47 protein-coding genes (2 of these 47 cut by a window edge) are annotated in these 57,550 nt (G+C 70.7%); 20 read left to right on the top strand and 27 right to left on the bottom strand.

Annotation, left to right across the window (positions count from 1 at the left end; all coding sequences use genetic code 11):
* From ACFU8W_RS29870 to ACFU8W_RS29855, 4 genes are all read left to right on the top strand, one after another.
* Positions 1–2,352, top strand: partial view of a cation-translocating P-type ATPase gene (locus ACFU8W_RS29870; RefSeq protein ID WP_384043548.1) — the 3' portion only. Its footprint begins 381 nt before the window's first position; only the last 2,352 of its 2,733 coding nucleotides appear in the window; its start codon lies off the left edge, out of view; it ends in the stop codon at positions 2,350–2,352.
* A gap of 61 nt (positions 2,353–2,413) precedes the next feature.
* Entirely contained in the window at positions 2,414–2,911 is a 498-nt protein-coding gene (locus ACFU8W_RS29865) for a hypothetical protein (protein WP_384043546.1), read from the top strand.
* 405 nt (positions 2,912–3,316) lie between these two features.
* Positions 3,317–4,372 (top strand): biotin/lipoate A/B protein ligase family protein, encoded by a 1,056-nt coding sequence (locus ACFU8W_RS29860; protein WP_384043600.1) that lies wholly within the window; start codon positions 3,317–3,319, stop codon positions 4,370–4,372.
* Positions 4,373–4,514: 142 nt separating this feature from the next.
* Positions 4,515–5,966 (top strand): aldehyde dehydrogenase family protein, encoded by a 1,452-nt coding sequence (locus ACFU8W_RS29855; RefSeq protein ID WP_384043543.1) that lies wholly within the window; start codon positions 4,515–4,517, stop codon positions 5,964–5,966.
* A gap of 69 nt (positions 5,967–6,035) precedes the next feature.
* Here the strand turns inward: ACFU8W_RS29855 and ACFU8W_RS29850 are convergent, their stop codons facing one another.
* The 3 genes from ACFU8W_RS29850 to phnA all read right to left on the bottom strand — a co-directional run bounded on the left by ACFU8W_RS29850 (position 6,036) and on the right by phnA (position 10,027).
* A complete protein-coding gene (locus ACFU8W_RS29850; RefSeq protein ID WP_384043540.1) occupies positions 6,036–7,169 on the bottom strand; it encodes a TIGR03364 family FAD-dependent oxidoreductase in 1,134 nt (377 codons plus the stop codon).
* A 97-nt stretch (positions 7,170–7,266) separates the two neighbouring features.
* The gene (locus ACFU8W_RS29845; protein WP_384043537.1) at positions 7,267–8,622 is read right to left on the bottom strand and encodes an MFS transporter; all 1,356 of its coding nucleotides are present in this window, start codon (positions 8,620–8,622) and stop codon (positions 7,267–7,269) included.
* Between the two features lie 148 nt (positions 8,623–8,770).
* Positions 8,771–10,027 carry a phosphonoacetate hydrolase gene (gene phnA / locus ACFU8W_RS29840; RefSeq protein WP_384043534.1) on the bottom strand — a complete coding sequence of 419 codons (1,257 nt, stop codon included), beginning with the start codon at positions 10,025–10,027 and terminating at the stop codon, positions 8,771–8,773.
* Between the two features lie 197 nt (positions 10,028–10,224).
* Between phnA and ACFU8W_RS29835 the strand changes: the two genes are divergently transcribed.
* Positions 10,225–11,139, top strand: a complete 915-nt coding sequence (locus ACFU8W_RS29835) for a LysR family transcriptional regulator (RefSeq protein ID WP_384043531.1) — start codon at positions 10,225–10,227, stop codon at positions 11,137–11,139.
* Between the two features lie 24 nt (positions 11,140–11,163).
* Here the strand turns inward: ACFU8W_RS29835 and ACFU8W_RS29830 are convergent, their stop codons facing one another.
* Both ACFU8W_RS29830 and ACFU8W_RS29825 read right to left on the bottom strand, forming a co-directional pair.
* Positions 11,164–11,847: a response regulator transcription factor gene (locus ACFU8W_RS29830; RefSeq protein WP_345511355.1), complete on the bottom strand. Its 684-nt coding sequence runs from the start codon at positions 11,845–11,847 to the stop codon at positions 11,164–11,166.
* The gene (locus tag ACFU8W_RS29825; protein ID WP_384043528.1) at positions 11,844–12,983 is read right to left on the bottom strand and encodes a sensor histidine kinase; all 1,140 of its coding nucleotides are present in this window, start codon (positions 12,981–12,983) and stop codon (positions 11,844–11,846) included. The genes ACFU8W_RS29830 and ACFU8W_RS29825 overlap by 4 nt, the downstream gene beginning before the upstream one ends.
* Before the next feature lie 168 nt (positions 12,984–13,151).
* Between ACFU8W_RS29825 and ACFU8W_RS29820 the strand changes: the two genes are divergently transcribed.
* Together ACFU8W_RS29820 and ACFU8W_RS29815 are read left to right on the top strand one after the other, a co-directional pair.
* Positions 13,152–14,135, top strand: a complete 984-nt coding sequence (locus tag ACFU8W_RS29820) for a carboxymuconolactone decarboxylase family protein (protein WP_384043525.1) — start codon at positions 13,152–13,154, stop codon at positions 14,133–14,135.
* A complete protein-coding gene (locus tag ACFU8W_RS29815; protein ID WP_384043522.1) occupies positions 14,132–14,941 on the top strand; it encodes a class I SAM-dependent methyltransferase in 810 nt (269 codons plus the stop codon). The genes ACFU8W_RS29820 and ACFU8W_RS29815 overlap by 4 nt, the downstream gene beginning before the upstream one ends.
* Before the next feature lie 11 nt (positions 14,942–14,952).
* Here the strand turns inward: ACFU8W_RS29815 and ACFU8W_RS29810 are convergent, their stop codons facing one another.
* On the bottom strand, positions 14,953–16,389 hold the full coding sequence (locus ACFU8W_RS29810; protein ID WP_384043519.1) for an amidase: 1,437 nt from the start codon (positions 16,387–16,389) through the stop codon (positions 14,953–14,955).
* A gap of 223 nt (positions 16,390–16,612) precedes the next feature.
* Between ACFU8W_RS29810 and ACFU8W_RS29805 the strand changes: the two genes are divergently transcribed.
* Complete coding sequence (locus tag ACFU8W_RS29805) at positions 16,613–17,233, top strand: hypothetical protein (protein ID WP_384043517.1); 621 nt, start codon at positions 16,613–16,615, stop codon at positions 17,231–17,233.
* Positions 17,230–18,258 (top strand): nucleotidyl transferase AbiEii/AbiGii toxin family protein, encoded by a 1,029-nt coding sequence (locus ACFU8W_RS29800; protein WP_384043514.1) that lies wholly within the window; start codon positions 17,230–17,232, stop codon positions 18,256–18,258. Before ACFU8W_RS29805 ends, ACFU8W_RS29800 begins: the two co-directional genes overlap by 4 nt.
* Positions 18,259–18,328: 70 nt before the next feature.
* Here the strand turns inward: ACFU8W_RS29800 and ACFU8W_RS29795 are convergent, their stop codons facing one another.
* The 4 genes from ACFU8W_RS29795 to hydA form a co-directional block, all read right to left on the bottom strand.
* On the bottom strand, positions 18,329–18,682 hold the full coding sequence (locus ACFU8W_RS29795) for a hypothetical protein (protein WP_384043597.1): 354 nt from the start codon (positions 18,680–18,682) through the stop codon (positions 18,329–18,331).
* Positions 18,683–18,972: 290 nt separating this feature from the next.
* Positions 18,973–20,532, bottom strand: a complete 1,560-nt coding sequence (locus ACFU8W_RS29790; RefSeq protein ID WP_384043511.1) for an NCS1 family nucleobase:cation symporter-1 — start codon at positions 20,530–20,532, stop codon at positions 18,973–18,975.
* Positions 20,533–20,612: 80 nt separating this feature from the next.
* Positions 20,613–21,614 (bottom strand): TIGR03842 family LLM class F420-dependent oxidoreductase, encoded by a 1,002-nt coding sequence (locus tag ACFU8W_RS29785; RefSeq protein ID WP_345511364.1) that lies wholly within the window; start codon positions 21,612–21,614, stop codon positions 20,613–20,615.
* Between the two features lie 11 nt (positions 21,615–21,625).
* The gene (hydA, locus tag ACFU8W_RS29780; RefSeq protein ID WP_384043507.1) at positions 21,626–23,026 is read right to left on the bottom strand and encodes a dihydropyrimidinase; all 1,401 of its coding nucleotides are present in this window, start codon (positions 23,024–23,026) and stop codon (positions 21,626–21,628) included.
* Between the two features lie 676 nt (positions 23,027–23,702).
* Between hydA and ACFU8W_RS29775 the strand changes: the two genes are divergently transcribed.
* From ACFU8W_RS29775 to ACFU8W_RS29750, 6 genes are all read left to right on the top strand, one after another.
* Positions 23,703–24,782 carry a mechanosensitive ion channel family protein gene (locus tag ACFU8W_RS29775; RefSeq protein WP_384043504.1) on the top strand — a complete coding sequence of 360 codons (1,080 nt, stop codon included), beginning with the start codon at positions 23,703–23,705 and terminating at the stop codon, positions 24,780–24,782.
* A gap of 511 nt (positions 24,783–25,293) precedes the next feature.
* Positions 25,294–27,180 (top strand): alkaline phosphatase family protein, encoded by a 1,887-nt coding sequence (locus ACFU8W_RS29770; protein WP_384043501.1) that lies wholly within the window; start codon positions 25,294–25,296, stop codon positions 27,178–27,180.
* Between the two features lie 271 nt (positions 27,181–27,451).
* Positions 27,452–28,822 (top strand): MFS transporter, encoded by a 1,371-nt coding sequence (locus ACFU8W_RS29765; protein WP_345511369.1) that lies wholly within the window; start codon positions 27,452–27,454, stop codon positions 28,820–28,822.
* Positions 28,823–28,920: 98 nt separating this feature from the next.
* Entirely contained in the window at positions 28,921–30,228 is a 1,308-nt protein-coding gene (locus ACFU8W_RS29760; RefSeq protein WP_384043497.1) for a hypothetical protein, read from the top strand.
* Positions 30,225–31,343, top strand: coding sequence for a DUF917 domain-containing protein (locus tag ACFU8W_RS29755; protein WP_384043494.1), 1,119 nt, complete (start codon positions 30,225–30,227; stop codon positions 31,341–31,343). The genes ACFU8W_RS29760 and ACFU8W_RS29755 overlap by 4 nt, the downstream gene beginning before the upstream one ends.
* A complete protein-coding gene (locus ACFU8W_RS29750; RefSeq protein ID WP_384043491.1) occupies positions 31,340–32,893 on the top strand; it encodes a helix-turn-helix domain-containing protein in 1,554 nt (517 codons plus the stop codon). Before ACFU8W_RS29755 ends, ACFU8W_RS29750 begins: the two co-directional genes overlap by 4 nt.
* 223 nt (positions 32,894–33,116) lie before the next feature.
* On the opposite strand, the gene ACFU8W_RS29745 is transcribed toward ACFU8W_RS29750, so the two are convergent.
* From ACFU8W_RS29745 to ACFU8W_RS29725, 5 genes are all read right to left on the bottom strand, one after another.
* The gene (locus ACFU8W_RS29745; protein ID WP_384043488.1) at positions 33,117–34,817 is read right to left on the bottom strand and encodes a hydantoinase B/oxoprolinase family protein; all 1,701 of its coding nucleotides are present in this window, start codon (positions 34,815–34,817) and stop codon (positions 33,117–33,119) included.
* Entirely contained in the window at positions 34,814–36,856 is a 2,043-nt protein-coding gene (locus ACFU8W_RS29740; RefSeq protein WP_384043485.1) for a hydantoinase/oxoprolinase family protein, read from the bottom strand. The genes ACFU8W_RS29745 and ACFU8W_RS29740 overlap by 4 nt, the downstream gene beginning before the upstream one ends.
* Positions 36,857–36,975: 119 nt before the next feature.
* Positions 36,976–37,440, bottom strand: a complete 465-nt coding sequence (locus ACFU8W_RS29735) for a nuclear transport factor 2 family protein (RefSeq protein ID WP_384043482.1) — start codon at positions 37,438–37,440, stop codon at positions 36,976–36,978.
* 167 nt (positions 37,441–37,607) lie between these two features.
* A complete protein-coding gene (locus ACFU8W_RS29730) occupies positions 37,608–38,891 on the bottom strand; it encodes an aspartate aminotransferase family protein (protein ID WP_384043479.1) in 1,284 nt (427 codons plus the stop codon).
* The gene (locus ACFU8W_RS29725) at positions 38,888–39,730 is read right to left on the bottom strand and encodes a nitrilase-related carbon-nitrogen hydrolase (protein WP_266979781.1); all 843 of its coding nucleotides are present in this window, start codon (positions 39,728–39,730) and stop codon (positions 38,888–38,890) included. Before ACFU8W_RS29725 ends, ACFU8W_RS29730 begins: the two co-directional genes overlap by 4 nt.
* A gap of 229 nt (positions 39,731–39,959) precedes the next feature.
* Here ACFU8W_RS29725 and ACFU8W_RS29720 point away from each other — a divergent pair, with 229 nt between their 5' ends.
* Positions 39,960–40,100: a hypothetical protein gene (locus ACFU8W_RS29720; protein ID WP_384043475.1), complete on the top strand. Its 141-nt coding sequence runs from the start codon at positions 39,960–39,962 to the stop codon at positions 40,098–40,100.
* A gap of 20 nt (positions 40,101–40,120) precedes the next feature.
* On the opposite strand, the gene ACFU8W_RS29715 is transcribed toward ACFU8W_RS29720, so the two are convergent.
* From ACFU8W_RS29715 to ACFU8W_RS29705, 3 genes are all read right to left on the bottom strand, one after another.
* Complete coding sequence (locus ACFU8W_RS29715; RefSeq protein WP_384043472.1) at positions 40,121–41,503, bottom strand: hypothetical protein; 1,383 nt, start codon at positions 41,501–41,503, stop codon at positions 40,121–40,123.
* 143 nt (positions 41,504–41,646) lie between these two features.
* Positions 41,647–42,036 (bottom strand): PPOX class F420-dependent oxidoreductase, encoded by a 390-nt coding sequence (locus ACFU8W_RS29710; protein ID WP_345511381.1) that lies wholly within the window; start codon positions 42,034–42,036, stop codon positions 41,647–41,649.
* A 252-nt stretch (positions 42,037–42,288) separates the two neighbouring features.
* Positions 42,289–42,561 carry a helix-turn-helix domain-containing protein gene (locus ACFU8W_RS29705; RefSeq protein ID WP_384043469.1) on the bottom strand — a complete coding sequence of 91 codons (273 nt, stop codon included), beginning with the start codon at positions 42,559–42,561 and terminating at the stop codon, positions 42,289–42,291.
* A 76-nt stretch (positions 42,562–42,637) separates the two neighbouring features.
* On the opposite strand from ACFU8W_RS29705, the gene map reads away from it, so the two are divergent.
* The gene (gene map / locus ACFU8W_RS29700) at positions 42,638–43,405 is read left to right on the top strand and encodes a type I methionyl aminopeptidase (protein ID WP_384043466.1); all 768 of its coding nucleotides are present in this window, start codon (positions 42,638–42,640) and stop codon (positions 43,403–43,405) included.
* Between the two features lie 103 nt (positions 43,406–43,508).
* Here the strand turns inward: map and ggt are convergent, their stop codons facing one another.
* The gene (gene ggt / locus ACFU8W_RS29695) at positions 43,509–45,311 is read right to left on the bottom strand and encodes a gamma-glutamyltransferase (protein WP_384043463.1); all 1,803 of its coding nucleotides are present in this window, start codon (positions 45,309–45,311) and stop codon (positions 43,509–43,511) included.
* A gap of 104 nt (positions 45,312–45,415) precedes the next feature.
* Here ggt and ACFU8W_RS29690 point away from each other — a divergent pair, with 104 nt between their 5' ends.
* Positions 45,416–46,159: a hypothetical protein gene (locus ACFU8W_RS29690; protein ID WP_384043459.1), complete on the top strand. Its 744-nt coding sequence runs from the start codon at positions 45,416–45,418 to the stop codon at positions 46,157–46,159.
* Between the two features lie 227 nt (positions 46,160–46,386).
* On the opposite strand, the gene ACFU8W_RS29685 is transcribed toward ACFU8W_RS29690, so the two are convergent.
* From ACFU8W_RS29685 to ACFU8W_RS29665, 5 genes are all read right to left on the bottom strand, one after another.
* On the bottom strand, positions 46,387–46,929 hold the full coding sequence (locus ACFU8W_RS29685) for a hypothetical protein (RefSeq protein WP_384043456.1): 543 nt from the start codon (positions 46,927–46,929) through the stop codon (positions 46,387–46,389).
* Complete coding sequence (locus tag ACFU8W_RS29680) at positions 46,926–48,362, bottom strand: ATP-binding protein (protein WP_384043453.1); 1,437 nt, start codon at positions 48,360–48,362, stop codon at positions 46,926–46,928. Before ACFU8W_RS29680 ends, ACFU8W_RS29685 begins: the two co-directional genes overlap by 4 nt.
* Positions 48,359–49,042, bottom strand: coding sequence for a response regulator (locus ACFU8W_RS29675; protein ID WP_384043450.1), 684 nt, complete (start codon positions 49,040–49,042; stop codon positions 48,359–48,361). The genes ACFU8W_RS29680 and ACFU8W_RS29675 overlap by 4 nt, the downstream gene beginning before the upstream one ends.
* A 99-nt stretch (positions 49,043–49,141) precedes the next feature.
* Positions 49,142–50,827, bottom strand: coding sequence for a murein biosynthesis integral membrane protein MurJ (gene murJ, locus ACFU8W_RS29670; protein WP_384043447.1), 1,686 nt, complete (start codon positions 50,825–50,827; stop codon positions 49,142–49,144).
* Positions 50,824–51,996: a lipid II:glycine glycyltransferase FemX gene (locus ACFU8W_RS29665; RefSeq protein WP_384043444.1), complete on the bottom strand. Its 1,173-nt coding sequence runs from the start codon at positions 51,994–51,996 to the stop codon at positions 50,824–50,826. The genes murJ and ACFU8W_RS29665 overlap by 4 nt, the downstream gene beginning before the upstream one ends.
* Before the next feature lie 227 nt (positions 51,997–52,223).
* On the opposite strand from ACFU8W_RS29665, the gene ACFU8W_RS29660 reads away from it, so the two are divergent.
* Positions 52,224–53,450 (top strand): Ig-like domain-containing protein, encoded by a 1,227-nt coding sequence (locus ACFU8W_RS29660; RefSeq protein ID WP_384043441.1) that lies wholly within the window; start codon positions 52,224–52,226, stop codon positions 53,448–53,450.
* Between the two features lie 147 nt (positions 53,451–53,597).
* Positions 53,598–55,193 (top strand): CocE/NonD family hydrolase, encoded by a 1,596-nt coding sequence (locus tag ACFU8W_RS29655; RefSeq protein ID WP_384043438.1) that lies wholly within the window; start codon positions 53,598–53,600, stop codon positions 55,191–55,193.
* A 58-nt stretch (positions 55,194–55,251) separates the two neighbouring features.
* Here ACFU8W_RS29655 and ACFU8W_RS29650 read toward each other — a convergent pair whose 3' ends face one another.
* The 3 genes in view from ACFU8W_RS29650 to ACFU8W_RS29640 are tightly spaced (at most 17 nt apart) and all read right to left on the bottom strand, a layout consistent with a single transcriptional unit that may run on beyond the window.
* Positions 55,252–56,118 carry an amino acid ABC transporter permease gene (locus ACFU8W_RS29650; protein ID WP_384043435.1) on the bottom strand — a complete coding sequence of 289 codons (867 nt, stop codon included), beginning with the start codon at positions 56,116–56,118 and terminating at the stop codon, positions 55,252–55,254.
* Complete coding sequence (locus ACFU8W_RS29645; protein WP_327243520.1) at positions 56,115–56,759, bottom strand: amino acid ABC transporter permease; 645 nt, start codon at positions 56,757–56,759, stop codon at positions 56,115–56,117. The genes ACFU8W_RS29650 and ACFU8W_RS29645 overlap by 4 nt, the downstream gene beginning before the upstream one ends.
* Before the next feature lie 17 nt (positions 56,760–56,776).
* Positions 56,777–57,550 carry the 3' portion of a glutamate ABC transporter substrate-binding protein gene (locus ACFU8W_RS29640; protein ID WP_384043432.1) on the bottom strand. It continues 138 nt past the right edge of the window, so the window shows 774 of its 912 coding nt (coding positions 139–912); its start codon lies off the right edge, out of view; it ends in the stop codon at positions 56,777–56,779.

Raw genomic sequence — 57,550 nt, 5'->3', positions numbered from 1 at the left:
ATGATGAAGGCGACGGCCAGAGTGCGCCGCGACGGCACCGAGTCCGAGATCCCGGCCGAACAGCTCGTCGCGGGCGACATCGTGCTCATCGCCGCCGGTGACCAGGTGCCCGCCGACGGACGCATCATCGAGGCCAACGCCCTGCAGATCGACGAGTCGGCGCTCACCGGCGAGAGCATCCCCGCCGCCAAGGACGCCGGCACCCTGCCGCACAGGGAGCGCCGGCCGGGGCCCGGCGACCAGACCAACATGGCCTTCATGAACACCCCGGTCACGCACGGCAGCGGTGTTCTGGTCATCACCGGAACGGGCGAGGACACCGAGCTCGGCAAGATCTCCGGAATGCTGTCGGCCACCGCCAAGGAGGAGTCGCCGCTCACCAAGGAACTCAACGCCCTGACGCTGTGGATCGCGACGGCGGCCGGACTGACCATGGTCGTGATGTTCGCCCTGGGCCGCGCTCGCGGCCAGGCATGGGACACGCTGTTCGTCAGCGCCGTCTCCCTGGCCATCGCGGCCATCCCCGAGGCGCTGCCCACGGTGACCCAGGTGATCCTCTCCGTCGGCAGCCTCAACCTGGCGAAGCGCAACGCCATCGTGAAGGAACTGCCCTCGGTCGAGACCCTCGGCTTCACCTCGGCGATCAACTCCGACAAGACCGGCACCCTGACGATGAACCAGATGACCGCCGTCGAGGTGGTGAGCCCCACCGACCGGTACACCGTCTCGGGCATCGGCTACGGGCTCGAGGGGAAGATCCACCACGCCGCGGGCTCCTCGGCGGGCATCGAGGACGCGATCCTCCCGTACGTCGTCGCCAGCGACGCGAACCTGGTGGACGGCACCGTCGTGGGCGACCCCACCGAGGGAGCACTGCTCGTCCTCGGCCACAAGGCCGGGCTGGACATCGAAGCGACCCGGGAACGGCTGCCCCGGCTCGCCACTCTCCCGTTCGACCCCGACTACAAGCTGATGGCCACCTTTCACAAGGCCGTCGATGCCTCGGGGCGGCCCGTCGTGCGGTGCTTCGTCAAAGGCGCGGCGCCGGCCGTCATGTCCCGGGCCGGCACCGCGCTGGCGGCGGGCACCGCCGTCCCGTGGGACGCGGAGCTGAGCCGGCGCGCCCGCGAGCAGACCGAGCGGATGGGCAGCGAGGGACGACGTGTCATGGCTGCGGCCACCCGTGACCTGGACCCGGCGGACTTCGATCCGGACGGCGATCTCCTCGCCTTCGTCACCGATCTCCGGATGACCAGCCTCGTCGGCATGATCGATCCGCCCCGCGACGAGTCCCGTGCCGCCGTGGCCAGCGCCCAGGCCGCCCACATCCGGGTCCGCATGGTCACCGGGGACGACGTCACCACCGGCGCCGCCATCGCCGGACAGCTCGGGATCCCCGGCGAGGCCATCCTGGGCGCGGACTTCGCCGCCCTGCCGGAACACGAGCAACTCGCCCGCATCGACGACATCGGCGTCGTCGGCCGTGTCGCGCCGGAGCACAAGGTCCTGCTCGCCGACACCCTCAAGAAGAAGGGCGACGTCGTGGCGATGACCGGTGACGGTGTCAACGACGCGCCCGCCATCAAGGCCGCCGACATCGGCATCGCCATGGGCACGGGCACGGACGTGGCCAAGAACGCCGGCCGGATGATCCTCTCCGACGACAACTTCGCCACGATCGTCTACGCCGTGGAGGAGGGCAGAAAGCTCTACGACAACCTCACCAAGTACATCCGCTTCGTCCTCCTGCTGCTGGTCACCTTCGTACTGACCTTCCTCGGCGCCGCCCTCTTCAACATCGCCGCCGGTGAACCGTTCACCCCGCCCCAGGTCCTCTGGGTCCACTTCATCGTCAACGCCCCCTTCGGCTTCGCCCTCGGCTTCGACCAGGTGAGCCCCGGGCTCATGCGGCGCACGCCGCGCCCACGCGGGGAATCGGTGCTGACCAAGGCCGTGCTGGTCACCATCGGCCTCGGCGGGCTGACCATCACCGTCCTCCTGCTCGCCCTCATCAAAGTGGGCGAGAGCCACTTCGACAGCGCCCGGATCGGCAACTCGATGGCGTTCACCGCCTTCGCCCTCTGCCTGATCGTCGCCGCGTTCGAATGCCGCAGCGAGACCGGCTCCGTGTTCACGACCGCGACCTTCGACAGCAAACAGATGAACTGGGCCGCATTCTCCGAGTTCGTCCTCGCGGTGCTGGTCACCCAGATGGACGGCTTCCGCCGCATCCTCGGCACCACCGAGATCGACCTCCGGCAGTTCGGCTGGGCACTGCTGGCCGCCCTCGTGCTCCTGCTCCTGTGGGAACTGGGCAAGCTCCTGGCGCGCAGAGCCCGGGCCGCCGCCTGAGCGGGAGCCTGTCCGGTGCAGCCGGGCGGGCTCCCGCCCTTCGACACGTTAATGACCGACCGTGGTGAACGTTATTATCTGCCACGACTTCCCCTTCTCGACAGGTGGTTACTTGCAGGCCCTCCGGCTGGACTCCGTCGTTTCTGCTTATGTGCAGCAGGTTCCGCGATCCTGTGCTGTGCTCGACGAAATAAGAACGAGCGATCCCGAACTCGTTGCAGAATGGGAAGGGGGACGAATTCCTGACTTGCTGGAGTTTCTGCTGACGGCCTTCAGCAGGCCGATCCTCCTGCCTCTGCTGCGGAGCGGAGAGCCCTCTTCTGGTGATATCGATGCCTGCTTCGGCTACATCGAGGGGCTGTCATCGAATGAAAGCAATCATTTTCGGGAGTCGATGCTCTTCGGTGTCTTCGAACAATTCCTGGAGGGGCGGGATATTGTATTGCGCGCCTATCGGTACAGCCTTCCGGTGACTCGATCCAGGATTGCAGGAATGCTGAGCGCCTACCCTGAAACGTACAATGAAATTCGCCCCGACCTGGAGGCGCTCGACGGATGAGGTATGTCGGCTTCACGGTCGGGCGGGTGCGTACGGTCGACCGGGCGGCCGTGGAGGCGCGGCTGGGCACCCCACCGCACTGGTTCCGGAGCACGTGAGCTTTGCCACGCTGCGTCCCCGTGATGTCTCGGGGCGTCCTTCCCCTTGATCAGAGGAGGTCGTGCTCGACGGCCTCCTCTGCAGGGAGGTACCGGTGATGAAGGCCGGGCGCAGAACAGGTGGGGCATGCGGGGCTGGGCCGGGTCGCATGACGCGTCATGGACCACACGTCCGTACCGCGAGCACCGTGCTCCTGGACAGCAGGTTCATCACGGCGAATGCGCGGATTAATCCGTACGGCGGCGGAGTTGTAGCTGATCAGAGCCGACTCGCGGACGGGAGTCGGGCGGAACGGAAGGCATGGCTGTGCACGGTGAGTACAAGGTCCCCGGCGGCAAGCTCGTCGTGGTCGATCTGGACGTCGAGGGCGGCGCACTGCGCAAGGTACGGGTCGCCGGGGACTTCTTCCTCGAACCCGACGACGCCATCCTCGCCATCGACGCGGCTCTGGAGGGCGCCCCGGCCCACACCGACACCGCAGGGCTCGCCGCCCGCATCGACGCGGCGCTGCCCGCGTCGACCGTGATGCTGGGTCTCACCTCGGAGGGCGTGGCCGTCGCCGTACGCCGCGCCCTCGCACACGCCACCGAGTGGAGCGACTACGACTGGCAGCTCATCCACGAGGCCCCGCAGTCCCCCGCCCTCCACATGGCGCTCGACGAGGTCATCACCGCCGAGGTGGCGGCGGGCCGCCGCCCGCCGACGCTGCGGGTCTGGGAGTGGGCCTCCCCCGCGGTGATCATCGGCAGCTTCCAGTCGCTGCGCAACGAGGTGGACCCGGCGGGCGCCGCGCGCCACGGCATCACGGTGGTGCGTCGCATCTCCGGTGGCGGGGCCATGTTCGTGGAACCGGGCAACACCATCACGTACTCGCTCTCCGTCCCCGATTCTCTGGTCTCCGGCCTCTCCTTCGCCGACAGTTACGCCTATCTGGACGACTGGGTGCTCGGGGCGCTCGGCGACATGGGCATCAAGGCCTGGTACCAGCCGCTCAACGACATCGCCACGGACGCCGGGAAGATCGCGGGCGCGGCGCAGAAACGAGTGGTCGGCGGAGAGGGCGCCGTGCTGCATCACGTGACCATGGCGTACGACATCGACGCCGACAAGATGCTCGACGTGCTCCGGATCGGCAAGGAGAAACTCTCCGACAAGGGCACCGGGAGCGCCAAGAAGCGCGTCGATCCGCTGCGGCGGCAGACCGGTCTGACGCGTGAAGCCGTCATCGAGCGGATGATCGACTCCTTCCGGACCCGGCACGGCCTCACCCGGGGGAACGTGACGGACGAGGAGATGGCGAGGGCCGAGGAACTCGTGGCCACGAAGTTCGGGACCGAGGAGTGGACCGCACGCGTGCCGTAGGGCTCCGCCCCGCCGCTCCGGGCCCCCGATAGGTCGCGGCTATCGGGGGCATTCGCCAATCGCGCATTGTGACAGCCCTTCTCCTGCGCCAGCCTGACCTGGTCCGGCACTGCTGCCGGTGGGTCCAAATGAAGGGGAGGGCATGTCACAGCACCTTCGGCTCAACTTCATCGACGGACAGTGGGTCCCCGCGGAGTCGGGGCAGGTCCGGGAGAACGTCAATCCCGCCGATTTCGCCGATGTGATCGGTGAGTTCACCGAATCCGGCGGTGTCGACGTCGACCAGGCGGTCGACGCGGCCGCCGCCGCACTTCCGTCCTGGCGCGGCCGTGGCCCGATCGAACGGGCCGCGTATCTGACCGCGGCCGGCCGCATCCTCGGCGAACGGGCCGCGGAGGTCGCCGCCGTGATCACCCGCGAACAGGGCAAGCTGCTGAGCGAGGCGCGCGGCGAGGTGAACCGGGCGCGGGCCGTGCTGGAATTCACCGCCGGTCAGGCGCGGCTGCTCGGTGGGGTGACTGCCCCCGCGGAGGAGGAGCGCACCTTTGCGTACACCTTCAGGAAGCCCATCGGGGTCGTGGGGCTGGTGTCGCCGTGGAACTTCCCCCTCGCGATCCCGATGTGGAAGGTGGCACCCGCGCTGCTGTCCGGATGCACGGCGGTGCTCAAGCCGTCCCCGCTCACCCCGCTGACCTCGGCGCTCCTGGTGGAGATATTCCAGCAGGCGGGTCTCCCCGGCGGGGTGCTGAATCTGGTCCAGGGCGATGTGGCGGCGGGCGAGGCACTGGTCGCCAACCCGGCTGTCGCGGGCATCAGTTTCACCGGATCGCTGCCGGTCGGCACCGCCATCCACGCCGGGGGTGCGCATCGGCTGCTCCGCACCCAGCTCGAACTCGGCGGAAAGAACGCACTGATCGTGTGCGACGACGCCGATCTCGCCAAGGCCGTGGACGCCGTGGTGCACGGAGCCTTCGGTCAGGCGGGGCAGCGCTGCTCGGCGACGAGCCGGGTGGTGGTCGACGTACGGGTACGGGAGGAGTTCCTCGACCGGCTCGTCGGGCAGGTCGCGGGGCTGCGGGTGGGCCCCGGGGACGATCCCGCGTCCCGGATCTGCCCGGTGGTCAACACCGCCCGCACGGAAGCGGCGTTGGCGGCCGTCGCCGGCGCGCAGCGCGACGGTGGCAAGGTGCTGTGCGGGGGTGGGCGGGAGCGGCGTGACGATCTGCCCGAGGGTTGCTACGTACAGCCGACCGTCATCCGTGATGTGCCGTGGGACAGCGAGCTGGCCCAGGAGGAGGTGTTCGGACCGGTGCTGGCCGTCGTCGACGCGGACGGGTTCGACGAGGCCATGACGATAGCCAACTCGGTGAAGTACGGGATGTCGGGGACCGTCTTCACCGCGTCCCAGTCGCGGGCGTTCGAGGCGATCGACCGGTTCGAGGCGGGGATGCTCCATGTGAACCGTCCCGGTGTCGGGGCCTACGCCCATCTGCCGCATGTCGGTTCGAAGGCCTCCCAGTACGGGCCGCCGGAGTGCTCCCCCGAGGTGTGGGACTTCTACACCGAGTGGCACTCGGCCTGCATCGCCTACTGAGCCTCCGCACGGCCCGGAACATGCCGATGCCCCTCATCCGCCCGGCAGATGAGGGGCATCGGCGTGACGTCAGGTGTTGATGATGTCCTCCGCCAGTCCGAACGAGAGCGTCATCCCCGCTCCGCCGACCCCGTTGACCACGGTGACGCCCGGTTCCGGCTCGACGACCAGTTCGGTCCGGCCGTCCCGCAGCGACGGGTAGTAGCCCACCCAGCGCTCGGTGATCCGCGGGTCGGGCAGCACGGCGAACGTATCGAGGTAGTCGAGGACCGCCTGGTTGATCGTCTCGTCCTCGAAGGGGTCGAGCGTCTTGGCGTACGCGTGGCTGTCACCGATCGTCAGACGTCCGTCGGCCGTCTGGGAGAGCAGCACATGAATGCCGTTCTCCCGGTGGAAGGGCAATTCGAGTCCCATCCGCTCGGCGAGCCGGGCCTTGGACGTGCAGTCGTCGAACGCCGCGTAGTGCAGCAGGGTCAGCCCGCCGCAGAGCATCGGGCCGAGCTCCCAGCCGTCCGGCTGGGGGCCCGTCCGCATCATCTGGAGCTTGCAGCGCACCAGGCCGCTCTCCGCGAAGACGTCGGGGTACAGGGTCTCGAAGTCGTTGCCGCTGCAGACGTAGGCCCGGTCGACCGACCAGTCGCCGTCGGTCGTCTCCACGGTCGGCAGATTGATGCCCCGGACGGTCGCCCCGAACCTGATGTCGACGCCGTACTCGGCGACCAGATGCGAGGCGAGTGCCGGGATGGCCCGGCGCGGGTCGACGTTGAGCTCGGTCGGGCTCCACATCGCGGCGAGGAGCCCGTCGGCGCGGGTCGTGCCGGAGCGCTCCAGTGTCTCCCGCGGCGTGATCATCCTGACGCCCCGTTCCCGGGCGGGCGGCGTGGTCGCGAGAAACTCTTCGAGCACGTCCACCTCGTCGGGGTGGTGGGCCAGGTGCAGTGATCCGGTCTCGGCGGCCCACAGGCCGGTCTTGGCGGCGGTCTCCAGCCAGATCTCACGGCTGCGCAGCGCCCGCTCGTACGTCGCGCCGCGCTGCTGGCCGATGGACCAGATCATGCCGAAGTTCCGGATGGAGGCGCCCACGGCGTAGTCGTCGCGCTCGAACAGGACGACCCGGTCGCCGCGGCGGGCGGCGGCCAGCGCGTGGGCGAGGCCGACGATTCCGCCGCCGACGACAGCGGTGTCGGCTCGGTTCACAGTCATGGTGATCCCCTTCTCAAGGCGTACGGAATGAGGGTGCGCGGTCCGGTGGCGTACGGGGTTCGGCGTACCGGCCGACGGCGTACGGCCCGTGGCGTGCTCACGCGGTGCGCGGAAGCCGGTTCCAGTGGGGCAGCATCAGCAGCCCGGCGAGCAGCGCGGCCCCGGCGAAGCCGGTGAACAGGACGCCGCCGGAGAGGAATCCCGGCAGCAGCCCGCCGAGGATCGCACCGATCGAACCGCAGCCGTTGACCAGTCCGGCGGCCGTCCCCGCGCCCTTGGCGCTGCCGAAGTCGACCGCTGCGACGCACGAGATCATGGCGTCGGCCGCGTACACGGAGAGACCGATCACCGCAAGCACCGCGATCATCACCTCGGCGCTGCCGGCGGCGGTGAGCGGCATGAACAGAGCGAGCGCGGCGGTCAGTACACCGAGCGCGATGACGCAGGCGGGTGCCCGCCGGGACTGGAAGAACCGGTCGGAGACCCAGCCGACGAGAATCGGGGCGAGGATGCCCGCGACGCCGAAGGCGACGGGGATGAGGGTGGCGCCGACCTTGTCGATCTCGGGCAGCCGACGGCTGACGATCACCGGTCCCCAGAGCAGGATGGCGTACCGCGCGGGCTTGAGCAGGAAGTACGAGAGTCCCAGTGTGAGCACCATGCGGTCGCGCAGCGTCTCCCGGTAGAGGGCGAGACCGGTGAGGGAGGGCTCGGTCGGGACGGCTTCGGGCGTGGTGCCGGATTCGGGATCCGTCTCCTCGGTGGGCTCGACCAGACCGACATCCTGCGGCGTGTTGCGCTGGAAGAGCACGAAGAGCAGCAGCACGGCGGCGAGTGTGGCCGCGCCGGCCAGGAACGCCGCGTGCCAGCTGTCGAAGACCGAGTACGCGACCCAGCCGAGGAACGGTGGTGCGGCCAGGCCCCCGAACGCGTAGTTGGTGGACCACAGCCCCAGGATCCGCCCGCGTTCGGCCACGGTGAAGAAGTTGCCCATGTTCTTGCAGAGCGGCGCCCACCCGGCCGACTGCGACAGTCCCTGCAGGACCATCGCACCGCCGAACACCAGAAGTGCGCTGCTCACGCCCATGATGCAGGCGGCGGCAACGGCCCCGATCATGCCGCCGATGACCACGACGCGGGGGCCGAACCGGTCGGCCCACATGCCCCACAGGAACTGCCCGGCCGCATAGGCCGCGAGGTAGACGGCGTCGATGACGCCCAGCGCACGCTCGGTGAGCACGGTGTTGACGGCGGGATCGTCGAGGATGCCGAGTTTCGCGACGGAGAATGCCTGCCGTACGAAGTAGAAGCCTGCGTAGGCGATCCAGGTGATCGCGAAGATCTGCCGGCGCCAGCGGGCGGCGCGGGCGCTCCGCAGGATCGGTGAGATCCGGTCCAGTGCGTCGCGGGTGGTGACGGGTGATCCTTGTTTCTGTGGTACGAGGTCGGCCATGGCGGGGTCCTGTCCTCGATGTGCGCGGTTGGGGAGATGAGCGGTTCGGTGGGGGCGGTCCGCAGGCATGACAAGGGCATGGCACGGCCCCGGCGCGTGCCTCGGCAGCGCGCCGGGGCCGGGTCCTTGGGGTGGTACGGCGGCTCGGTCAGGAGGTGAGCGGCCGTCCGGCGGCCAGGGCGTTGCCGACCCAGTAGGCGTCGAAGTTGCGCAGCCGGTGTCCGTCGGGGAGCGGGCCGGTCGGCGCGTTCACGAGGAACGGCACGCGTTGTTCGGTGAGACCGCCGTGGGAGCGCAGCGGCTCCTTGAAGCCGGAGATGTCGTGCCGGGCGGGCGTGGTGCCGAGCGCCGTGTTGCGGGTGGCGATGACGACGAGGTCGCCGATGCGGTCGCCGGGGAGTTCGAAGCGCTCGCAGGCCTCCTCGCGGGTGAGGACGGTGTCCACGCCCTCCAGGGCGGCGAGTTCGGCGAGCAGACCGGCCCGGTCGGTGCCGTCCGGCAGGTGCACGGTGGCGTACGAACCGAGCGCCCCGTGGTGGACGGTGTACGGGTCGGTGATGGGCAGGATGACGCGGGCGGCTCCGGCGCCGAGCCGGGTGTCGAGCAGGTCCTGGAGGAAGACGACCTGGGCCGTGCCGTCGGCGTCGCTCTTGGCGTTCATGCCGTGATCGGCGGTGATGACGAGGACCGCTCCGAGTGCGTCGATCTGCTCGAAGTAGCTGTCGAGCATGGCGTAGAAGTCGTTGGCGACGGGCGATCCCGGCGCATGCTTGTGCTGGATGTAGTCCGTCAGGGAGAGGTACATCAGGTCGGGGCGGTCCTTGGCCAGGATGTCGGTGCCCGCGGCCATGACGAGCTCGCTGAGCTCGGCGCTGTAGACCGAGGGCAGTTCCATGCCGACGCGTTCGAGGACCTTGCTGATCCCGTGGGACTCGTCGGTCAGCTGGTCGGCCTTCTCGGCGGAGAAGCAGATGCCGTCGGAGAGGTCGCGGCCGAGCAGCCGGCGCAGCTTGTCCTTGGCGGTGATGACCGCGACCTTGGCACCTGCCTGCGAGAACGCGGCGAACAGGGTCGGCACCCGGAGCAGCTCCGGGGCATTCATCATGATCTCGGTGCCGGACGTGGTGTCGTAGAAGTAGTTGCCGCAGATGCCGTGCACGGCGGGCGGCGCACCCGTGGCGATGGAGATGTTGTTGGGATTGGTGAAGGACGGCATGGTGCAGTCGGCCCGCAGGTCGCTGCCCCGCTCCAGCATCCGTTCGAGGAAGGGCATCCTGCCGTCCGCGATCGCCCGCTCGTGGTAGGCGTCCTCACTGCCGTCGATGCAGACCACGACGACGGGCCGCCGGGGCCAGGCGTAGCCGCGCCCGTTGACCTCGAACTGCTCGGCAACAGATTCCTTCATGTACGGATCCACCCCTGAGGTCGAAGTACCGAGGCGGTGGTTGCCGCCTCACAGCTCATGGGTAGCACCCGGCTCGGGGCGGGCAGAACCACCGGGATTGCTATAGCCGTCATAGCCGCATCCACCCTGCCGCACCCCCTCCCCACCAGGCCGGATCGGGGCTAGGCTCCGCGCCGACGATCAACTTAGGGAGGCGTGTGGAACTCAACCTCCACCGGTTGTGGATCTTTATGCAGGTGGTCGAGCACCAGGGATTCTCGGCGGCCGCGCACAAGCTGTACATGAGCCAGCCGTCGGTCTCCAATCAGGTGCGCCGGTTCGAACAGTCCTTGCGCGTCACGCTGATCGACCGGTCGGGGGCCAGGATCAGGCCGACGGCCGAGGGCGAGGTGCTCGCCGAGTACGGCCGGCGGGTCTTCCTCCTCGCCGACGAGGCGGTCGCCGCAGTACAGCAGGTGAGCGGGCTGACGTCCGGACGGCTGCTGGTGGGCGGCACGACGACGGTCGGCACGTACCTGCTGCCGCCGCTGCTCGCCCGGTACCAGGAGCGGCATCCGGGCATCGAGTGCGACATCTTCGTCGGCAACAACGAGGCTGTGCTGGAGCGGTTGTTGTCGGGTGCCATCGGGATCGCGGTGGTGGCGGGCGCGCCGACGGCCGCGCAGCTGGTGCCGGAGACCGTTCTCGACGAGCGGCTGGTGCTGATCGCCGCGCCCGGCCATCCGCTGGCGGACGCGGGCGAGGTCCGGCCGCAGGACCTGTCGGACTCGCGGTTCCTGCTGCGGGAGCCCGGATCCCAGACCCGGGAGCTGCAGGAACAGGTCCTGGCGGAGTGGGAAATGACGGAGGTTCCGCACGGAGACATCTGGGGCCCCGAGGCCGTCAAGCAGTGCGTGGCGGCGGGGCTCGGGGTGTCGCTGATCTCGGAACACGCCGTGGTGGACGATGTGCGCGCCGGATCGCTCGCCGTCCTCCCGGTGACTCCGCAGCCCCGGTCCCGCCCCATCAGTCTGGTGCGGCGGCGCGACCGGGTGCTGTCCCCGGCGGAGCGCGCGTTCATGGGACTGCTCCGTGAGATCGGCCGCTGGCCGCAGGAGCTTCCGGACCGATGAATCCGCCGTGGGCCCCGGAACGCCTCAGGGAAGCGGGTCGCGCGGCGTGACCAGACCCGACTCGTATGCGAAGACGACGAGTTGGGCCCGGTCCCGGGCGCCCAGCTTCGTCATCGCCCGGCTGACATGGGTCTTTGCGGTGAACGGGCTGATCACCATGTGCGCGGCGATCTCCTCGTTGGTCAGCCCACGTGCGGCCAGCGCACTCACCTCGCGCTCGCGGCGGGTCAGTGTCTCGAAGCCGGGGGCCGTGGTCCGGTCGGGCGGCCGGGAGACGAACTCGCCGATCAGGCGGCGGGTGATGGCAGGCGACAGCAGCGCGTCGCCACGGGCCGCGACGCGGATGGCCTGGAGGAGTTCGGCGGGCTCGGTGTCCTTGAGAAGGAACCCGGCGGCCCCTGCGCGCAGCGCGTCGAAGACGTACTCGTCGAGCCCGTAGTTCGTGAGGATGACGACGTGGACACCGGCCAGCAGCGGGTCGGCGGCGATCTCGCGGGTGGCCTCGATGCCGCCCATCACGGGCATCTGTACATCGACGAGGGCGACGTCCGGGGTGTGGTGGCGGGCGAGTTCCACCCCCTGACGGCCGTCGGCTGCCTCGCCGATCACTTCGATGCCGTCCTCGGCGTCCAGCAGGGCGCGGAATCCGGCACGCATCAGGGCCTGGTCGTCGACGATCAGCACCCGGATCGCTTCCTGGTGGTTCATACAGCGGTTCCCATTGTCCGCAGGGGCAGTTCGGCGCGTACGGAGAAGCCGCCGCCCGGGCGTGGTGCGGCGGCGAGAGTGCCACCGAGGGCCCTGACGCGCTCGCCCATGCCGGTGAGGCCGGTGCCCGCGGTGACGGCATCGCCGGGGGCGCAGGGACCCTGATCGTCGACGCTCACGGTCAACGCATGCTTCCCGTAGACGATTTCGACGGTAGTCCGGGCACGGTCGGCGTGCCGGGCCACATTGGTGAGTGCTTCCTGCACGATGCGGTAGGCGGCCCGGTCGACGTCCGACGGCAGGGTGCGTTCGACGCCGGTGACGGTGACGGACAGTGCGATGCCCGCGGTACGGGCTCGCTCGGCCAGCTCGTCGATGCGGTCCAGCCCCGTGCCCGGCTCCACCACATCGGTGCGCAGTACCTCCAGGGTCGCGCGCAGCTCCCGCATCGCTTCGCCGCTCGCCTCCTGGATCGCGAGCAGCGCGGGCTCCACCTCACTGCCGCGCTTGCGGGCCAGGTGAACGGCAACTCCCGCCTGAAGCTTGACGATCGAGATGGAGTGGGTCAGTGAGTCGTGCAACTCCCGGGCGATCCGCAGCCGCTCCTCCCCGGCCCGGCGCAGCGCCGTTTCGTCGCGGCTGCGTTCGGCGTCGAGCGCCCGCTGCTCGGTCTGGCGGAGATACGCCTGCCAGTTCTTGTCGATGAGTCCGGTGACGCCGGCGCAGAGGAACCAGCCGAGCAGCAGCACGGTCCGCTCGACGGTGTCCTGCGCGCTGGGTGCGGCGACGATCAGGACCATGAAGTATCCGGCGAGAAAGAGGGCGCCCGCGACGATGCCCCACACGCGGTGTCCGCTGCGCGCCGCCGCATGCACGGCGGCCAGCACGGGGAACGCCGCCCAGGTTCCGGGGTGCGCGTGCACGACGTACCCCAGCATGGAGACGGTGGTGACGGCGAGCACGGCGCGCGGCGCCTGCCGGTGCCCGGCGAGAGCCAGACTGCCGACTGCGACAAGCAGCAGGTCGAGGGTGCCCGGACCCGAGGCGGCGTAGGCCGCGGCGAGAACCGCCGCGCCGATCGCGACGGCGAGTGCGGTGTCCAGCAGGTGAGTCCGCCGGTCGATGTCACCCTGCATGAGCCGCACCCTAACTCCCGTACAACGGCGTGGTCATCATCCTGCGGGACGGACCCCGCACTACTCCCGGGGCAGTAGTCACGGCCACCGCCGGTCGGCCTGGACCGTCCTCAACTGCCTTCGGCCGTACGACGACCGGGCACCGTCCGACGGGTGAGCATCGTCGCCATGACCGGACCCTTTCGATACACCTCACCCGAACCGCCGAAATCGGCGACCGGAGTGGTCGCCGACGTCTACGCACAGCTGGCCACCGACTTCGGCATCGACCGCGCCGTGACCTTTGTCGTCCTGTCCGCCGCGCCGCCGCTGCTGGCCGGCACCTGGGCCGTCATGCGGGAGTCCCTGCTGGCCGGGCAGGCGTCGCGCACCGGAAAGGAGGTGGTGGCGGCCGGGGTGTCGCTCGCCAACCGGTGCCCGTTCTGCGTCACCGCGCACACCGTGCTCCTGCATGCCACCGGCGACCACGCCCTGGCCGAGAGAATCGCCCGCGGCGAACAGCCCGAGGACTCCCGACACCGTCAACTCCTGGCGTGGGGAATGGACATGAGCACGCCGCAGCCGTTCCCGTCCGGGGAGGCACCGGAGTACATCGGGACAGCGCTCGCCTTCCACTTCATCAACCGGATCGTGTCGTCCCTGCTGACCGAGGAGATGCTGCCCGGGGGCGCCGAGAAGTACCGCCTGGTACGGAGCGTGGCGGGCCGCTCGCTGGCCCGCACGGTCCGCCGCGAACTGGTTCCCGGCGAGAGCCTGGCCCTGCTGGAGACCGAGGGGGCGGCACCCGCGTGGGCGGCGGACACGCCGATCGGCACCGCGTTCGGCGCGCTGCGCGCGGCGGCGCACCTGGGTGCGGAGCTGCTCGGCGACGAGGACGCGGCGCTGGTACGGGCGTCGGTGGCGGCCTGGGACGGCGTCGCACCGCTTCCCCTGCACGGCGAGGAACTGCCGGCCCGGGCGGAGCGGCCGGGCGCACGGCTTGCGCTGCTCGCGGCGCGTGCCCCGTACCGGATCACGGACGAGGACGTGGCGGCCTGGCTGGCGCCGCCGTTCACCGATCACTGCCTGGTTCATCTGATCGCATTCGGCGCGATCTGCGCCGTCGAGCGCATCGAGGCCACCCTGACCACAAGGACCGAGGAGCACGCATGACTGTCACCGACGCGTGGAACGGACCGATCGGCCTGCACTGGGCGGACCATCCCGACCGCTACAACGCCATGCTGGCCCGCTTCGACGAGCCGCTGTTCGACGCCGCGGCGATCGGCGCGGAGGACCGGGTCGTCGACATCGGCTGCGGCAGCGGGCCCTCGACCCGGATCGCCGCCCGGCGCGCCCCGCGGGGCCGGGTCACGGGCGTCGACGTCTCCGTGCCGCTCATCGAACGCGCCAGGGCTCTCACCGACCCCCAGGAATTCCCCTCCGTCTCCTACGAGTTGGGGGACGCACAGGTCCATCCGTTCAAGCCGGGCGGCTATGACGTGGCGATCAGCCGGGGCGGCGTGATGTTCTTCGCCGACCACATCGCGGCGTTCACCAATATCGCGCGCGCCCTGCGCCCCGGCGGCCGGCTGGCGTTCATCTGCCCGCAGCCCCCGCTGCCGGACAGCGAGGAGCGCGAGGCGCTCGGTCTGATGGCTTCCCTGCTGGGACAGGAGCACCCGGTGGAGAACGCGGTGGCGGTGGCCATGGCCTCGCTCTCGGACCCGGAGCGCGTCCGGAAGGTACTGGGCGCGGCGGGCTTCGAGGAGATCGGCATCGCCCCCGTGACGGCCACGACCTGCTGGGGACGGGACGCTGCGGACGCGGTGGACTTCTTCGTCTCCCGTACGCCGGGTCTCACCGTCTCCGACGCCGCCCGGGCCTCGATGGCGGACAGCCTGCTGCCGTACGAGACGGCGGAGGGCGTACTGCTGCGGGCAGGGGTGTGGGTGGTCGACGCCCGCCGCCCGCTCTGACCGGTGGTGCGTCAGGAGCCCGTGGGGACAGGCGGCCGGTGCTCGTACCAGCGCTGATCGGCCTCCAGCTGTGCGGCGAGGGAGATCAGCAGCTCCTCGCTGCGGGAGGGGCCGAGCAGCTGGGCGCCGACGGGGAGCCCGTCGGGGGTGAACCCGGCCGGGACATTGATGCCGGGCCAGCCCAGCACGTTCCACGGCCAGGCGTACGGGCACGCCTCGGTGATCGCCACATCGGTGCGCCAGGCGCTCAGGCCGTCGAATGTGCCGATCCGGGGTGGGGGCGCGGCGGTCGTCGGGGTGAGCAGTACGTCGAACCGGGCTCCCACCCGGGGCGTGTGGAAGAGCGCCCCGATCCTGCGCTGCTGGCGCACCTCCCGGGCCCGGGCCGCCCGCACCACCCTGCCCCCGAGCCGGGTGCCGGTGCGCAGGGCGCTGCGGGTGCGCGGGTCGAGGAGGGCGGGTTCGGGGTGGAGCGCGGCGAGTTCGGCGATCCCGGCTGTTGCGCGGGGGACGAAGCCCAGACCGATCAGCCCGTAACGGGGCCTGGCCTCCTCGACCTGATGGCCGAGCCGGGCGAGCACCTCGGCGAGTGCGGTGACAGCCCGTCGTACGTCGGGGTGGGGGGCGGTACCGGTGAGGGTGAGCGGGGGCCGCCAGGCGAGGGCGATACGCAGCCGGCCGGGGTCGCGGCCCGCGGCGGCGGAGGCCGCGACGGGCGGGGGCCGGTGCGGGTCGCCGGGGTGCGGCCCGGCGACCGCGTCGAGCAGCAGGGCGGCATCGGCGACGGTGCGGGCCAGCGGTCCGTTGACGGTGAGGCCCTGGAAGGCGTCGTGGTGCGGGTGGACGGAGATCCGGCCACGCTGCGGTTTGATGCCGACGAGATGGGTCCAGGCAGCGGGGATGCGGATGGACCCGGCGCCGTCCGACCCGAGCGCGGCGGGTACCAGCCCGGCGGCCACGGCCGCGGCCGAACCGCCGGACGAGCCGCCGGGGGTGTGGCCGGTGTTCCAGGGGTTGCGGGTGGCACCGAAGGCGAGTCCTTCGGTGAAGGGCCACTGCCCTAGCTCGCAGGAATTGGTCTTCCCGACGATCACGGCCCCTGCGGCGCGCAGCCGGCGGACGGCCTCGCCGTCGGCGGTGGCCGCGGGCAGGTCGCCGCGGCAGCCGAAGTAGGTGGGCATTCCGGCGACGTCGGTGTCGTCCTTGACGGCGACCGGTACCCCGAGCAGGGGCAGCCGCTCCCCCGCGGCGAGGCGCCGGTCGGCTTCGGCGGCCTCGGCGAGCGCTTCGGTGGCACGAAGGTGCCGGAAGGCGTTGAGAGTGCTCTGGCTCGCTTCGATGCGTTCGAGGGCGGCGGACACCTGCTGGGTCGAGGTGGTCCGGCCGTCGGCCAGCTCGCGTGCGCTGTCCGCCAGTCCGGTCGACTCCGTGAACTCTGCTGAGGACATGGGCTGTACGCCTCCCGGATTTCGACGCGTGCCCGCGCCTTCCGCATCTGTCCGCCCACGCGAACTTACTGGAGGGTAACGAGTAGCGGCCGGTCCACTCAACCGTTCGGCATGGAGTGTCAGTACCGCTTGCTGATTTCTCCGGCAGGAGTGGACAGAACCGAACAGCTGGGGTGTGGCCTGTGGAAACAGAGTTCGCGGGAGAGTTCGAGACCACCTGACGGTGCGCCTCGGCACCGCGGCAGGCGCCATGGACGCGAGTGCACGCCTGGAACACCGGGCAGCACGGATCGGGCTGAAGCTCACCCGCATCGTCCTGGACCGCGGCGCCATGCCCGACCAGCCCATGCTGACCGAGACCGGGCGCGGCACCCTCACCGAGCGGCGGGCCGCCGCCCTGCTCCGTTCGGCCGAACTGCGGGCGGCGGGCTTCCCCGTCATACGGGTGAAAATCGAGGCCTCCCCCTGGAACGCGGACATACCGCAGACGGCGGACGAGGCTGCCGCCCTGTCCCCCGCCTGTTACTTCGAACACCACGTCAAGCTGCTGCTGCCGGGGGAGCCGGAAGTGGCCACGGCGCGGGCCGTGGCCGAGCGGCACAGCGCGCACCTCTCGCGCAACGCCCGCCGTGCGGCGCGGCGTGGGCGCCACGAGCGGTTCGTCACCCAGCGCTGCCGCGGGGTCGGCCGGCCGGAGGCCCGCGCCCGGCTGGACGCGCTCCTCGGCGCGCTGACCGCCGCCGGGCTGGATGTGGCCGAGGTCGAGGAGGAGTTCGTGGTGCACGACGACCATCCGGCGGCGGACGCGGGCTGGATCGAGGAGCGGACCGGAGTGTCCGTGTGAGCGGGCCCGGCCGCCCGGTGCCCGGCGAGCCGGCGTTCTCCGATCCGTCGCTCGCCCCGCGCTGGCGGGCCGCCCGGCGCAGCGTCCAGGACCATCTGCTCCGTGTGGTCACCGGGTCGGCGTGGGGCGACGGGCTGATCCTGCGCGGCAGCCTTCCGCTCCAGGCGTGGGTGGGCGCGGCCGCCCGGGAGCCCGGGGATCTGGACTGGATCGTGCTGGAGGCGTCGACGGACCACTGCGTCGACCGTCTCGATCCCTATCCGTACGTCGACGGGATCGACGTCGTCCAGCAGTGGCCCGAGGCAGCGGACGGCGCGGCGGCACCCGACCTGTGGACGGACGACGAATGCTTCGCCACCGGTGGCGCCCGGCCCGCGCTCGCACCCGAGGGTCTGCGCTGGATCGACTCCGATGCCCTGGAACCCAGCCCCGCCCCGCAGGACGAGGTCACCGCCGCGCTGAAGACCGGTCCGCCTCCCCCGCAGGGCATCCGGATCGACCCGAGCGCGGTGACGGCGGACGGCGTGTGGATGTATCGGGCGTACGAAACGCCCGGCGTACGCGTGGTCGTGCCCTGGCAGGCGGACGGGCTGCCGCCCGGCGAGCTCCGGATGGACTTCGCCCGGGACGAGGCGATGCCGGACGGCCCCGTGTGGACGGCGTGCCCACGCGGTGACGGCGGACCGCCGGTACCGGTCCGGACCGCGAGTCCTGGGCTATCGCTCGCCTGGAAGCTGCTGTGGCTCGCCGAGGACCGGCAGGCCGAGGGCCGCTCGACGGCGAAGGATCTGTACGACGCGGTGCTGCTGGCGGAGCATCCGCCGACCCGGCTGTCGCCCCGGCTGCTGCGCACGGTGCTCGGGCCGCACGCGTCCGGCTTCGGCCCGGACACGGTCCGGGCCTGGCGGGTGGACTGGTCGGCGTTCCACGCCGCCCACCGGTGGGTGGACGGCGACGCGGACGGGCTGCGGGAGCGGCTGGCGACGGCGCTCGCAGTCCTGTGGGAACGGACGGCCGCGCGGTGACGGACCCGGTCGGTCGAGGACGGTCGACACCACCACCGTGCGCACTCACGCCGGCTCCGGCGGACAGCCCTCAGGGCTGGACGCTGATCTCGCCGATCCCGGTGCCGATGCCCGCGCAGTGTGCGGTGGACTGGCCGGACTGGCCCGGGTTGAGGGTGACGTGTTCACCGTCCACGTCCGGCGACCAACCGCAGACCAGGTGCACCCAGAAGGTCTGCGCCGTGGTGCCGTTGTTCCGGCACAGCGCGTATCCCGTGTAGTCGTCGATCTCGTGCTTTCCCGTGTCGCAGGAGAGGCCGGGTGGCGTCGCCATGGGTGTCACGGCGGTGGCGGCCGTCGCGGGTGCGGCGAGTGCCGCAGTCATTCCTGCGACGACGGCGCCCCGCAGCACGGCCCCGGACAGACTCCCCATGCACAGCTTCATCGTTCGCATTTCCTCTTCCTGGTGACGGACTCGGTGCCCCGACACCGTCCCCCACCGTCCGTGCCAGAAAACTGGGCTGGACCTCACCCTGTGTACGGGGGTGGGCGGTCGTTCCGGCCCGGGCGGACGCCCACATGGTCGGGCGCCGACACCGGACCGGGCCCGGCATCTCCTTCCGTGGGAGGCGACGTGACCGGTCATCGCTCCGGCACGCGGACGTCGGCCCGGGCGACGGTGATCGTGCTCGGTCTCACGAGCGGCCACGCCACCGCCGGCCGAGACGCTCGACATCAGCGCACTGCTGAGCCGTTCCCAGCAGTCGCTGTGACCCCGGACCGGCCACTGAGCAGCACGTACAGCACCAGCGAGGAGGCCAGGCCGACCGCCCAGCCGTAGTCCGCGAGCGGTTTCAGGAACGGGATCAGGCCGTCGGCCGGGAACGGGCCCTTGCCGGGGGCGGAATGGGAACCGCCGATGGCCAGGACGCCGCCGACCGCGAAGGCACCGACGGCGCGCCAGTTCCAGCCGTCCGTGTACCAGTAGCGGCCGCCGGGGCGATAGAGGTCGGCGAGGTCGAGCACGGTGCGTCGGACGATCCAGTAGTCGGCGATCAGGATGCCGGCCACCGTACCGAGCAGACCGCCGACCAGACCGAGCCAGGTGAAGATGTACAGCTCCGGGGTCTCGGTGAGCTTCCACGGCATGATCAGCACACCGACGACGCCCGTGATCAGCGCGCCCGTACGGAAGTTGATGAGCTTGGGTGCGAGATTGGCCAAGTCGTACGCGGGTGACACCACATTCGCCGCGATGTTCACGGAGATCGTCGCGATCAGCACGGTCACCAGGGCGTAGAGCAGTCCGAAGACGTTGTCGGTCCTGGCGACGAGCTCGACCGGATCCCAGATCGCCTCTCCGTAGACGGCCTGCGAGCCGGAGGTCACCAGGACCGAGAGGAGCGCGAAGAGCGTCATCGTGGTCGGCAGGCCCAGCGTCTGGCCCCAGATCTGGGCGCGCTGGCCGGCGCCGAAGCGGGTGAAGTCGGGGATGTTCAGGGAGAGCGTGGCCCAGAAAGCGATCATGCCCATCAGGGACGGGAAGAAGACCGGCCAGAAGTCCGCGCCCCAGCCGAGCTTCGAGGGCTGGTCGAGCAGCGGTCCGAAGCCGCCGGCCTTGACGGCGACCCAGACCAGCAGCACCAGGGCGCCGACGATGACGAACGGCGCCGCCCAGTTCTCGAACCGCCGCAGGGTGTCCATCCCCCGGTAGATGATGGCGAGTTCGACCGCCCAGAAGAGGGCGAAGCAGAGCCAGAGCGTCCAGGGTTGCCCGCCGATCTCGGAGGCGTTCGCCCAGCCACCGAAGATCTTCCCGAGCAGGGTGAAGATGCCGACGCCGCCGATCCAGGTCTGGATGCCGAACCAGGCGCAGGCCACCGCGGCCCGGATCAGCGCGGGCAGGTTGGCGCCGCGCAGACCGAAGGAAGCGCGAGCCAGCACGGGAAACGGGATGCCGTACTTCGGTCCGGCGTGGCCGGTCAGCAGCATCGGGCCGAGCACGATCAGGTTGGCCAGCGCGATGGTGAAGACGGCCTGCTTCCAGTCCATGCCGAGGGCGACGAGACCGGAGGCGAGCAGCCACGACGGGATGTTGTGGGCCATCCCGACCCAGAGGGCCGCGAAGTTGTACGTGGTCCAGGTGCGCCGCTCCAGGGGGACGGGCAGCAGGTCCTCATTGATGAAGCGGTTGTCGGCGGGGACAGCTCCGGGGGCGAGTTCCACCCGGTCCGGCGGCGCGGATATGCGGTCCTGCGGTGGGATCGGTGGAGTGGGTGGGACGGTCGATGTCATGGCGGCTGGACCCTTCGCTCGGGAGCGGTGCCGTGCGGGCTGGGGAGAGGGGCGCGTACAGCCGTGGGGGGAGGCGCGGGTCAGGCGGACAGGGCGGGGATGATCTCGGAGCCGTACGCGTCGATCGTCGCTTCGCGCGCATCGTGCATGTTGTAGACGGCGAACTGGTCGACGCCCAGGTCGCGCAGCGCCCGGAGTTTCTCGATGTGTGCCTCGGCGGGGCCGAGGAGGCAGAACCGGTCGACGATCTCGTCGGGGACGAAGGCGGTATCCGGATTTCCGGCGCGCCCGTGGTGGCTGTAGTCGTATCCGGCACGCCCCGCGATGTACTCGGTCAGTGCCTCGGGTACGAGGCCGGAGTGTTCGCCGTACCGGGACACCAGGTCCGCGACGTGGTTGCCGACCATGCCGCCGAACCAGCGGCACTGCTCGCGGGCGTGGTCGAGGTCGTCGCCCACGTAGGCGGGGGCGGCGACGCAGATGGTCACGGAGTCCGGGTCGCGGCCCGCCTCCGCCGCCGCGTCCCGTACGGCCTTGATCATCCACTCGGTGAGGAACGGGTCGGCGAGCTGCAGGATGAATCCGTCGGCCTTCTGTCCGGCGAGGGCGAGCGCCTTCGGACCGTACGCGGCCATCCAGACAGGCAGTCTGCCGTCCTTGACCCACGGGATCTGGACCGGCTGCCCGTCGACGGTCGCCTCCCGGCCCTCGGCGAGATCGCGGATGACGTCGATGGCCTCGCCGAGTCGGGCCAGGGTGTTGGGCTTGCGTCCGGCGACGCGCATCGCGGAGTCGCCGCGGCCGATGCCGCAGACGGTGCGGTTGCCGTACATGTCGTTGAGGGTGGCGAAGGTGGAGGCGGTGACCTCCCAGGTGCGGGTGCCCGGGTTGGTGACCATGGGGCCGACGATGAGGCGTTCGGTGTGCTCGAGGATCCGGCTGTAGATGACGAACGGTTCCTGCCAGAGCACCGCCGAGTCGAAGGTCCAGCCGTAGCGGAAACCGTTGCGTTCGGCGCGCCGCATCAGGCCCACGACGGCCGAGGCGGGCGGGTCGGTCTGGAGGACGAGTCCGAAGTCCATGGCAGGTGCTCCTAGTCCAGGTACTGACTGGTGGCGCGCGGGGTGTACATGCCGTGGCCGGCGCGCCCGGTGAACTTCCTCCGGTCGATGACGACTTCGCCACGCGAGAGGACGGTCTCGACCTGTCCGGTGATCCGCTTTCCCTCGTACGCCGAGTAGTCGACGTTCATGTGGTGCGTCTCGGCGGAGAGGGTCTGCTCGGCGTGCGGGTCGTAGATGACGACATCGGCGTCGGCGCCCGGGGCGATGGTGCCCTTCTTCGGGTAGAGGCCGAACATCCGGGCCGGGGAGGCGCAGGCGATCTCGATCCAGCGGCGGCGGGAGATGTGGCCGTCCACGACCGCCTGATGGAGAAGGTCCATCCGGTTCTCCACGCCGGGCATGCCGTTCGGGATCCTCGAGAAGTCTCCGCGGCCCATCTCCTTCTGGCCGGAGAAACAGAACGGGCAGTGGTCGGTGGAGACGACCTGGAGCTCGTTGTTCCGGAGGCCGCGCCAGAGCGCCTCCTGGTGCTCCTTGGGCCGCAGCGGGGTGGAGCAGACGTACTTCGCGCCCTCGAAGTCCGGCTCGGCGAGGTTGTCGGTGGAGAGGAAGAGGTACTGCGGGCAGGTCTCGCCGAAGACCGGAAGTCCCTTGTGGCGGGCGGCTGCCAGCTCGGCGACGGCCTCGTCGGCGGAGACGTGCACGACGTACAGCGGGGATCCGGCGACACGCGCGAGCTGGATGGCACGGTGGGTGGCCTCGGCCTCCAGCGCCACCTTGCGGACGTCGCCGTGGTAACGCGGGTCGGTGCGGCCCGCGGCCAGCGCCTGTTCGACGAGGACGTCGATCGCGATGCCGTTCTCGGCGTGCATCATGATCAGCCCGCCGTTCCCCGCGGCCCGTTGCATGGCGCGCAGGATCTGGCCGTCGTCGCTGTAGAAGACACCGGGGTACGCCATGAACAGCTTGAAGGAGGTGACTCCCTCCGAGACGAGGAGGTCCATCTCCTTGAGCGAGGACTCGTTCACATCGGAGAGGATCATGTGGAAGGCGTAGTCGATGGCGCAGTTGCCGTCGGCCTTCGCGTACCAGGCGTCGAGTCCTTCCCGGACCGCGCGCCCCACGGTCTGGATGGCGAAGTCGACGATCGTGGTGGTGCCGCCCCAGGCGGCCGCCCGGGTGCCGGTCTCGAAGGTGTCGGCGGCGTAGGTGCCGCCGAACGGCATCTCCATGTGCGTGTGCGCGTCGACACCGCCCGGGATGACGTACTTGCCGGAGGCGTCGATGGTCCGGTCGGCGGTCCAGCTCGTGGCCGCGTCGGTGCCGTGCGCGGCGAGCGCGGCGATGCGGCCACCCTCGATGAGTACGTCGGCGTGGATTTCGTCGGACGCGGTGACGACGAGGCCGCCGTGGATGACGGTGCGGCTCATGTACCCCTCCTCACTGTGGCGGAATGGGTCTACGCACGTAGATAGGGTGCGTGGTGAAGAACGTAGAAGTGGGTTACCCACTGTGGCAATACCGCTGCGGCTAACCGCTGAAGACGTTTCCGTTTCCGGGCATGGCGTACACCGTCGGCCCAAAGCCGACGCCGGGTCTCGTCGTATACCGCCGGGCGGACTTGCCCCGGCTCTCCCGGTGGCCGTTCGGCCGCTCTGTGGACGGTCGGGCGACGCCGGAAGACCGGTCTCGACAGCTCCGGCCGAACCGACCGGCACCTGAACACGGGCGGCCCTCGGGAACCGCACCCTCCGCAGCCCTTGAACTGTCCATCGCCGAAGCGACGCCAGGAACGATGCCCAAGGAAGACCACGAACCCATGGACGTCACCGACCGTGGGTGGGCCCCCGCACTCTCGCATTCCGAGCTGCCATCAGCACTTCCGCCCTGCTTGAGCCGACGCAGGGTCAGCCGCGGCGCCTTGGAACGCGTACGGCAGGATGGGCGATCGCGCCGGACCCCACTCCGCACATCCGTGTCTCCCGGCGCGAACCGCACACCCGAGAATCGAACAGGTAAAACGGTGACGAAGCATCCCGTCCGGCGCCCGGAAGCGGCGGCGGTTCCCCCCATCAGGCGTGTTCCCCGGACAGCGGGGGCGCAGCGGTGAACCGGGCCCTCACTCTGCACGACTTGGTCGTCGCCGGTACAGCGGTGGCTGCCGGCATCGCGGCAGGCCTCCTGCTGCGCGTAACTCTGCGATGGCTGGGAGAACGAGCCAGCAGGACGCGTTGGAGCGGTGACGACGTCATCGTCGACGCCTTGCGGACACTGGTCCCCTGGGCGGCGATAGCCGCCGGCGCGGCTGCGGCGGCCACGGCGCTTCCGCTGACCTCCAGGGTCGGGCACGACGTCACCATGACGCTGACCGCTTTGCTCATCCTGGCCGCGACGCTCACGGCGGCCCGGGTGATCACCGGCCTGGTGCGGTCCGTGGCGCAGTCCAGGTCGGGGGTGGCCGGATCGGCCACGATCTTCGTCAACATCACGCGCGTCGTGGTGCTGGCGATGGGCTTCCTCGTCATGCTCGAGACGCTGGGCGTCTCCATCGCGCCTCTGCTCACCGCGCTGGGCGTGGGCGGCCTGGCGGTCGCTCTGGCGTTGCAGGACACGCTGGCCAATCTGTTCGCCGGCGTGCACATCCTCGCTTCGAAGACGGTGCAGCCGGGCGACTACATCCGGCTCAGCAGCGGCGAGGAGGGCTATGTCGTCGACATCAACTGGCGGAACACCGTGGTGCGTCAGCTGTCGAACAACCTCGTGATCATCCCGAACGCACAGCTCGCCGGCACCAACATGATCAACTTCAGTCGGCCGGAACAGCAACTTTCGATCATGGTCCAAGTGGGTGTCGGCTATGACAGCGACCTCGAACACGTCGAGCGCGTCACGACCGAAGTCGTCGAGAATGTGATGACCGACATCACCGGCGCCGTCCCCGACCACGAACCGGCCGTCCGGTTCCACACGTTCGGGGACTCCAGGATCAACTTCACGGTCATTCTGGGGGTCGGCGAGTTCAGCGACCAGTACCGGATCAAGCACGAGTTCATCAAGCGCCTGCACGAGCGATTCCGGGCCGAGGGCATCACGGTCCCCGCTCCGACGCGCACCGTGACCGTGCAGCCGGGAGCGGCGCCGGTCGCGATCCCCCACCAGCGCGAGGCGACGGAGTCGTTGTCGTAGCCGTGGCCGCATCGCCGTCATGCGGCTGATCACAACTGCCCGGTCACACCGGTCCGGTCGCGCCGGCGGGCCGTCACACCGGCGACTTTCGGGCGAGCTTCGCACAGTACGGTCACGCCGCCGGGCAGTCCTTCGCGGTGTACGGCCACGCGTGGCGGCTGCGTCCGGAAGTCCGCCGGGCGGGCCGCGGTACGGACCGTTCGGCTCCACGTTGCACAACGTCGGCCGTCCGTGAACACCGCGCCGCACCCATGACTGCTCAACCTCCGACCAACACCGCCTGAAATCCGATGAGTTCGCCTCGGATCACTCGGCGCGGCACCGTCGCCCCGCGGACGATAACAACCGAGTCAAAAATAACGTAACGGTTACGGGTCTGGTCCAAATGTTGGGTACGGTTCACGCGCTCGTCCCGTTTCGGGCGTGAGGCGATCACCACGGACGGCGAGTCTGTGGCGCGTCACCGAACACCCGTTGTCCGGTTTCCCCGCTTTCGATCCCGGAGGATCACGTGCCCATATCGCGCTCCGCGCGTACCGTGCTGGCCGCCGCCACCGCTGCCGCCGCCCTGCCGCTGTCCATCGCCCCGGTCGCCCACGCCGACGAGTCCCGGGCCACCGCCGCGGCCCCGTACGCCGGTCTGCCGTCCGGCAGCAAGCAGGCGAAGACCCTCGTCATCGGCATCGACGGCGCCACGTTCGACGCCTTCGCCCGTGCCGACGTACCGCACCTCAAGCAGCTGATGTCCGAGGGGCTGACCGCGCGCAGCAACCTGTACGCGAACCCGATGGCCCCGACCGTCTCCGGCGCCGGCTGGTCGTCCATCGCCACGGGTGTCTGGCCCGACAAGCACAACGTGAAGGACAACAACTTCACCGACCCGAACTACGGCCAGTACCCGGACTACGCGACCCGGTTGGAGGCCGCCGACCCGACCACGTCCACCCTGGTCGTCGGTACCTGGAGCCCGGTCCCCCAGATCATCTTCGGCTCGACGACGGATCTGCGGATCGCCGGCGGCAACGACGAGGGCACCACCGCGAAGGCCGCGGACTATCTCGCCCATGGCAATCCCGACTCCACCTTCGTCCACCTCGACGAGGTCGACGGCGCCGGGCACGCCTCCGGCAGCGCGAGCGACGCCTACCTCAAGGCGCTCAACACCGTGGACGGGCAGGTCGGACGGCTGCTCGACGCCGTTGTTTCCCGGCCGACGTACGCCAAGGAGAACTGGCTCGTCGTCATCACCGCCGACCACGGCCACACCCCGACCGGTGGCCACGGCGGCAACACCCCGCTGGAGCGCGGCACCTTCGTGATCGCCCGCGGCCGGGGCATCGAGCCCGGTTCGGTACGCGACGACGTCAAGATCACCGACATCGCGCCGACCGTTCTGCACCACGAGGGCGTCGCCATCGACCCCTCGTGGAACCTCGACGGCACCGCGCTCTCCGCCCTGAAACCGGACGCCTTCGACACGCTGCGCGACACGCTCCGGACCCCCGTCGACGAGACGAAGCTCCCCGCCGGCACCAAGGGGTGGACGAACACGGCCCCCGACGGCTGGACCATCGACAACTCGAAGATGCCGGCCGGTGGCGTCACCGAGTGGCGCGGCTGGTCTTTCGCCACCGACGAGTTCTGGACCAACGCCGAGCGCGGCCAAGGCCGCGAGACGAACGTCCGCGCCCGCAATGTGTTCGCGGTCGCCGACTCCGACGAGTGGGACGACAAGGCGCACGACGCCGGACAGTTCGACTCCACGCTCGTCAGCCCCGCCTTCCCGTTGAACGGTGCGGCCACGGCGAACGTCTCCTACGCCACGAACTACCTCATCGACGGCCCGCAGACCGGTGACGTCTACGTCTCGTACGACGGTGGCGCACCGCAGCTCGTGAAGTCGTACCGGGCGAACACCAACGCGGTCGAGCACCTGCAGCTGAACGTTCCGGCGGGCGCACAGTCGGCGAAGCTGAGCTTCCGCTACACCGGCACCAACAGTGCCTTCTGGACCGTCGACCAGGTTGCGTTCGGCCAGCCCAACCCGCCGTCGCAGCTCGCCCTCGCCTCCCTGAAGGCCGACACCGAGCTGCTCGGCCGGCCTGGCTCCGACGCCGCGTGGAAGGTCACCGCGGACGGCGTGGTCAAGACCGCGCAGGGCGCTCCGGTGCGGGGCGCGAAGGTCGTCGCCGAACTGCGGTACGGCGACCAGGTGCAGAAGCTGACCGGCACGACGAAGCCGGACGGCTCCGTCCGCTTCGGGGCGACCGTGCAGCAGGGCAACGCCGAGGCCACCCTCACCGTCACCGACGTGCGCTACCAGCACCTCGCGTACTACGGCGAACTCGACGCGGTCCGCACCCTGGCCCTCACCCGCCCCACCGGCCACCGCGGCTGACCGACCGGCCGGGCCCCGGAGACACCCACCGGGGCCCGGCCCCGTCGCGCATACGCCGGACAGCGGCCCCGGCCGCGCCGGGGCCGCGCCGGGTTACCGTGGCAGTTCCCGCCGGTGCGGCCCTCCACAGGCCGCCGGGGCACACAGCACAGCGGCCCCCCGCGCCACTGTGCGCTGCGCACAGGTTCCCGCCCCCGGGCCTGTCTACTGTGCCGCCATCCCCACCCGCTGAGGGGTGAGTCGGTCGGTACGAATGCCTGGAGGACAGCCGGTGAGCGCGACAACTGCACGTTCCGGTGCAACCGGAGAACCCCTGGAGACGGGTCCGGACAAGGCCGGAGCCGCCGGGCTCCGCCCCGTCGGCGCCTACTTCGAGGCCATGCCGTTCGGCCGCGCCCATCTTCTGGCGGCGCTGGCCCTCTTCATGGCCTTCGTCATCGAGTCGTGGGAGCAGCTCGCCCTCGTCTACGTCTCCGGTGATCTCGGCGACGCGTTCTCCATCGACGCGGGCCGGATCGGCTGGGTGCTCTCCGCCGTCGCTCTCGGCATGATCCCGGGTGCGCTGGTCTGGGGTCCGGTGTCGGACCGGATCGGTCGGCGCGCGGTATGTCTGTGGAGCCTGTCCGCGTACGGAGCCATCGCCCTGGCCAGCGCGTTCTCGCCGAACTTCACGGTGCTGCTGGTCACTCGGGTGCTGTCGGGGCTGGCGCTCGCCGGAATCTACACGGTCACCTTCCCGTACTTCCTGGAGCTGCTGCCGTCCCGCATGCGTGGCCGGGCCGCGGTCTATCTGTCGATCGGCTGGCCGATCGGTGTGCTGGCCGCGGTCGGTGTGACGCAGCTGCTGGCCGGCCTGGGCTGGCATGTGGTGGCCATCGCCTCGGCCCTTGCCGGTCTCTGGGTGTTCGCGATCCGCGCCTGGGTGCCGGAGTCCCCTTACTGGCTGGCCGGGCAGAACCGGCACGACGACGCGGCTGCCGTGCTGCGCAGGCTGGGTGCCGATGTCCCGCCCGGCACCCGCTTCGAGGTCGTCGCCCCCGAGCGGGCCGGGCGTCCGGTGGAGCTGCTGCGCGGCAGGCTGCTGCGGATCACGCTGCAGATGCTCGTCGTGAACTTCACCTTCAACTGGGGGTACTGGGGTCTGCAGACCTGGCTGCCGACGCTGCTCCAGGACAAGGGCCTGAGCATGTCGGCGAGCCTGGGCTTCGTCGCCCTCAGCGCCCTGTTCATGATCCCCGGCTATGTGTCCGCGTCCCTGCTGACCGGGCGCTTCGGCCGCAAGAAGGTCTTTCTGCCGTACGTCGCACTCGCCGCGGTCAGTGGAATCTTCTTCGCCTACTCCGGCTCGATGACCGAGCTGTACATCGCGAACTTCGCGCTGTCCTTCTTCAGCCTCGGCGCCTGGGGCGTATGGAACACCTGGAACGGTGAGTTCTTCCCGACCGCTCTGCGCGGTACGGGGTACTCCTGGGCCACCGCGGCCCAGCTGGTCGCGACCTCCCTCGCCCCTTCGGTGGTCGGCTTCCTCCTGGCGCAGGCGACCGGCTTCTCCACGACGATCCTGTTCATCACCTCCTTCCTGGTGGTGGCGCTGCTCTTCGCCGCTCCGCTGCCGGAGACCGAGGGCCAGGACCTGGAGTAACGGCCCCGACGAGTTCCGCCCGCTCGGCCGTCTCCCCCACCGGCCGGCGGCCGGTTCCCACGGCGCGCGCCCCAGGGCCTGATGGCAGGATGATGCAGGTGAGACTCGGTGTGGACGTGGGGCGTGCGACGACGGTGGCCGTACTCGTCGGCCCCGACGGCACGACATCGGCACACGCCGTGGTCGACTCGTCGGCCTCCCTCGACCGTTCGCTGCGCGATGTCCTGGACGCACTGGGCCCCCTCATGAACGTCCCGTACGAGCGCGTCGAGGTCGTCTGTCTCACGACCGACCTCGACCGTACGCCCTACGACCCGTCGCCCGTCGCCGTGCTGCGCATCTCACCTCCCAGCCATCCCGCGCTCGGCCCGTCCCCGCGTCCGGGCGGGCTCACCCGCGTCGTCACGGGCGGGTCCTCGCTCACCGGCCGGCCGCTGGCGCCGCTGGACCGGGCCGGGGTCGCGGCGTTCGCCCGGGACGCGGCGGCTGCCTCGATCACCTCGTTCGCACTCTGCGCGGCCGGTTCGCCCGCCCGCCCGGAACCGGAGCTGGCCGCGGCCTCCGTGATCGCCCGCCACCTGCCCGGTGCGCACATCACCCTCTCGCACGAGATCGGCTCCCCCGGTCTGCGCGAGCGCGAGAACGCCGCCGCGGCCAACGCCTCGCTCGGCCGCTGGGCCGAGCACCTCACCACCACCGCCGAACGAGCACTGCGGGCCCGTGGCATCACCGCCCCGCTGTTCTTCGCCCGGGACGACGCCGGTCTCGTCTCCGCCGAGTACGTACGCCGCTACCCGGTGATCGCCACGGTCTCCGCCACGGCCTGCGCGCTGCGCGGCGCCGCACTGCGGGCGGGCGCCGAGCGGGCGGTCGTGGTGGACGCCGCCGGTTCCGCGGTCCGCTGCTCAGCCGTCACGGACGGCGAACTGGAGGCCGGGGACGCGGGCCCGGGGCCCGGCGGGCTCTGGATGGATGTGGGCAGGCCGCGCCTGAACACCCTGCCGTTCGGCGGCGAGGATCTGCCCACCGACGCACGGCCCCGGGTCGACGCTCTGGTGGCCGGAGTACTGGAGCGCGCGCCGGGCAGCACGGTGCTGTACGCGGGCGGCGCGGCCCCGCACTTCGGTGGTGACCGTGAGGCGATCTCGGCGGCGGCGTACGGCGCGGCGCGCGCGGACACCCGAGTGGAGCTGGAGCAGGTGGTGGTCGCGCCGGGCCGGGCGGAACTGGACCGGCTCATCGGGCTGGCCCGCGATCAGGCACTGGCCCGGGTCGTGTCGGCCGGTGCGGCGCCGGGCGGGGCCCGGGTGGCACGAGCGGTCCACACGCCCGTCTCGTATCTGCCGGGCGGGGTCCACCGCATCAGGGTCCGGGCCGTGGGCCCACCCGCAGGAGCCACGTCATGAGCGGGGCCCCGCTCCGGGTGGACGCAGCCGTGCTGGAACAGCTGGCGACCGGGTCGCTCGTGCTGGCGGCGGGCGCGGCGGAGTCGGCGTTCCGGGTGGCGCTGGACTGGGCACGGGCTTCTGTGGCCGCGCACGGGCCGGTGCGGCTGCTGGCCCCCGACGAGCTGAACGACCTGCGTCTGTGTGTGACGGTCACGCTGGTCGGCTCATCGGCGGCGCTCGCCGAGCAGCTGCCGACCGGTGCGGAGACGGTGCGGGCGGTGCGTGCCCTGGAACGGCTGCTGGGCACCCGGGCGGACGCGGTCGTCGCGCTGAACACGGCTGGGGAGAACGCCCTGCTGCCGGTGGCCGCCGCGGCGGACTGCGGGCTTCCGCTGGTCGACGGCGACGGCTGCGGACGAGTGCTTCCGCTGCTGGAGCAGTCGACGTTCACGCTGGCCGGGGTGGCCGCGGCGCCTCTCGCGCTGGCGACCCCGTCGGGCGATGTGGTCGTGGTGGAGTCCGCCGGCGGACGGGTGGAGGATCTGGTGCGGCCGCTGGTTCCGGCGGCGGGCGGCTGGGCGGTGGCCGTCTGCTATGCCATGCCGGGCGGGGTCCTGGCGGGGTCCGTGGTGCCGGGCACGGTCAGCAGGGCGATCCGCGCGGGCACGGCGACGCCCCGCGATCTGTTCGCGCCCTGGTCGCTGCGGCGGCTGTGCCGGGGCCGGATCACAGCGGTGGAGCACCCGGCGGACGAGCACGGCCACGGGGCGCCGGAACCGTACGAGTGGGTCGGCGGCCCGGACACCCACCCGTGGCCCGCGCTGCCGTCGCGCCCGACGAGTGTGCTGGTCGCCGAGACGGAGGGGCTCGGCCGTCACTTCCGTCTGGAGGCGCACAACGAGGTGCTGCTGGCGCTGGCGGACGGGGCGCCCGTCGCCGCCGCGCCCGACCAGATCCTGATCCTGTCGGCCTCCGCCGACCGGCGCGTGCTGGATGTGGAACGGGCGGTGCCGGGCGTGGAGGTCGAAGTGGTGGTCATCCCCGCCGCGCCGGCCTGGCACACGCCCGAGGGCCGACGGCTGGCCCGGGCCGGCGCGGTCGGTCCGCAGGACACACAGGAGGACTCGTGGTGAACAGGCCGACCGGCCGCCCTGTCCGCGAGGGCGCGCTCACCGTCGCCGAACTCGTCCAGCAGGGGCGGCTCGCCGGGGTCCGGATGTCCGGGGCGAGCGGCCGGGGCACCGAGGTGCGGTCGGTGCGCATCGTGGACCGTACGGCGGCCCTCGACACCCTCGAACCGCACACGGCGGTCGTGCTGACCGGCAGGGTGGCTGCCGCGGGCTGGACCGTGGAGATGGCGCTGCGCAAGGCGTGGGAGCATGCCGCGGCCTGTGTCGTGGTCACCGAGTCGGCGGGGCGGCCGGGTTCGGTGGGGGCGCTCGCCGACCGGCTCGGGGTACCCCTGCTGGTGATCGACGAGGACCCGCTGGACGCTGCGGTCCGCATCGCATCGGCGGTCGCCCGCCCGGACGCCGGACGGACCGCGCTGGTGGCCCAGGCGGCCCGGGCACTCGCCGACGCCGGACCGCACGCCGGACGGGTGCTCTCCGCGCTGCACGCGGTACTGCCGTCCACGGCGGTGGCGCTGACCGGGACGGCCGGTGAGGTGCTGGCGGGCCGACGGGCCGCGCTCTCGGTGGAGGGCGGGGCGCTCACGGTCCGGGTGGAGGTCCCGGACGGCGACGGCGGGTCGCTGGGCACCCTGGTCGCCCGGTCGGGCTCGCGGGTCGCGGGGTGGGAGGAGACGGTGCGGGACGTGCTGGGGCTCGCGGTCGCTCCGCTCACCGCGTGGTGCGCGCTGCGCCGTCTGGACGACGAACGGACTGGCCACCGAGCGGAGTTGTTGCTTCGCCGACTGCTGAAGGCTGATGCCCGAGCCTTGGGCGACGACGGGCCCGGGGCGGGCCAGGGTGAGGAGGAGCGTGCCGAGGCGGCGGCGCTGGGCTGGCCCGCACGTGGCCCGCTCGTCGCATACGCGCTGCGCCCGGTCGCGGGCCGGGAGGGCCCCGACCCCGGCCCTGCGCTGCGCGCGGTGTGGGCGGCGGTCGGACCGGGAGGGCCGCTGGTCGCATACGAGGGTTGCTGGGTGGCCTGGCAGTCGGTGACCCCGGCGGAGGGAGCGGACCCGCTCGACGGCGCGACCCGACACCTGGCCGACGCCCTCGCGGCCCTGGCCGCCTATGTGCCGGTCGCGGGCGGGGTGGCGGGAACGGCGGAATCGCTGCCGTCCCTCGGCCCGGTCCTCGCCGACGCGTGCGCGGCGGCCGGTGTCGCGGCCGCGGGTGATCCGGGGAGCGTGGTGCGCGGAGACCGGATGGGCGCGGCCCAACTCCTGTCCGCCGTACCGACGGAGTTGCTGCGCGGACCGGCGGAGGTGGTGCTCGCCCCGCTCCTCGCGGCGGACCGGGACGGCACCCTGCTGCGCACGCTGGCAGTCGTCCTCGACGCGGGTGCCGCGCCGACGGCGGCGGCCGAGGTACTTGGGGTGCACCGCAACACGGTGGCGGCCCGGCTGGAGCGTATCCGCTCACTGGGTTTCGATCCTGACGATGCGTCACAACGGCTGGCGCTCCATCTGGCCTGCCGGGTGCTGCTGTCCGGGGACGGTGACGGTGAACGCTGAGCGGCTCACCGCCGCCGTGTCCGCGGGAGTTACCGGTGCGGCGCGGAATGTCCCGCGCCGCCCGCTCCCGGTCCTCGGCCGGCTCGCCGTCGGTCGCACGCCGCGTCTCCGTGTCCGCGAGCGCTGCCGCGGATACCGGGGGCCGGGTGAGCAGGGTGGCGCGGCGCAGCCGGGCCGGCGGGCCCCCGGTGCGACCGGCCCCGGTGCGGGGCCGGTCCGCCGGTCAGGCTCCGTAGAGGGCCGCCGCATGCGCCGCGGTCAGCAGGCCCTGCCGCACGTCCTCGGCCACCGCCTCGGCCGCCCGCTCCCCCGCCGGGCCGAACCCGCCGCCTCCCCCGCTCTCGCAGCGCAGCACATCGCCCTCGCGCACGGTCAGCGCATTGATCTTCAGCAGTGAACGCTCGCCGTCACGCCCCGGGTTGAGTGTCACCCGCGGGGCCGCACCCGCCGCGCCACCGAAGACGCCCCAGGCCGGGGTGACCGAGCGCTCCCACCACAGGGAGAGCTGCTGGTCGGCGGCGAACCGGTACTGGCGCACCACGCCGTTGCCCCCGCGCGTGCGGCCCGCACCGGCGGAGTCGGGGCGTATCGCGTACTCCTCGACGCGCACCGGGAAGAGGGTCTCCAGCACCTCGACCGGCATGTCGCGCAGCGAGCCGTTGACGTTGTTGATCAGGCAGGACTCGCCGTCGGACGTCTCCCAGGCACCCCAGCCGCCGACCGTCGCCTCCTGGGAGACGAAGAGCTTTCCGCTGCGCGGGTCGGTGCCGGTGAACTGGACGATCATCGAGTCGCCGTAGCTTGCCGCGGCGGCGCGGTCCGGGACGGCCGGGGCGAGTGCCTGGACGACCAGGTCGATGACCAGACCGAGGTGCGAGTAGTAGTACTGGCAGGCGGCCGGTTCGACGGCGGCGAGCATGGTGCCGGGCCGGGTGAGCACATCGAGCGGCCTGAACGAGCCGCCGTTGAGCGGGACTTCACCGCTCACGAGCAGCTTGTAGCCGACCCGGCAGGCTGCGACGGTCTGCGCGGCACCGCAGTTGACGGGTCCGGTGGCCTGGTCGGCGCAGTCGGTGACGTCCATCGTCATGCGGTCGCCGTCGATGGTGACACGGACGGTGACATGCAGGGGTGTGCCGAGGTCGATGCCGTCGTTGTCGAGATGCCCCGTGGCCTCGTACACACCGTCGGGGATCGCGGAGATCTCCTGGCGCTCCAGCCGCTCGGTCTGGGCGAAGATCGCGTCACGGGCTGCGAGCACGGTCTCCAGGCCCCACCGTCCCACGATCTCCGCCAGCCGTCGTGCACCGGTGCGGGCACAGGCCACCTGGGCACGCATGTCGCCGAGGGTGGGGTACGGGAAGCGGACCTGACGTGAGATCAGATCATGGACCAGTTCGCAGGGTTCGCCGTTCTCATAGATCTTCAACGGGCCCATGCGCAGGCCCTCCTGATGGATCGTCGTGGAATCCATGGAGCCACCGGGGTCCTTGGATCCCATGTCGATCCAGTGCGCGCGGGAGGCGGCGAAGCCGACGAGTTCGGCGTCGACGAAGATCGGGGCGTAGACGGTGACGTCGTTGAGGTGCGTGCCGCCGATGTACGAGTCGTTGAGCACCCAGACGTCGCCGGGCCGCCAGATCCCGGCGCCGTACATCTGCTCCGTGGCCCGGGTGCACTCCTCCAGGTTGCCCAGGAAGATCGGCAGGCCGGAGGACTGGCCGAGGACATGGTGGTCGCGGTCCAGGAGCGCGACGGCGCAGTCCTTGGCCTCGTAGATGGTCGGGGTGTAGGAGGAGCGGATCAGCGTGGTGTTCATGTCCTCCGCGGCCTGGAGCAGCGCGCAGCGGATGATCTCCGTGGTGACGGGATCGACGGCGACCGGGGTGATCGGGTCGACGGCGACCTGGGCCGTACTGGTCATGCGACGCCTCCGAGCTTGATGACGAGGAATCCGTTGTCGTCCACGGTGACCGTGGCGTCCGGCGGGACGACGGTGGTGGAGGTGGCCTCGACGATGACGGCGGGGCCGGGGATGTGCTGCCCGGGGGCGAGGTGCTCGCGGCGCAGCACCGGGGTGTCGTGCGCGGCGCCGCCGAAGACGACCGGCTTGACGGGGGCCTCGGGGGCTTCGCCGGCTGCTGCCGCGTACGGGACGGCGGCGAGTTCGGGGAGTCCGCCGAGCGCGGTGGTACGCAAGGTGACGAACTCGACGGGCGCCTCGGGAGTCGCATGGCCGTAACGGCGTTCGTGAAGCCGGGCGAAGCGTTCGGCGACCGAGGCGAGGAAGCCTCCGGCGGCCGGCTCGGCGGGGCCGGAGAGCGGCACGGTCAGGGTGTAGTCCTGGCCTTCGTACCGCATGTCGACGGCATGCTCGATACGGTGCCGGGCCTCCGGTACGCCCTGCTCGGCGAGGGCTTCGAAGCCTTCGGCCTGCAGTCCGGCGAGGGCGTCCGCCATGGCCGCGCCGTCGAGGTCGGCGCCCGGGGTGAAGAACTGGAGCGTGAGGTCGCGGCGGACCTCGGTTCCGAGCATGCCCCACGCGGAGAACGCGCCGGGAAAGCGCGGGACGACGACCTCCTCGATGCCGAGTTCGCGGGCGATCTCCACCGCGTGCATGGGTCCGGCGCCGCCGAAGGCGAGAAGCACGAACTCGCGGGGTTCCAGGCCGTGCTCGACGGTGAGGGTACGGATCGCCTGGGCCATCTTGGCGTTGGCCACGTCGCAGATGCCGCCGGCCAGCTCGATGGGATCGAGACCGAGGGTGCCGGCGAGTTCCGCGACGGCGCGGTGGGCCGCTCCGGTGTCCAGGGTCATGTGCCCGCCGGCGAACCAGTCGGGATCGACGCGGCCGAGGACGGCGTTGGCATCGGTGACGGTTGCCTGGGTGCCGCCACGCCCGTAACAGGCGGGGCCCGGTACCGCGCCCGCCGATTCGGGGCCGACGCGCAGTCCGCCCGCCTCGGCGTAGGCGAGGGAGCCACCGCCCGCACCGATGGTGTGCAGGTCGACGAGCGGCATGAGGACGGGGAAGCCGTCGGCTGCGCCCTCGTTGGAGACATTGGGCCGCCCGCCGAGTACGAGCGACACATCGAACGAGGTGCCGCCCATGTCGACGCAGATCGCGTTCGGCCGTCCCAGCAGCGCGGACGCCGCGACCCCGCCCATGGTGCCGCCGACCGGTCCGGACAACAGGGTCTGGAGGGGGTGGCGGCGGGCGAAGGAGGCGTTGACGACGCCGCCGGAGGACTGCATGACCTGGACGGGAGCGGTCAGCCCGTGTGCGGCGAAGCGGTCCTCGATCCGGCCGAGGTAGCGGCGCACGACCGGACCTGTGTACGCCTCCAGTACGGCGGACGAGGTGCGTTCGTACTCCCGCCATTCGCGCGCCACCCGGTGGGAGAGCACGATCATCACGTCGTCGCCGAGCTCCTCGGCGAGGATCTCGCCGGCCCGCACCTCGTGGGCCGGGTTGACGTAGGAGAAGAGCAGCGCGACGGCGACGGCGTCGAAGCTCTCGTCGCGGGCGCGGCGGGCCGCGGCCCGCACGGCGTCCTCGTCGAGCGGGACCAGCTCGGTGCCGCGCGAGTCGAATCGGCCGCCCGCCTCGACGGTGGCGTACCGGTCCACGAGCGGCACGGGCTTGCGGTAGTGCAGGTCGAACATGCGGTCCCGATTGCCGCGGGCGATCTGGTAGACGTCGCGCAGCCCGGCCGAGGCGAGCAGCAGGACGCGGGCGCCCTTCCGCTCCAGCAGGGCGTTGAGGCCCTGGGTGGTGCCGTGGACGAAGAAGGAGATGTCGGCGGGGTCGTCGACCGCCCGGCCCAGCGAGGAGAAGACGCCCTCGGCGAGGTCTCCCGGCGTGGTGGGGGTCTTCGCCGCGTCGAAGGTGCCGCGCGTCTCGTCGTACGCGACGACATCGGTGAATGTGCCGCCGATGTCCATGGCCACCCGGTAAGTCATGCCGCCTCCCGGCTTTCTCAAGGGAATGGCGTGACGTTATCGACGGGGTGCGGCGGACGGCTGTGCGCTGCGCACGGCGCACGAAGCCCGACTGTGCGCAGCGCCGGGTTCCTGCTGAATCAGCCGGCTGGGCCCGGCTGTCGCACGTCCTCGTGGAGGTGGACGATCCGCCAGCTTTCCCCGGCCCGGTGCAGGATCACGGTGTTCCGGATGAGTTCGGGACGGTTCGGGCCACCGTCCGCGGCGGGTTCGAAGTCGACGCGCAGCCAGAAGCGCAGGACGGCGATGTCTCCGAAGACGTCGACGGTGCGGTCGTACGCGGTGAGGCCGGTCTCCACCGGTCCCGCACCGGCTTCCGGGCGGGCGTCACGGATCCGGTCGAGGTCGGGCTTGCCGAGCAGGAGCGGGTCGGCGGCGGAGTCCCAGACGGTCGCCTCGGGGTCGAGCGCCCGGTCGATCCTCGTCCGGTCGCCGGCCTCGTACGCCTCGTACATTCCGGTGAGGACGGCCCAGACGGCGTCGGCGTCGGTCGCCGATGCGCCGGGCCTGGCGGTGGACGGGAGAGGGCGGGTGTTCTCGGGCATGACGGTGCTCCTGAGCGGACACGGGGGCGATGGCGGCACGTGGCGTGACGGCGACACGAGGGTGTCACGGCGACGCTGCGGCGCGGGTGGCGGCCACGCTACACAGCCGCGCACCGGCCGCCACCCACACCCCTGTCGCTCATTCGCCGCTTCTCATGCGCCGCTGCTCATTCCACCGATCGAAGAGCCTCCGCCAGGATCTCCGCGCCCTCCTCCGCCTCGGCGATGGTCAGCGACAGCGGCGGGGCGATCCGGAGCACGCTGGTGTTGTGTCCGCCCCCCTTGCCGACGAGCAGCCCGCCCTCGCGTGCCGCTTCGAGTACAGCGGTTGCCGCCTCCGGGTTGGCGTCGTCGGTGCCGGGTTTCACCAGCTCGATGCCGATCATCAGTCCCCGGCCGCGCACCTCCCGCACGCACTCCGAGCCCGCGACGATCGCCCGCAGCCGCTCGATGAGCAGTCCGCCGACGCGTCGCGCGTTGCGCTGGAGGTCGTGGTCGAGGAGGTACGAGAGGTTGGCGAGGCCTGCCGCCATGGTGACCGGCGAGCCGCCGAACGTCGAAATGGAGTTGGCGTCCAGGCAGTTCATGACGTCGGCGCGGGCCACGACGCCGCCGATCGACATGCCGTTGCCGATGCCCTTGGCGAAGGTGAGGATGTCAGGCGGGCCGTTCCGGTCGTGCGCCTGCCAGCCCCAGAAGTGTTCGCCGGTCCGGCCCCAGCCGGTCTGCACCTCGTCGGAGATCCACAGGATGCCGTGCCGGCTCAGCACTTCGCGGAACGCCGCGAACAGGCCGTCGGGCGGGGAGGTGAACCCGCCGACACCCTGGATGGGTTCGGCGATCAGCGCGGCGGCGTCACGGGTGTGCCCGAGCAGGTCCTCCAGGTCGGCCACGCACGCCTTGATGAACTGTGCGTCGCTGAGTTCCGCGTACGGGCCCCGGGTCCGGACCCCGCCGTGGACGTACAGCGTCTGCAGCGGGGACAGACTCGTCGGCGACCAGGCCCTGTTGCCGGTGATGGCGACGGCCGAGAACGACCTGCCGTGGTAGCTGTTGCGCATCGCCAGGATCTGGTTGGACCTGCGGTACGTGGTGGCGAGCAGCAGCGCCGTGTCGTTGGCCTCGGTGCCCGAGGTGGTGAAGAAGACCCGGGCGTCGGGGATGCCGGAGAGCGTGGCGATGCGCTCGGCGAGTTCGACCATCGGCCGGTTGAGATACAGCGTCGAGGTATGGATGATCCGCCCGGCCTGCTCGGTGACCGCCTTCGTCACTTCGGGCAGCGCGTGAGCGGTCATCGTGGTGAGGATGCCGCCGAAGAAGTCGAGGTAGCGCTTGCCGTCCGCGTCCCAGACATAGCGGCCCTCACCGTGGGTGATCTCCAGCGGATGCCGGTAGTAGAGCGCGAGCCATTCGGGGCTGACGGCGAGGTGGCGGTGGTGGAGACTGCTCACGGCTCCACCAGTCCCTCGTACGCGTCGGGGCGGCGGTCCCGGTAGAACGCCCACTGCTGGCGCACTTCCTCGATGAGGCCGAAGTCGAGGTCCCGGACGAGGAGTTCCTCCTCCTTGTCGCTGGCCACCTCCCCGACGAACTGGCCGCGCGGGTCGACGAAGTAACTGGTGCCGTAGAAGTCGTTGTCGCCGTACTCCTCCTGGCCGACGCGGTTGATCGCGGCGACGAAGTACTCGTTGGCCACGGCGGACGCGGGCTGTTCCAGCTGCCAGAGGTAGCTGGAGAGGCCGCGCGAGGTCGCGGACGGGTTGTACACCAACTGGGCTCCGTTGAGTCCGAGTTGACGCCAGCCCTCGGGGAAGTGACGGTCGTAGCAGATATAGACGCCGACCTTGCCGACGGCGGTGTCGAAGACCGGCCAGCCGGCGTTCCCGGGCTTGAAGTAGTACTTCTCCCAGAACCCCTTGACCTGCGGGATGTGATGCTTGCGGTACTTGCCGAGGTACGAGCCGTCGGCGTCGATCACCGCGGCGGTGTTGAAGTAGAAGCCGGACTGCTCGATCTCGAAGACCGGCACGACGATCACCATGCCGGTCTCGCGGGCGAGCTCCTGCATCCGCCGGACGGTCGGCCCGTCCGGGACGGCCTCGGCCCAGCGGTAGTGCTCGGGCTCCTGCACCTGGCAGAAGTAGGGGGCGTTGAACACCTCCTGGAAGCCGATGATCTTCGCCCCCTGCCGGGCGGCCTCGCGAGCATGTTCCTCATGCTTGGCGATCATGGATTCGGTGTCGCCGGTCCAGGTCGCCTGGACGAGTGCGGCGCGTACGACGTGGGACATGAGCTGCTCCTTCGACGCGGCGTCAGAGAGCCTCTACGCGTTTTCTACGCACGTAGATTCGGTGCACAGGAGGAGAACGTAAGCCCCGCCACACGGTGGGGCAAGACCATTGCCGTGAACCGGCCGAGTCGATCATGTTTCGCACCCGTGCGGTTCACACTCTCTCTTCCTTCCCCAGGGGAGAGCAGATGCCACGCCGAAGACCCCGTCCGGCACGGAGCAGGTACGGATGATCGGCTCGTGGACCGGGCTCCGCACCGTGCCCCCGGAGCTCGCCGCAGCGGCGTTCATGGCCGGCGCCCTGCCCGCCGCCGCCTCGGTCTCCGCCGGCGCCTCCTCGATGCGCCGCGGGCCATGGCCGGACCGGTGATCGTGCGAGCTTTCCGCGGGTCAGCCGGGAGTGCCCGCGATGCCCGCGACCCGCAGTGCGTGCACCAGGTCCCACTCCCGGTCCGGGGACACCGCACGTGCCGCGGCGAGCAGTTGCGGTACGAGCTGACGGGGATCGCCCTCCGCGATCCGGGCCGCGTCCTCCGGGGTGTGCACGCGGACAAAGGCGCCCATCAGCGCCTGCGCCTCCGGTTCGAGACCCGCCCGGTCCAGGGCCAGCACCGCGTCGGCGATCTCCGCCGCGGGCCGAGCCACCCCTTGGCGCAGCAGTTGCCCGCAGTCGTCGGTGCGCCCCGCAGCGGCCAGCGCGCCCGCAGCGGCGGCGAGTTCGACGGGAGGAAGCGAGGCGACCTCCCAGAGCAGAGTTGCCCAGTCGGCCGCAAGACCCGACCGATGCAGCTCGTCGGCAAGCAACGGCAGCCGGTCCGCGGGCCAGCCCGCCGCTTCGCAGAGGACGACATGGGCCTCGCCGCCGCGGCCCTCGGTACGCAGCCGGACAAGCGTCTCGACGGCCTCGGCGGCGGCGCGGCGCGCGGCCGGGTCGGGGGCGGCCCGGGGCGACTTACGGGCGCGGGCATCGACGTGCTCCCCGGTCGGTGCGCCGCCGAAGCGCGCGCCGCGCGGCCCGGCGGCGGTAACCGGCGGGACGGGCAGGACAGGTGCGGTCATCGGGGCGTCGAGGCCGGTGCCGTCGTCCACGTCCAGTCCGGCGAAGCGGGCGCCGCGCGGTTTCTTACGTTTGCGGGCGGGCGGCGGAGCGGGGGCAGGCGACGGAAGCTGCTGATCCCGGGAAGCGGGGGCGGGGGCGGAATCGGGGGCGCTGCGGGGTCCGGGCACACGGGGCGACTCGGGTCGCTCCGCCGCCCCTCGCGACCCCTCCGCCCGGAACCAGCCCTGCGGCACCGTCACGGCCGCCAGCCGCTTTCGCAGCTCCGTGCAGCGGGCAGAGGCGCGCGCGTGGTCGTCCTGGGCCCATGCCAGCACCTGTTGGTCCGGTGCCGGTGTGCCGCGCGGCCCGGCCGCGCGCAACCGCTGGGCCGCGTAAGCCTGCTCCTTGAGCATCAGCTCCAGCCGGTCCACGAGTGCCTGCCGTCCGCCCGGCCGCCGGTCGTGGGCGGCGGCCGATGCGGAGTACAGGGCGGCGGCGCGTACCGACTCACGTTCCGCGAACCCCTTGCCGCGTTCTGCGGCCAGGTCCTGGAGCAGCGACTCCACCACGTCCCACGGCGGGATCTCCGTCCCGGCGAGGCAGGCCCGCATGCCCTCGGGGTCGCGCCGGCCGAACACCCCGTACCAACCGCGCCCGGGGTCGAGCAGAGCCGTGAGACTCCGCAGATACGTCGCGAACTCGGTTACTTCCTCAGCACGTTGATGTTCCGTCATCGTCGCCCTCACCGACCGTCGACTGGAGCGTTCCAGTCCGCAGGCATTCGACCGCAGGCGTGTTACGGGACGGCTACGTCCGCTTTTCCACTGGGGTGCGGTCGGCGCACGGCCGGAAGCGCGCACGCCCCCGCATCCGCCGTTCAGAAGGTGACGGCGATCCCGGTGTGCGGCCGCTTACCGAGGCGTACGACCATGGCAGGCCAGTCGACCAGCCAGAACTTCCAGGTGTACTTGCGGGCCAGCACACCGCGTACGACACGCGTCCCCGCCTCGTCGAGCAGTCGCGCCGTGCCCTCGGCGCTCGGCGCACCGTCGGCGATCCGGCCGCGCACGTCGCAGACGGTCACCGTGACCCGGCTGTTGTTCCGGATCCTTTTGACCTTCCACGAGTCGCTCCGGGTCCAGATGAACAGCTCCTCACCGTCGGCCGCCGCCCACACGGGCGTGGCGACGGGCGTGCCGTCCTTCCGGTACGTGGTCAGGCTGACGTACTCGCTGCGATCGAAGTCCTGGAGTGTCTGAGGAGTCACGGGCGTGACCCTACGCGTCCTGCCAACGGGGCGCGTATGCCTCGTGCGCGCTCACCGGCTCCGGAAGACGCTCCCGGGTCCATGCGCAGTCCGGGCCGAGCAGAGGGAGCGGGCCGGCGCCGGACCCGACGATCGCGCCGCTCGACGAGATCGACGCACCGGGCCGCCACCACCGCATTCAGCCGGCGGTCGCCGACCGAGCAGCGCCCACGCGGATCCGCGCCGCCCGGGGCCTCCAGGCGCTACCCGGCGCTACCCGGCCAGCGGGACGGCCGTGTCAGGTTCCTCGGCGCAGCGGATCAGCAGATCGTCCATGGAGAGGCCGAGTGCGCCGGCCAGCGCCGCGACGGTGAAGAACGCGGGGGTCGGGGCGCGACCGGTCTCGATCTTGCGCAGCGTCTCGGCGGAGATTCCGGCGCTCGCGGCGATCTCGACCATGCTGCGCGCGCCGCGCGCCTCGCGGAGCAGGCTGCCGAGCCGTTCGCCGCGAAGGCGCTCTTCCGGGGTGAGAGGCGTTCGTACCATGCCAGTCATTCTAGTGCGCGCGTTATTCTCATACCGCCGTTATTCTCATACCGCTCCGACCGGTATAGTAATTGGCATGGTGCAGCTCAAGACGGATACATCCATAGAGGCGATGCGCGAGGCCGGGCGGGTCGTGGCCCAGCTCCTGACAGCCGTACGGAAAACGGCGGCGGTCGGTGTGTCGCTGCGCGAACTCGACGAGGTGGCGCGCGACGTACTGCGCGACGCGGGCGCCGGTTCGCCGTTCCTGAACTACCGGCCACACTTCGCACCCGCCCCCTTCCCCGCGGTGATCTGCACGTCCGTCAATGACGCGATCGTCCACGGCATCCCGACCGACCAGCGGCTGCGCGACGGCGATCTGGTGAGCATCGACGCGGGCGCGACGCTCGACGGCTGGGTCGGCGACTCGGCCGTCAGCTTCACGGTCGGCCGCGCCCGGCCCGCGGACACCCGGCTGATCGACACGGCGTTCGCCGCACTGGACGCGGGGATCGCGGCGGCGGTCGTCGGCAACCGGATCGGGGACATCGCGCACGCGATCGGAACGGTCTGCCGGACCGCCGGATACGGCATTCCCGAAGGGTTCGGCGGCCACGGCGTGGGCCGCTCCATGCACGAGGACCCGGCCGTCCCCAACGAGGGGCGACCGGGCCGTGGCATTCCGTTGCGGCACGGAATGGTGCTGGCGATCGAGCCGATGCTGATCGGTAGCGGGCATGACGCGTTCCATCCGGACCGGGACGGCTGGACGCTGCGCACCTCCGACGGCAGCCGGGCCGCGCACACCGAGCACACGGTAGCGATCACGGACGCGGGGCCCCGCGTCCTCACCGCCCTCTGAACCACCCGGACCCATGTCTCCGTCACGGCCACGGGGCCGGCCCATGGCCGCCTGCCGACCACGAACCAGCCCCGCATATCGCCTTATTGACGGGAGGTCACATTCAGTCGCTCGGCGTCACGACCATCGCGGATCCGCCGCCCCGCCGCACCTTCTCCGCCGCCGCGACCCACCGTCCGTCCGGCAGCCGCTGCACACCGGTGGCCGCCCCGATCTCCGGGTTCAGCTTGAAGGCATGGCCGAGCGACTCCAGTTCCGGCCGCAGCGGACTGTTCCACAGCGCGGGTTCGAGCTCGGTCGTCGGCGAGTTGCGCTGACTGGCGCGTGGCGCCGCGATCGCATCGACGAGCGGAAGACCGCGGTCGACCGTGCCGATGAGCGACTGCAGCACCGTGGTGATGATCGTCGCGCCGCCCGGCGAGCCCAGGGCCAGTACCGGCTGCCCGTGCTTCAGCACGATCGTCGGCGAGATCGACGACCGCGGCCGCTTGCCCGGGCCCGGCAGGTTCGGGTCGTGCACCGCCGGGTTGGCGGGCGCGAACGAGAAGTCCGTCAGCTCGTTGTTGAGCAGATAGCCACGCCCCGGAACCGTGATGGCACTGCCGCCGGTCTGCTCGATGGTCAGGGTGTACGCGACGACGTTCCCCCACTTGTCGGCGGCCGTCAGATGCGTGGTGTTCTCCCCCTCGTAGGTCGTCGGGGCGGCCGTTCCACGGTTCGCACAGTCGGCCGGATGGCGCGGGTCGCCGGGGGCGAGGGGGCTGGTCAGCACCGCGTCGTCCTTGATCAGGCACTCCCTCGAGTCGGCGAACCGCTGACTCAGCAGTCCGCGCGTCGGCACGTCCTCGAACGCCGGGTCGCCGACCCACCGTCCTCGGTCCGCGAACGCGATCCGGCTCGCCTCGATGTAGCGGTGCAGATACTGGGCCTCGCTCGCCCGCGAAAGGTCGGTGTTCTCAAGGATGTTGAGCGCCTCGCCCACGCTCGTACCCCCGGACGAGGACGGCGCCATGCCGTACACGTCGAGCCCCCGGTAGCCGACCTTCGTCGGGGCCTGCCGCAGGGCACGGTAGGAGCGCAGGTCCTTCGCCGTGAGATCACCGGGGCGCACGACCCGGCTCGCCTTCGGGTCGACGGGCGGTTTGCGGACGGTCCGGACGACGTCGTCGGCCAGATCGCCGCGGTACAGCTCGTCGATGCCGTCGCGGCCCACCTTCTCGTACGTACGCGCAAGGTCGGGGTTCTTGAAGACGGAGCCGACCACGGGCAGTTGGCCGCCCGGCAGGAAGAGCTTCGCGGTGTCCGGGAAGTCGGCGAACCGGGCCTGGTTCCCCTCGGTCTGCGAACGGAATGTGGAGTCGACGACGAAGCCGTCCCTGGCGAGCCGCTCGGCCGGCTTCAGCAGACCGCTCAATGGCTTGCTGCCCCAGGCGTCGAGCGCGGTGGCCCAGGTGGCCGGGGTGCCGGGCGTGCCGACGCCCAGACCACTGGTGACGGCGTCCGCGAAGGCGAGGGGCTTGCCGTCCTCCAGGAAGAGGGAGGAGTCCGCGCTGCGCGGCGCGGTCTCGCGGCCGTCGATGGTCTCCACGGTGTGCTTCTTGGCGTTGTAGTAGACGAAGTAGCCGCCCCCGCCCAGGCCCGCCGAGTAGGGCTCCGTCACGCCGAGAGCGGCCGCGGTCGCCACGGCGGCGTCCACGGCGTTGCCGCCGTTGCGGAGCACCTCGATCCCGGCGGCCGTGGCGTCCGCGTCCACGCTGGATACGGCGCCGCCGTAACCCACGGCGACGGGCGACTTGGGGGGCGGCGATATCGACGATGCGGACGAGGACGGTGCGGCCGCCCCGACCGAGACGACAGCGGCGAGAACACCCAAGAACGACACATTCCGCGCGACTGAACGTCGCATGCGCACCTCCAGTGAAGGATCGTCCGCGCAGGGTAACTCCGCCTCCTACGTCTCGTCAGGACCGCAGTGAACATGGGTCCGAATCACCGATAACATGCCCGCCCATGACTGACGACGTACGCAACCTCGTGCTCGGCGTGATAGCCGCCGGCATCAGCGCCGCCCTCGGCTGGATCGCCCGAACCTACCTCTGGCGCCGCAAGCTCCGCCGCAAGCAGGCCTTCTTCGGACTGCCCGGGAACTCCGAGTGCCTGCTGGTCGTCAACCGCGACGCGGGCGGTGACGGCGCCGTCCACCGCCACGACGTCTTCGCCCTGCTCGAACTCTCCGCACTGATCAAGGATTGCTCGGCGCACGCGCAGATCCTCTCGCACGACGTCACCCAGCAGGGCTTCGGCGAGCGCACCGAGTTCTGCGTCGGCGGTCCGGTCTCCAACCGCCGGATGGCCGCCCATCTGCATTCGCTGCTGCCGGGCGTGAAGGTGAACACGGATCCGGAACCGGGTCCGGACCGCGGCGCCTTCCAGATCGGCTCGGAGCGCTACCGGGTCGAGAAGGGTGTCGCCGAGTACGTCGTGCTCGCTCGACTGACGGCCGGTCAGGACGCCCGTCCGGTATTCCTGTTCTGCGGACAGCAGGCGATCACCAATCAGGCCGCGTCACGCTACCTGGCCCGCAATTACGAGAAGCTGTCGCGCAAGCACGGCACCAACACGTTCTGCCTGCTGCTGAAGGTGGTCAACTCACGGGCGTACGGGCCCGATGTGGTGGAACTGGTCGCGGACGTGACACGGGCGGCGCAGACGCCCGCACCCGCGCCGCGGACCTCGCACCGCGCGGCGAGCTGATCCGCTGCGACGTCGGCCCGACCGGGCCGGTCCACACCGGTGCGGCCCGCCACGGGGCGGATGCCAGCACCGACACCTGGTGGAACCCGCCGTCGAAGGTCACCGGCCCACCGCGCCGGGACAACGCCCTGATCAGCGGGATCGGCTTCGAGCGCCCGGACGGCACTGCGGCCCCGGCCGTGTCGCACCCGGCCGGACGATCTCGTCCGGAGTCCATCCGGGAGCGGTCAGACGGTGCAGTGGGCGGGCCCGACGGAGCCATCGGTGCCGGACAGCGTCACCGCCGCACCCGGATCGGGCACGCCGGAGTGGACTGCCGTGCAGATCAGCTGCTGCTGAGCGAGTCCGGAAAGCCCGGTGACAGGCCCTTCCAGCCGGACCAGCACCCCGCTCCGACTCGCGGCCATGCTCAACCCGAGATGGCTCCGGGGGAGTTCCGTGGACATACCGGCATCTCGCTCCGTTCTGGAGGGGCCCTCGAAGAGCAGGACGAGCGCCTTGCCCGACGAGCCCTTCAGATCCCCCGTACCCGAGTCCCCCGTACCCGAGGACGCGGCCTCCCTCGGCATGTCGATCTGCCGTACGACGGGCAGCAGCGTGCCCGGGGAGGACGAGGAGACGAAGTACAGCAGTGTGCCCTCCTGGCTCCCCGCCGCCACGTCCACGGTCGCCGGGTCACCGACCTCGACCACCTCCGAGGCCCGGATGCCGCACCCGGTCACCGGCAGCGCGAACGCCGTCAGCGCGACCAGGGCGCGCAGCCGCCTCACACCCCCTCCCGTGGCAGTTCGACGGTGAACACCGCACCGCCGGACGGGACGTTGACGGCGCGGACCGTACCGCCGTGCAGCCGTACGTTCTCCTGCGTGATCGCCAGACCGAGTCCGCTGCCCGCCGACCGGGTTCGTGCCGCGTCGGCCTTGTAGAACCGGTCGAAGATGTGCGGCAGCACGGCTGCGTCGATCCCGGGACCGCTGTCCGCGACCTCCGTCACCAGACGGTCCCTCCCGTCCCGCCGCTCGGTCCACAGCCGTAGGGAGACGGGCTCGGCGCCGTGCCGCAGCGCGTTGCCGACCAGGTTGGCGACGATCACATCGAAACGGCGTGGGTCCAGCACCGCCCTCACGCCTTCCGGGAGTTCGGTGACCACCCGGTCCTCCCACCGTCTGCTCTGCAAGGTCTTGCGGATCGTCTCGGCGACATCGACCTCGTCGGGATGGAGGTCCGCGGCCTTCGCGTCGAAGCGGGAGATCTCCATCAGGTCCTCGACCAGGGTGGCCAGCTTCCCGGTCTCCGCGCTGATCAGCCGCACGGCTGCCGCGGTGTCGGCGTTCAGGTGCGCGGCGTCCTCGTCCAGGACCTCGGTGACGGCGAGCATCCCGGCGAGTGGGGTGCGCATCTCGTGCGAGACGTCGGAGGCGAAGCGTCTGGCCCGTTCCTCCGCCTGCCGGAGCTCCTCCACGGACTGCTGGAGCTTGGTGGACGACTCATTGAACGTCCATGCCAGATCGGCGAGTTCGTCCGATCCCTTCACCTCGATGCGGGTGTCGAGCTCGCCTCGACCGATACCGGCGGCGGCCCGCCGCAGATCACGCACCGGGCGCAGCACACTGCGGGCGGCGAGCAGTGCGGGCACCAGCGCGATGAGGAGGGCGGGCAGCGCGCCATCGCGGGCCGCGGTGACCATGGCACTGACGTTGGCCTCCTCCGGGAGGAGCGGCATCACGGCGTAGAGGACGAGCCCGGTGGGCTGACGCCCCTCGCCCCGGTCGAACATCACGGGCATCCCGATCGTCAGCCAGGGTTTGCCGTCCTTGACGACCCGCTGGAACGAGGCGTGCGCGGTGTTCCGGGCCGCATCGCGCAGTTCGGGTGTGATCACGTTGGAGACGGGCCGGTCCGAGGAGGAGACCTTCAGGTCCGCGTATTCGGCGAAGACGATCCAGGTGTGCGGCTTGCCCTCGCGGGCGAGGGTCTGGCACATCGTCCGGAGCCGGGTCGCGTCGACCGGCAGGGACACCGCCTGTGCGGTGATCCGGTCCCGGAACTGGGCGACCGCCGTGTCCTGCGCCTGCTGAAGGATCGCGGACCGCGCCTCGCGGTAGGTCAGGGTCGCGGTGGTGACCGCGCTGATCGCCGCGACCAGCAGGAAGGCGGATATGAGGCGGATACGCAGGCCGAACCGGGCGGCGAAAAGCCTCATTCGAGCGGCCCGAATCGGTAGCCGAAGCCACGGACGGTCTGGATGTAGCGGGGGCTGCCCGCCACGTCCTCGATCTTCTGCCGCAGCCGTCGCACACAGGCGTCGACGAGCCTCGCGTCGCCGTGGTAGCTGTGCTCCCACACGTATTCGAGGAGTTGCTGCCTGCTGAAGACCTGCTCGGGCGAGGCCGACAGGTACAGCAGCAGCTTGAGTTCGGACGGGGCGAGCAGGAGGCGCTCCCCCGCCTTGGCGACGGACAGCCCGGCGCGGTCGACGGCCAGTTCGCCGTGGAACTCGATGCCGCTGCGCCCGACCGGCTCGGCGAGCCGCCGCAGCACGGCCCGGATCCTGGCCTCGATCACCTCGGTACGGGCGGGTTTGACGATGTAGTCGTCCGCCCCGGCCTCCAGCCCGACGACCACGTCGAAGTCGTCGCCGCGTGCCGTGAGCATGATGATCGGCAGCTGGCTGGACTCCCTTATGCGACGGCAGACCTGGACGCCGTTCATACCGGGCAGCATCAGATCCAGCAGGACGAGATCAGGACGGAACTCCACCAGCGCACCGAGTCCCGCCTCCCCGCTCTCCACGGCCCGGAGTTCATGCCCGCGCCGGCGCAGCCCGAGCTCGACCCCTTCCCGTACGGAGGCGTCGTCCTCGATCAGAAGCACACGCGGCATGGCACCAGTATCCCCACGATCACGATCGAACCTGTCCCGCACATCAAGCCCCTCCGGCCGTGGGGAACGGGGCGGCAGCCGGACGCGAGCGCCACGCTCTCACCGGCCCCCGACCCCCCGTATCCGCGCACGCCCCGCACCCAACATCGCGCTGACCTCGCTCAACCGCAGCGGCCGGGCCAACAGCCCCACCACCCCCAGCAGCACTGCCGTACCCGCCCCCACGGCCGCGAAGTCCCCGAACCCGTCGCACGTGCGGGCCACCCCGTACGCCAGCGCCCCCGCCGGCACACATGCCACCACCAGCCGTGCATGCGCCCACAGTCCGGCCGAGCGCCACAGCACCGACCGCGCTCCCCCGGCTCCTTGAGACACCCTGCGATGCAGCACACAGCCCGTGACCGCGAACCCCGCGAAGAGTGCCACCGAGTACGCCCCCGCCATCCCCGTCACCGCCCACCGCGCGGGCAGCATCAGATAGGCGAGCGCCGACAGCCCGGCGTTGAGCGCCGCGATCACCAGGTTCAGGAAGAACGGCGTACGGGTGTCGCTCATCGCGTAGAACCCACGGGACAGCACGTACTGCCCGGAGTACGCGATGAGCCCCGGCGCGAACGCCATCATCATCCCCGCCATCACCGCGATGTCGGCGCCGCCGGTACGGCCGTATCCGAACACGGCCCCCATCACCCACGGCGCCAGCGCGAAGAAGACACCCGCCGCGGGCACCACCACCGCGGCCGTGGTCCGCAGCGCGTACGAGACATCGCGGCGCACCCCCGCGAGGTCGCCGTCGGCCGCCGCCCGGCTCATCCGCGGCATCAGCGCCGTGACGAGCGAGACGGTCACGATGCCCTGCGGCACCACCCACAGCTGAAAGGCGTAGCTGTACGCGGTGTAGCCCGCGCCGCCCACCACCCCTTGCTCGACAGCGTGTTGTCCGGTGATGGTGGAGAGCCGGGTCACCACCCAGTAGGCGCCCTGGTTCGCCAGGACCAGCATGACGAGCCATCCGGCCGACCGCAGCGGGCGCGTCAGACCGCTCCCCCGCCAGTCGAACCGGGGCCGCCAGCGGAACTTCGCGGCCCGCAGCGCGGGCACCAGGGCCAGCGTCTGCACGACGATCCCGGCGGTCGTCCCCCAGCCGAGCAGCCGTGCATGGGCGGCGGTCAACTCCCCGTCGGAGCCTGCCACGACTGCCAGATAGAGCCCGAACACCGCGATGATGACCACGTTGTTGAGGACAGGGGTCCACATCATCGCGCCGAAGCGGTTCCGGGAGTTGAGTACTTGACCGAGGAGGGTGAAGAGCCCGTAGAAGAGGATCTGCGGCAGGCAGTAGCGGGCCAGCGCGATCGTGAGCTCCGCCTGCTCCCCGGAGTAGTCCGTGTAGGTGCCGACGATCAGTGGGGCGCCGGCGACCGCGAGCGCGGTGAGGGCGACGAGGCCGACCGTGCAGACGGTGAGCAGCCGGTCGGTGTACGCGGCGCCGCCGTCGCTGTGTTCCCTGGCGGCCCGCACCAGCTCCGGGACGAACACGGCATTGAGGGCTCCGCCGATCAGGAGCATGTAGAGGATGTTGGGGACGGTGTTGGCGACCGTGTAGCCGTCGGCCGTGAGTCCGGTACCGAGGGCGGCGACGACGACCGCCGAGCGTATGAACCCGGTCGCCCGCGAGACGACCGAGCCGGCAGCCATGACGGCGCCACTGCGCAGCACCGATCCCGGCTGCCGTCCCTCCGGCGCCTCCTGCGCGACCGCCCCGGTCGTCTGTGCGGCGGTCACCGGCGGGCCAGATACGCCTGGAACGCCCTGTACAGCGTGTTGTTGGCGGCTCCGCCCACCGATGTCTCCCACTCCCCGAGGGTCTCGACGACCTGCCCGCCGGTGCCGAGCTTCCAGCGCAGCAGTCCGAAGGAGCGGTCGTCGGGGTCAAGGGTGGAGGGTACCCCGCGCATGTCGTACAGCTCGGCGCCGAGGGCGTGCGCATCGAGCATCATCCGCCACTGGAGGGCGTTGCTGGGGCGGACCTCACGCCGGTGGTCGGCGGACGCGCCCGTCTGGTACCAGACCTGCCGCCCGGCGCTGATCATGGTGTGCGCGGCGAGGATCTCGCCCTCGTGGACGGCGAGATAGAGCTGCATCCGGCCGGGCTGTTCGGCGTTGAGCACGGCGTACTGCCGCTGGTAGTACGCGAGGGAGCGACCGAGCCGGAAGCCGTCCCGCTCCTCGGTGATCCGCAGCAGCCGGTGGAACTCGGGCAGTTCCGCCGCGCCGCCGACGACGATCCGGACACCGGACTTCTCGGCCTTGCGGACGTTGCGGCGCCACTCCTGGTTGAGTCCCGCCCACAGCTCATCAGGGGTGCGTCCGGCGAGCGGCACCTGGAAGACGTAGCGCGGCTGCGCGTCGGCGTCGTTGCCCGCGTCGCCGTCCCCGCCGCACCGACGCCAGCCGCGCGCCCGGAGCCGGTCGGCGACCGCGGTGCCGAGCGGATCCACCTCCGTCGCCAGTACGTCGCGGACCTTCCGGCCGGGCCCGGTGGCCGCCTTGAGCCGGGCGGCGTCCCAGCGGCGGTACGCCGGTGACGGCCCCATCCGTACGGCGAAGGCGCCCGCCTTCCGCAGATACGCCGCCAACGGCCGCAGCCAGCGGTCGATCTCCGGATCGGCCCAGTCGGCCACCGGGCCTTCCGGCAGATAGGCAAAGTATTTACGGGTGCCCGGGAATTGTCGGTAGAGGACCAGAGCGCTGCCGGCCAATTCGCCGTCGGCGCCGTGCCATCCGAGCATTTCCGATGTCCACTGGTCCTTCACTCCGGCCCAGGACGGATACTGCAGAAAGCTCGCCCCGGGCCGCGCGGTCACACCGGCCCGGTGCTCGGCGGCGGTGAGGCTGCGTATCCGCATCTCCTGTTCACCTCTGCGGTCACCGGTCGCGAGCAGCGCTGACATGTCCGTGGCCCTCCCCTGGTCCCGCCCCTCCACTCGGCTCGGCGGGGCTGCACAGGATGCTCACAGCGGTCCGTGACGGGTCCGAGCGGCGCATGTGACCGGACGATGACCGTTGCGCTCCATTCGTTGTCACACAACGGAATCCATGGCTATTCGGGGATTTGAGGAACTTAAAGTCGGGTGAATGCCTCTCCACCGGTGAGAAGCACAGCCCTGGAGGTTTTTCGTTGTTCTCTGCACGTCGGCACATATGCCGTACCGCGCCCTTGGCCCGCCCGGCCCGGCTCACCCTGATAACCGGAACGGCGGTGCTCGGCGCCGCCCTGACCGCCTGCTCCGGCGGCGCTGCCGCATCGGACGCCGGTTCCGGATCCGGTCACGCCGCCGGGACTTCTCAGGCTCCGGACACCAGAATCTCGGTGAACCTCCAGGGCTCCGGGGCCACCGCGGGCAAGCCGGTGAAGGTGACACTGGCCGACGGAAAGCTCAAGTCGGTGAAGGTGACCGCCACCGAGGGAGACGCGCTCACCGGCCGGATATCCGGCGACGGCCGCAGCTGGACCTCGGACCGGGTCGCCGCACCCGGCACCGAGTACAGCGTCGAGGCGACGGACACCAGGGGTGGCACGGACCGCGCCGGCTTCTCGACAGCCGAGGCCGACAAGGTCAACAAGCTGACGCTCGCCCCCGGCAAGAACACCACGGTCGGTATCGCCCAGCCGCTGTCGATCGTCTTCGACAACCCGGTGAAGGACAGGGCGGCGGTCGAGAAGGCACTCAAGGTGACCACGTCGAACAACACCGAGGGTTCCTGGGGCTGGTTGCAGGACTACTCCGGCAAGGACCGCGTCGACTGGCGGCCCAAGGACTACTGGAAGTCGGGTACCCGCGTCACGCTCGACGCCGAACTGGACGGCATCAACTCAGGGACGGCCGGCGGCTGGTTCGTGCGCGACTACCGGACGACCTTCACCATCGGCCGCAACCAGGTGGTCAAGGTCGACCTCGACCGGCACCGGCTGGCGCTGCACCGGGACGGGAAGACGGTCATGGACGTGCCGATGTCGGCGGGCACCCCGGGCGGCGAGAAGGCGTCCTGGCGGGGCACCGCCGTACTCATGGCGAAGGAGGGCACGATCAACATGCGCTCCGAGACGGTCGGTCTGGGCGATGCGTACGACAAGATGGTCGACTCGTCGATGCGGCTGACCTGGTCGGGGATGTATGCCCATGCAGCGCCGTGGAACGCCGCGTACTTCGGGGTCGCCAACCACAGTTCCGGCTGTGTGGGAATGAGCAATGCGAACGCCGCCGAGCTGTTCGAGAAGGCGCAGGTCGGCGATCCGTTCGAGATCACCGGCGCGGACGCCAAGGGGACGGTCGCGGTGGGCAACGGCTACGGGGCGTGGAATGTGTCCTGGGCCGACTGGCAGGCGAAGAGCGCACTCAGCTGACCCGTTGCCCTGCTCCCACCCCTCGGCCACTGCTGACATCACGTCCAACAATCGTTACCCTCACGCAACTCACCGGGGAGTTACCAACGGTAAGCGACCGGGGTTACCGTCGGGTCACTTTGCACTGACACGCGTGAGGAGTGACCCGTGGGACGTCCGTACCCGGCTCTGCGCACCACCGCTGCCCTCGGAACCGCCGCCGTCCTGATCGCCGGAGCCGCCCTCGGCGCGGCCCCGGCGGCCGTCGCCGACAGCCCCGCCGCGCCCGTGGCGGATTCCGCCCCGAGCCTGACGTTCCACGACATCCCCGGCTCCGGCGGAATCACGCTCAAGGGCAATGTCTTCACGCCCGCCGGTGCGAAGGCCGGCGAGAAGCACCCGCTCATCGTGCTGCCCACCAGCTGGTCGATGCCGCAGATCGAGTACCTGGCGCAGGCACAGCAGCTCGCCGACTCCGGCTATGTGGTGGTCAGTTACACCTCGCGCGGATTCTGGCTCTCCGGCGGGAGGATCGAGGTCGCCGGTCCGCCGGACATCGCCGATGTCTCCGCCGTGATCGACTGGGCGCTCGACCGGACGCCGGCCGACCCGCAGCGGATCGGCATGGGCGGGGTCTCGTACGGCGCGGGCATCAGCCTGCTGGCAGCCGGACACGACAAGCGGATCAAGGCCGTCGTCGCACTGAGCGGCTGGGCCGATCTCATCGACTCCATCTACAGCGGCCGCACCCAGCACCTCCAGGCAGCCGCGCTGCTCGGCGGCGCCGGCCTGCTCACCGGCCGCCCGAGCAACGAACTCAACCAGATACTCACCGACTTCCTCGGCTCCAACCTGGCCAAGGAACAGGACATGATCGCCTGGGGGAGGAAGCGCTCCCCCGCCACATATCTGGACCGGATCAACGCCAACGGCGCCGCCGTCATGATGGGCAACGCCTGGGGCGACACAATCTTCCCTCCCAACCAGTACGCCGCGTTCTTCGAGAAACTCAGCGGCCCCAAGCGCCTGGAGTTCCGCCCCGGTGACCACGCCACCGCCGAGGCCACCGGGCTGCTCGGTCTGCCCAACGACACCTGGACCGACGCCCACCGTTGGTTCGACCGCTACCTCAAGGGCGAGCGCAACGGCATCGACCAGGAGCAGCCGGTTCAGCTCAAGTCCCGTACGGACAGCGGTTACGAGGGGTACCCGGACTGGAAGTCGGTCGGCGCCGTGGAGGAGCGGCTCGCGCTCGGCGGTACGGAGAAGGTCTACGCGAACGTCGACTCGGGCGCCAATGGCGGCATCACCCTGCTGTCGAACGCCCTAGACCAGTTCGTGAAGCTGCCGCCGGTCGCCTCGATCCCCCTGCTGCCGCGCACCTTCGCAAGCGTCTGGCAGTCCGAGAGGTACGGCTCCGCGCGGCACGTCCGGGGCACCGCGAGGCTTCACACCACGGTCACCAGCAACAAGGAGAGCGGCACCCTCGTCGCATATCTCTACGACGTGGGGCCGCTCGGCCTCGGCAAGCTGGTCAGCAACGCCCCCCATACCTTCCACGGACAGCTTCCGGGCCGTCCGTTCGCCGTCGACCTGGAGCTGTTCTCCACCGCGTACGACGTCCCGGCCGGTCATCGGCTCGCCCTGGTGATCGACACCGTCGACCCCCTGTACATCGAGCACAACCCTGCCGGCGCACAGCTGACCTTCTCCTCGCCGGGCGCGGACCCCTCGTACCTGTCCGTCCCGTTGCGCGAGAAGTGATCACCGGCTGCTGCCGGGCGGTACCGCTCCTCCGGACCGCCGTACGGCCGGTCCCGGGCTACTGCACTCCCGGCAGCAGGGTTCCTGGTTCGGCCGGTGCGACTTCCACGGCCTCCGTCTTCGGACTGCGCCGCTCCCGCTTGGCCACCCAGGTGGCGAACCAGGAGAGCAGCATGCACATCCCGATGTAGATCGGCGAGATCACCATCACCACGGGGATGAAGGGAAGATCGTAGTCGAGGTTGGACGCGATGAGTTTGCCCGCGTGGAGGAACTCCTCGTACGTGATCAGAAAGCCGAGCGAGGTGTCCTTCAGGGCCACCACCAACTGGCTGATGATGGTGGGCAGCATGGCACGGACCGCCTGGGGGGCCAGCACGAAGGTCATGACCTGCGTCTTGCGCATCCCCAGTGCGTACGCGGCCTCGCGCTGGCCGCGATCCACCGAGTTGATGCCGGTACGGAACACCTCGGCGAGCACCGAGCCGTTGTAGAGGGTCAGTCCGGCGACCAGCGCGGGCAGCGGCTGCACCTTCAGCGCCACGAAGATGAAGAAGATCATCACCAGGACGGGCATGGCCCGGAAGAACTCCACCACGAGCGTGGCCAGCCAGCGCACCGCCCGGTGTTCGGAGAGCCGGCCGACGGCCAGGACCGCCCCGAGGGCCAGTGAGAGCACCGCCGCGTAGGCGAAAGCCTTGAGTGTGTTGCCGAGTCCGCGCAACAGGAGTTCCTGGATGCCCTTGTACTCGAAGGGGGTCCACTTGGCGCTGGTGAACTGCTCGGTCTCGACGAGCAGATAGATGATCCAGCCGACCAGGGCAATGATCACGGCCGTCGAGGCGATTCCGTACACGAAGTGGCGTTTACGGGTCCGCGGGCCCGGGATGTCGTAGAGCGCGGAGGCGGCCGCCGTCTGGGTCATCGGGCCACTCCGTAGCGCTTCTCCAGCACGTTGAAGAGCGCGCTGATGGACAACGTGATGATGAGGTAGCCGACGGCGATCCAGACGAAGGTCCAGATGATGCTGTAGCCCAGCTCGTTGAGGGTCTTGTAGGTGCCGAGCAGTTCGGTGACGCTGAACGCCCCCGCGATCGCCGAGTTCTTGGCGAGGGCGATGAGCGTCGAACCGACCGGCGGGATCACCGAGCGGAACGCCTGCGGCAGCACCACATTGCCCAGCGTCTGCCCGAAGGTCATTCCGAGACTGCGGGCCGCCTCGCCCTGCCCCTGCGGCACGGTGTTGATGCCGGAGCGGAGCACCTCGCAGATGAACGCCGAGGTGTAGCAGCCGAGCGCGAGGATCGCGAAGACCTTGAACGGCAGGACCAGACCGAAGCGCGGCAGACCGAGCAGGACGGCGAAGAAGAGCAGGGTCAGCGGGGTGTTGCGCAGCACCGTCACCCAGACCGTGCCGAACACCCGCAGCGAGCCGACGGGCGCCACTCGGAACGAGGCCATGACGAAGCCGAGGACAAGCGCCAGGATCGAGGCGTAGACGGTGAGTTCGAGGGTGCCGAGGAAGCCTTTGCCGTAGAGCGAGAAGTTCTCTGTGAGTACGTCCATGGACGCGGCCCGTCCTCTCAGGTCGCCGGGTAGCGGTCGATGGGCGGCGGAGTCGGCGCGGGCACCCCGGACAGGCCGAGCGTGGCCTCGAACGCCTTCTTCCAGTTGCCGTTCTTCTCGTTGGCCTCAAGGGCGTCGTTGAGTGCGAACCGGAGCGCGTTGTCGCTGCGCTGGACGCCGATGCCGTACGGCTCCTCGGAGAACGGCTTGCCGACCACCTTCAGCTCCTTGGGCGCCTTGGCCGCGAAGCCCAGCAGGATGGCGTCGTCGGTGGTGACGGCGTCGACCTGGTACGTCAGCAGGTTGTCGACGCAGATCGAGTACGTGTCGTACGCGACGAGGATCGCCTTCGGGTAGTCGGCCGCGATGCGCTGGTACGGGGTCGAGCCCGCGGCCGAGCAGACGGTCCTGCCGGCCAGGTCCTGCGGGCCGTTGATGTCGTGCTCGTCCGTGCGCACGAGCAGGGACTGACCTGCCATGAAATACGGCCCGGCGAACCCGACGAGCTTCTTGCGCATGTCGTTGATGGTGTAGGTGCCGACGTAGTAGTCGATCTGCCCGTTCTGCAGCGCGGTCTCGCGGTTGGCGGAGGCGATCGTCTTGAAGTGGATCGTCTTCGGGTCGAAGCCGAGCGAGGCCGACATCATCCGGGCGATCTCGATGTCGAATCCGGAGTAGATGCCCGTGGCCGGGTCCTTCTCGCCCAGATAGGGCTGGTCCTCCTTGGCCCCGACCCGGAGATATCCGCGCTTCCTGGCCTTCGTCCAGGTCTTCGATTCGGGCAGCCGGAA

The organism is Streptomyces sp. NPDC057565 (genome assembly GCF_042801455.1).
Classification (GTDB): domain Bacteria; phylum Actinomycetota; class Actinomycetes; order Streptomycetales; family Streptomycetaceae; genus Streptomyces; species Streptomyces yanii.
Note: the sequence above shows the minus strand (reverse complement) of the source record. Positions and strands in the feature narration are given on the sequence as shown.

Excerpts from the sequence above, each read along its gene's own strand:
- ACFU8W_RS29855 (WP_384043543.1), top strand. The coding sequence starts at position 4,515 with ATGTCACAGCACCTTCGGCTCAACTTCATCGACGGACAGTGGGTCCCC.
- ACFU8W_RS29850 (WP_384043540.1), bottom strand. The coding sequence starts at position 7,169 with ATGACTGTGAACCGAGCCGACACCGCTGTCGTCGGCGGCGGAATCGTC.
- ACFU8W_RS29845 (WP_384043537.1), bottom strand. The coding sequence starts at position 8,622 with ATGGCCGACCTCGTACCACAGAAACAAGGATCACCCGTCACCACCCGC.
- phnA (WP_384043534.1), bottom strand. The coding sequence starts at position 10,027 with ATGAAGGAATCTGTTGCCGAGCAGTTCGAGGTCAACGGGCGCGGCTAC.
- ACFU8W_RS29830 (WP_345511355.1), bottom strand. The coding sequence starts at position 11,847 with ATGAACCACCAGGAAGCGATCCGGGTGCTGATCGTCGACGACCAGGCC.
- ACFU8W_RS29825 (WP_384043528.1), bottom strand. The coding sequence starts at position 12,983 with ATGCAGGGTGACATCGACCGGCGGACTCACCTGCTGGACACCGCACTC.
- ACFU8W_RS29820 (WP_384043525.1), top strand. The coding sequence starts at position 13,152 with ATGACCGGACCCTTTCGATACACCTCACCCGAACCGCCGAAATCGGCG.
- ACFU8W_RS29815 (WP_384043522.1), top strand. The coding sequence starts at position 14,132 with ATGACTGTCACCGACGCGTGGAACGGACCGATCGGCCTGCACTGGGCG.
- ACFU8W_RS29810 (WP_384043519.1), bottom strand. The coding sequence starts at position 16,389 with ATGTCCTCAGCAGAGTTCACGGAGTCGACCGGACTGGCGGACAGCGCA.
- ACFU8W_RS29795 (WP_384043597.1), bottom strand. The coding sequence starts at position 18,682 with ATGAAGCTGTGCATGGGGAGTCTGTCCGGGGCCGTGCTGCGGGGCGCC.
- ACFU8W_RS29790 (WP_384043511.1), bottom strand. The coding sequence starts at position 20,532 with ATGACATCGACCGTCCCACCCACTCCACCGATCCCACCGCAGGACCGC.
- ACFU8W_RS29785 (WP_345511364.1), bottom strand. The coding sequence starts at position 21,614 with ATGGACTTCGGACTCGTCCTCCAGACCGACCCGCCCGCCTCGGCCGTC.
- hydA (WP_384043507.1), bottom strand. The coding sequence starts at position 23,026 with ATGAGCCGCACCGTCATCCACGGCGGCCTCGTCGTCACCGCGTCCGAC.
- ACFU8W_RS29755 (WP_384043494.1), top strand. The coding sequence starts at position 30,225 with ATGAGCGGGGCCCCGCTCCGGGTGGACGCAGCCGTGCTGGAACAGCTG.
- ACFU8W_RS29745 (WP_384043488.1), bottom strand. The coding sequence starts at position 34,817 with ATGACCAGTACGGCCCAGGTCGCCGTCGACCCGATCACCCCGGTCGCC.
- ACFU8W_RS29740 (WP_384043485.1), bottom strand. The coding sequence starts at position 36,856 with ATGACTTACCGGGTGGCCATGGACATCGGCGGCACATTCACCGATGTC.
- ACFU8W_RS29735 (WP_384043482.1), bottom strand. The coding sequence starts at position 37,440 with ATGCCCGAGAACACCCGCCCTCTCCCGTCCACCGCCAGGCCCGGCGCA.
- ACFU8W_RS29725 (WP_266979781.1), bottom strand. The coding sequence starts at position 39,730 with ATGTCCCACGTCGTACGCGCCGCACTCGTCCAGGCGACCTGGACCGGC.
- ACFU8W_RS29720 (WP_384043475.1), top strand. The coding sequence starts at position 39,960 with ATGATCGGCTCGTGGACCGGGCTCCGCACCGTGCCCCCGGAGCTCGCC.
- ACFU8W_RS29715 (WP_384043472.1), bottom strand. The coding sequence starts at position 41,503 with ATGACGGAACATCAACGTGCTGAGGAAGTAACCGAGTTCGCGACGTAT.
- ACFU8W_RS29705 (WP_384043469.1), bottom strand. The coding sequence starts at position 42,561 with ATGGTACGAACGCCTCTCACCCCGGAAGAGCGCCTTCGCGGCGAACGG.
- map (WP_384043466.1), top strand. The coding sequence starts at position 42,638 with ATGGTGCAGCTCAAGACGGATACATCCATAGAGGCGATGCGCGAGGCC.
- ggt (WP_384043463.1), bottom strand. The coding sequence starts at position 45,311 with ATGCGACGTTCAGTCGCGCGGAATGTGTCGTTCTTGGGTGTTCTCGCC.
- ACFU8W_RS29690 (WP_384043459.1), top strand. The coding sequence starts at position 45,416 with ATGACTGACGACGTACGCAACCTCGTGCTCGGCGTGATAGCCGCCGGC.
- ACFU8W_RS29680 (WP_384043453.1), bottom strand. The coding sequence starts at position 48,362 with ATGAGGCTTTTCGCCGCCCGGTTCGGCCTGCGTATCCGCCTCATATCC.
- ACFU8W_RS29675 (WP_384043450.1), bottom strand. The coding sequence starts at position 49,042 with ATGCCGCGTGTGCTTCTGATCGAGGACGACGCCTCCGTACGGGAAGGG.
- ACFU8W_RS29665 (WP_384043444.1), bottom strand. The coding sequence starts at position 51,996 with ATGTCAGCGCTGCTCGCGACCGGTGACCGCAGAGGTGAACAGGAGATG.
- ACFU8W_RS29650 (WP_384043435.1), bottom strand. The coding sequence starts at position 56,118 with ATGACCCAGACGGCGGCCGCCTCCGCGCTCTACGACATCCCGGGCCCG.
- ACFU8W_RS29645 (WP_327243520.1), bottom strand. The coding sequence starts at position 56,759 with ATGGACGTACTCACAGAGAACTTCTCGCTCTACGGCAAAGGCTTCCTC.